The organism is Mesorhizobium sp. M0514, from assembly GCF_040321145.1.
GTDB lineage: Bacteria > Pseudomonadota > Alphaproteobacteria > Rhizobiales > Rhizobiaceae > Mesorhizobium.
In genome coordinates, this window is sequence record NZ_JAMYQZ010000046.1 from 1 (window position 1) to 49247 (window position 49247).

Sequence of the window (49247 nt, forward strand, 5' to 3'; positions counted from 1 at the left end):
CCTCGGCCGGCGCCGCCGCAGGTTCGGCCACGGCCGCCGCCGGCTCCGCCACAACAGCCGCGACCAGCGCCACCAATGCCGGCAATTCGGCAACGGCGGCTTCCGGCTCGGCATCGGGCGCGGCGACCAGCGCCACCAACGCAGGCAACTCGGCTACAGCTGCAGCCGGTTCGGCGAGCGCTGCCTCGGGCTCGGCAACCGCGGCTTCCACCTCAGCCACCAATGCCGCGACCTCCGCTTCCAATGCGGCGGCCAGCGCTGCGGCGGCATCAACCTCGGTGGCGGCGCTCGGCTACACCTTTTCCACGACCACAGCCGACGCCGATCCGGGCAATGGCACCTTGCGGCTGAACAATGCGAGCGCCGCGTTGGTGACCGCGGCCTATATCGATAATCTCGATGCCGGCGGCGCCACCGTGAGTGGCATCCTCGATGGCTTTGATGACAGCACGAACCCCATCAAGGGCCAGTTGACCCTGCGCTCGAAAGCCTCCACCGCTATCTACTATGTCTATAACGTCAGTGGCGCAGTTGTGGATGGTAGCGGCTACCGCAAACTGACGCTCGCCTATGTCAGCGGCGCCGGCACTTTGCCGACGGTGGCCAACGGCATCTGGCTGATGTTCGACCGTGCCGGCGACAGAGGCGCCGACGGGACGGGAGTAGGAGATTTTTTGGGGCCTGCGTCTTCGGCAACCGACAATATTGTCACTTTCGCGGGCACCACGGGCAAGGTGGGGAAGGATAGTGGGATCGCGGTGTCCAGCCTGGCGCCGAAGGCCAGCCCGACATTTACCGGGACGCCAACGGGGCCGACCGCAGCGCCTGGAACGAATACCACGCAATTGGCTACAACGGGGTTCGTCAAGGCTGGGTTTGATCTGAAACTTGATAGCCGACCCAACCTTGGTGTCGTCGCGCAGACGATCACCGATTGGAACAACGCCCTGGACAACGGCTGGTATATGGCCTCGGCGGCGGCTAATGCGCCAGACGGCGTAAATTGGTTCCTGGGGTTTGTGGAAGCGCACGGAAGCACTGGCTACCGGACGCAGACGGTGCATGATTTCGTCAACGACACTACGGCGGCAGACCAAAAGCTATGGCGGCGCAGGCAGGCTGGCGGTGCCTGGGGAGGATGGATCAAGCTGCAATGGTCGCAGGCCGAACAGGATGCACGCTATGTCCAGTCGTCCACGGCGTTGCTTCAGAAGTTTTATGAAAGCCCGCAACAGACCATCACATCCGGCGGGTCGCTGACGTTGGCTCATGGGCTGGGGGTGAAGCCGAAGCTCTATGCGGCCTTCATTCAATGTACTACGGCTAATTCGGGGTATTCGGTTGGTGACGAGATTCCCATTAACCCATCTCTCAATACAACTGATGCGACCGCTCAAGCTATTAGCATCGTGCCAGATGCCACCAATTTGAATGTACGGATTGGTAATGCTGCTGGCGCACTTAAAGTCCTCAACAAGGCTGGAACAGGTTTTAACGACATAACAAACGCTAGCTGGAAACTCGTTTTGAGAGCGTGGGCCTAGCTTGCGAAATGTGAGCAACGGTCTAAACGTTGGAACATGCATATTACTATTGCAGTGCAAGGCAAAATTCCCTGTCGAGGCTACGGCGGCACCCAGCGGCAAATCGATTGGCTCGCCAGCGCACTCGCATCTCTCGGACATAAAATCACACTGATTGCCGGAGTGGGCTCCACCCATCCGCGTTGCGAGGTCCGGCAGGCCGCGTCAGTAGTGGAATGTCTGGGGGCGATCCCTATCAATACTGACATCGTGCATTTCAACGGCTGGTATGATGTAGAAAGCCCGTATCGTGCGCTTTACACTCTGCACGGCTATGTTCCAAACGCCCCGAGAAAGGGGCAAAATTACAGCTTCGTCAGCGCCAGTCACGCGCATCATCATGATCGAGAAACGTTTGTTTACAACGGTTTCCCTGTGGATGCCTACCGGCTGGCAGATCGGAAAGGTGAGCGGCTGTTGTTTTTGGGCGGTATCGCGAGGGCCGGGAAGGGCCTCAACCGGGCCGTCGATCTGGCGAAGAAATTTAACTTCGAACTCGATATCGCGGGTGGCTCGAGGTGGAAGTTGCTCGGGCGCAGCCAAACCCGGAAAGAGTCTCTGTTCTTCAAGAGCTTATCGCCGCGCTACCGCTTCCACGGCACTGTCGATGGCGAGGAAAAGCTCCGATTGCTCGGCGAGGCGTACGCCTTCCTTAACCCGATCTCCTGGGCAGAGCCGTTCGGCATGGCGGCGGTCGAAGCAATGCTGTGCGGAACGCCTGTGCTGACCACTCCGTGCGGTGCGCTTGCCGAAACGGTCGATGCAGACAGCGGGCGTTTCTTCGAAACCGATGACGAGTTTGCTCACGGTCTCAATGAGATCAACAGCATTTCCGCGCGAACATGCCGTGAATCGGCAGCCGAAAGATTTCCGATCCAGAAAGCCGCAACGGCCTATCTGGAACTCTATAAACGCATCCTTGACGGCGAAGTGCTTCCGTGAGCCCGCTTTAGCCGCTCCATCCAAAATTCCTCTCCCGTGAGGAAGCGTTATAGCCGGCCAACCGACATGCCGTCGGCACAGTCAGGATCAACAGGACACTCGTCTCCTGTGCGTGATCTGTGACTGGCTAAAGTCTCCGAGCTAAATTCCACAATCTCCTGAGGTTACCCATGGACCGCAACTTCGCGCGGGCGCTTGCGCTCGTCCTCAAATCGGAAGGCGGCTGGTCCGACAATCCGGCCGATCCCGGCGGCGCAACCATGAAGGGCGTGACGCTGGCCAATTTCCGCCGCTACGTGAAGGCGGATGCGACGAAGGACGACCTTCGCCATATCACGGATGCTCAGGTGGCGACGGTCTATCGCCGCTTCTATTGGGATGCCACTGCGGGCGCCGAGCTTCCCGGCGGTGTCGACTATGCCGTCTTCGACTTCGCCGTGAACAGTGGGCCGGGCAGGGCGGCTAAATATCTGCAGGCGGCAGTTGGCACCGCACAGGACGGCAGGATCGGCCCGGCCACGCTCAAAGCTGTCGGCGCCAGGCCACCGGGCGCAGTCATCGACGATCTTTGCGATGCCCGCCTGGCATTCCTGCGGCGGCTGCCGACCTGGCGGGTTTTCGGCAAGGGTTGGAGCGATCGCATCCGGTCGGTCCGTTCCCAGGCGCTGTTGATGTCGGCGCTACAGCCCGCGGCACCTTTGCCGGGCACCCCGCCCCAGCCATCAGCGCTCTCGCCGAAGCCCGGCAGTGCGATGCCGCCGGTGTCTACCGGCGGGCGCGTCAGTCCCGTCGAACGCCTGCCGTTCTGGCGTGCGCTGCTTCAAATCCTGAAATCGATTTTCGCAAGGAGTTCGACATGATCGCCGTCTTCATCCGCATCGGCTTGCGGTACGGCGCCGGTGTTCTGGTCGCGCGTGGCCTGCTCGGCGCCGACGACGCGGCGGCATTTTCTTCCGACCCCGACATTCAAGCTGGTCTGGAGATCGCCGCCGGTCTCGCCATCGCCTCGGTCACCGAGACCTGGCACTGGCTGGCCCGCAAATCCGGCTGGGAGCACTGACATGGAAGGGTTTCAACAACTGCTCATCGCCTATCTCGAAGCCGCGAAACCCTATGCTATCGGCTTTGCCGCCGGGCTTGTCGCCGGGTGGCTGCTGTGAGCGCGCTCCTCGCCGTCCTGCTTGGCAACAAAGCGCTGCTGGGCTTCCTGGCATCGGTCATCGCCGCCCTTTGCTGGGGCGCTCACCAGCGGCTGGCCGGCGCCAGGGCCGAGCGCGGCAAACTGGCGGCCGCTGAGGCCGCGGCGCGCGCGGTCGCTGAGCAGGTGCAGAACGACGTCGGCGCATTGCCGGCGGACGCTGTTCGAAAGGAGCTGAAATCATGGGCAAGGGACTGATGGTTGCGCTGCTTGTGGCGCTTGCCGGGTGCACGACTGCTTCGGGCGGCTTCTGCGCGATTTCGAGCCCGCTGCGCCTGTCGGCCGAAGCCGTCGACGTCCTGTCGCACGCCGAGGCGAGAGCGCTCTTGGCGCACAACCGCAAGGGACAAAAGCTCTGCGGATGGAGGCCTTAGCCGATGCACGACCTCTTCGACATGCTCGGCATCAAGGGGCCGGTCGTCGCCGCCGGGCTAGCCGGCGGCGTGCTGAGAGCACTGTCGCGCCATCGCTACAAGCTGCGCGAGATGATTGCCTCGCCGATCTGCGGGGCGCTTGCGGCTGCGTATCTGACGCTGCCTGCCGTCGCCTGGTTCAGGGCAACCGGCATGCCTATCCCCGATCCGGCCGACGACACCACGACGCTCGCCGCCGCCTTTTTGATCGGCGTCTCGGCCATGTGGATTTCCGACATCGTCTTCGAGGTCATCGTGCGGCGGTTCGGCTCGGCCGGCAACGAGTGATGCACTTGAGATGCTGGAAGAAGCCAGCGACAATGCCTACCTAAGGAGCAATCCAATGGAGGTATGATATGGCGACGTCTACCGAACGTGCAGTCCTTGCCGGCGGCTGTTTCTGGGGCATGCAGGATTTGATCCGGCGCTATCCCGGCGTGATCTCTACCCGCGTCGGCTATAGCGGTGGCGATGTGCCCAACGCCACGTATCGCAACCACGGCAGCCATGCCGAAGCCATCGAGATCGTTTTCGATCCGGCCAGGATCAGCTTTCGCACATTGCTCGAATCCTTTTTCCAGATCCACGATCCGACCACCAGGAACCGCCAGGGCAACGATGTCGGAATGAGCTATCGCTCGGCGATCTTCTACACCAGCGACGAGCAGAAGCGCGTCGCCGAAGACACCATCGCCGATGTCGATGCCTCTGGACTGTGGCCGGGCAAGGTCGTCACGGAGCTTGCGCCGGTGGGCGATTTCTGGGAGGCGGAGCCAGAGCATCAGGACTATCTCGAGAAATACCCCAACGGCTATACCTGCCACTTTGTCAGGCCGGGCTGGAAGCTTCCGGTCCGCGAAAAGGCTGTTTCGTAGCGCAGCCTCTATCGTCTGCTTATCTGGCGGTCGAACTATTCTTCCGCGCGATCGGTATGCCGGCCGCCTTGTTGAGGTGGCCGTGCTCGGGCTGCCCATAGATGAACGCGCCGTGGACGGTTTTGCCATCGACCTCAGAGCCTGAGAACGCGACGGCCTCGATCTTCTTTGTTCCGGTCAGGCTCTGGTTTCGAAGATAGGCGAAGGTTCGCACCGCTTCTCCGACAATTCGATCGAGAAATGGTTTTGGCCGCCTCCCGGGCCGTCGCACGAGGCTTGGAAAGCGCTCTCGTCCCGAAACAAAATGGTGCTGTGCGCAAAGCGCCGGCATGATCTGATAGATTCGATTGAGCGAGCAGGTCATGAATCCTGGGTGAAAAAGAACGAAGTCGACCTCTCCTCTCAGATGCATGGTCCTGCGCAGCAATCTTTGCGCTGCCGATCTGGAGATGACATAGCCTGCGGCGCCCGCGTGCAGGCCATAAAGTCTGGCAAGCGAAAACCCATCATCGAGAGCGACTTCCTTGCGTCCGACCCTCACTTTGGCAAAATGCGTTTCCAGCTTGATCACATCGGCATCGCGCGGCACCCATCGATCAGAAGCAAGCAGCGAGCCGGCGCCCGCGCCGAAAACGACGTCGTCCTCGAAAACCGCGCCATATTGATCCGCGCCGTTCGCAACGATCTCCCAACACGAGCGGTGGCTCAGGAAACAGCAAACCTCAGCAGCGCTCAGCGGGCTTTTGGCGACAGAGCAGCAATCGGGGCAATCAATGGCGGAGACACGCTCAAATGGTACTCCGATCCTGCCGAACTCGGACGCGACATGCGCCAGCCGATCGCGAGAACGATCAAGATTGATCACCAGACACCTCATCAGCGCCCCCTTTGTCCGGTGATCAGTGAATATCACGTTCCCGTGATTGCACAAAATTTGCTTACGTGCGGGGCAGTGGGTAGCGGCGTACGGTGCCCCGGTTGATTTCGGAGGTTGGGTGGACATTGACGGCGTCCCCCGCGTGGCGCGAGCCTTTACCGTGCGCGCCTAGACGAGTCGCCCTAGAAGCCGAAGAATTGCCGACCGATCACGTATCCGAGCGCGACGACCACAAGGGGAAACAGGGCGGGCGTCAGCCGACCAAGAGCGGAGGTCTTTGGCTGTTGTCTGGAGATGGTCCTGGGTGCATTGCCGAGATTCTTGGTCATCCGGTATAGTAGCAAGCGCTGATTAACGATTCCGTAACCCGATCGAGGCCGCCGCGGCTTTTCGCGTTTCTGGCGCGACCTTGACAATGCCCAGCCCATGACGCAACTGGGCCGTCTTTGAGAGCATTGTGAGGCAAGGTCAATGCGGCTGATTCAACGTCATGTCGATTTGGTTTGCATCGGCGCTGGTTCGGTTGCCGGCACCGGTCGCCCACAGGACGAAGTCCTGCACGCTTCGGTCGGTCCCGAAATGCCTCGGGTCCATTTTCCCGCGACCCCTACACACCGCATCCTTGACGGCGAAGCGCTTCCTTGACGACCGGCGATCCAATCCTCTTCGTCGGCTTCCCCGCGGTCGGCGACTTCGTCCGTTGCCATTCCGCCATCCAGATCATTGCCGCGCGATTTCCTGATCGCCCCATAGATGTCGTCACCTCGCCCGTTGCAGCGCCGCTGGCGCGCCTGATGCCGCATGTCAGGAAGGGCTGGGCGCTTGCCAAGCGTCATCAGCGCCCCGGTTTTGGCGAGCGCAGCCGCCTGGTTGGCGAGTTGCGCAAGGAAAATTACCGTACGGCCTATCTGATGACCAGCAGCACCAAGGCGGCGCTGATGGCGTTCATGGCCGGAATAGAGGAGCGCATCGGCTATCCGCAGGAGTTGCAATTCGGCCTCCTCAATCGCTTCCCCGCCGGCTGGTTGGCCCATCTATGGGCCTTCGGACCCCGCAAGACGCGGCTGTTCGAGGAGGTCTGCTCGATTGCCTCGCTTGGCGAAAAGCCGGCTTCGGGCGCAGAGTGGCCGGCGCCCCGGCTTGTGGTCGATCCGGCCGAACTGGACGAATGGCGCCAGCACAAGAAGATCGATGCCGACCGACCGGCACTGGCGCTCTATACTGCCGACATTGAGAATTTCCGCTCATGGCCCGTCGAGCGCTTCATTTCGATCGCCAGAGACCATCATGATCGCGGCTGGGCAATCTGGATTGTAGGCGGACCGCGCGAGCACGCCGGTGCCGCAAAAATCCGCGCCGCCATTCCTGAGGCAATCGACTTCACCTCGACCCCGTCGATTGCTGACGCGATGTGCCAAATCGCTGCGTCGACCATGTTCCTCGGGGTTGATGGCGGGATTTCCCACGCCGCCGCTGCCCTGAACGTCCCATGCGCGCTCATCTACGGGCTGAATCGCCCCTATGTGCATGGGCCTGTAAACAACCATGTTCGCTTTATCGAACCGCCGCTTTCGACGCCCAGCTGGGTCAAGGACACGCGCGGCGTCAGCGAAACTCGGGTGAGGGAGGTTCTGGCTGACCTCTCAGCCGGTATTGCCAACTGACCGGTGGCCTCGCCGGCCCCAAGCGTCTGATCAAACGCTCCGTGGGGGCAACCATAGCCCCGTTTCGGGTTTACCCCTTGACACTACCCCTTGGCCCTGCGGTTTTCGGGCTCGTGATTGCCGACCCAATGTGCACGGATGCGGTCGCTGGCTTCAAGGTAGGCCATGTCGATGAGGTAGGTCAGAAGCTTCTGGCCGTCGGCTTCGGCTTTCTGCCGAAGCTCCCGCAGTATCCCTTGCGCGAACTGCAGGTTCTCCATTTTGCTCGGCTGGTCCATCGGTGCTCCCCCAACGTCTGCGTATGAACTTTGCGCTGGCTATGCTTGCATGAAGATTGCCGTGAAGTGGATATTGCACGTGCGGACCGCGATCCTGCGAAGGCGCTGGCTGCATGAAAACCGCCCCATCCGGCTTCAAGATTCGCTACACTATTTGACGGAAAGAAAATAAACAAAGCGTTCTTTTGTACAAGACAGGAAGATTCCTTCAGTTCACACCATGAGATACTTGGACAGCATAGTTGACGTAACGATATTGCGTGGCCTTAGGCTCTCGTTTCGAAACAAAACGTAGCATCGTTGCAACCACAAGACGAATTCCAGCTGACCGGGGCCGCTCCGTAGTCAATCGCCGGTTACAAACGGCACCGGGTCTCAGCCCAGGGCTTTGGCCAACCCATCGTTCCACGGCAGCGCAGGCCGGATGATCTACCGCCCGCCTTGGCTTGACGCCAAGGCGGGCTTTTTGCGTTTGGCTTCTACCGGGTGAAATGTTGTCGGACCCGGTCCTGTCGGCATCGGGCGGTTTCGAGAATGAATTTCCTGCCTGCCGGCTTTCTGCGCCGCTCGCGCTAGGCCGACTTGCGTTGCGGCAAGCTAGACGGCGTCTCGACACCGTCAGAAATCGGTTCGGCTGTCCGGTTTGTCGGCTCGTCATCGACCCGGTCGTGCTCGAATTGCCGGGCGGCAGGCAAGGGTTGCAACCAGTGCTCACGGCGATTGACCCAGAGTTCATAGCTGGGCTCCAGCCCTTCGGTGGGCACCTCATCGAGGCTGCCAATCGTCACTTCCACCTCATTCTCACGAACCAAAGGGACCCGGCCGCCGCAGGTGGGACAAAAACTTCTGTCGCCGTAGCTGTTGACGATACCCGTCGTTTCGAACGCCTCGAGCGGCCACACTGCAAACGCCGAAAAAGCCGACCCGCTAGCCTTGCGGCAGTCCTTGCAATGGCAAAGGCCAATCCGAAAGGGATCTCCCGTCACCGAAAACTGGATGCCGCCGCACAGGCAGCTGCCGCTCCGCCTTGTATCATTGGGCATGACCGCTCCTCCATCTGGTTGGGCATCACACCGCTACATCTTGCAGCGCCATGCGCACAATCAATTCACGCGCGGCGCAAGGGTTCCATGTCGCCTCGCGCAATGCATCGTCTGAACCCGGGAGCGCCATGGCAACGACCGCCGCAAGGCTGCTGGATATGTCAGTTCGGGAAATCGAACACCGGTTCCCGGCACCAATAGACACGGCACTGGCCATCACGTGTCGGAACGGAGGCAGCGACCGGCACCTCCGGCCAGTCGCACTCGTTGCCGTATTGGCGGACATAGCGATCGTAAGTATTCCGGCCGGTCGTCAACACCGCCGAGTGATGGCTCTGGATCAGGTGCTGCGTCTCCTCGCAGCTCATCGAACGCGTGTCGGGTCGGGCGTAGGCCGTGCTTGTTGCTGCAAACAACGCCGTTCCAATGATCCATGCGATTGTTTGGGATGTCATGGCGATCCTTATCCTAAAATACGGCCAGGTATTTCAACAGCGAAATGATGCCGATAATGATGACAACGATCTGCGCGATCTGCCTCGTGCGGCCATCGAGCGGCAGACGCTGGATGAGATAGAGCACCAGGATGATCACCAGGAAAGTGATCAGAATGCCGATAAGTACCGATGAAGCCATGTCCCTCACTCCGTCTGGCTACGTCTGAGAAGAGTACGCAGCGGCAAACGCTCTGGCCCTTGATTGGTTCCTGTCGATGCGAAGCCATCGGCGCAGCGTAAAGGCTGCGAAACAACGTTCCGCGGCCTTTGAAGCTGGATGCCGATCAGGGCCTGTTTGCCGCAATGTTGTCGTTTGCCATCGGCGACACAGTTCCAGGCAACTTGTTGCTGGCGTCAGGCGGGGCTAACGGGAGAACCGCCTCGGGTTGACGAGCTTCCGACAAAGACGGCCTGAGTTGCGCTTCGTTGTCGACATTTGCGCGAGCCCTGAGATCCGGCGCCGCCCGGCGGGTGATCGCCTTTTCTGAGGAGAACAATTGCCGTCCCAAGGGGACGACGGGAACCGAAACCTCGCACGTGCATCTCAGCTACCGCGGAACGGGCAAATCGAGCAGGTGGGGAATTTGGGGTAGGGGAATACGTCATCCAACATGCGGGGATTGGAATCCCAGGTGTCGGGCCCGCCAGTTTGTTGGAAGCGTTGCCCGTTGCAGCCTACACCATCGACACACAGGGCCGCATCACCTTCTACAACGAGGCCGCCGAACCTGAGTGGGACGACGCGCCGCGGTTTTGGCTCCGTCGTGCTCAAGCGGGTTGCACCACAAGCGCTTAGCGGCACCGGACAACTGGAATTTGGGGAACAAGGCGTCGTCTGGACGCTCCAGGCGCCGCTGCGCTCGGTCCAAATCTCTCTCGCGGATTTTGTCGATTGAAAGAGCGGGTCGCGCCTTAGGACAATCCCAGCAGGGGAGCGGTTTGGCCGCCTGTGGTGTCGGAATTGCCGATGCCAGACAGTTCGTGCTTATCGTCGGCAAGCGAAGTCAATCTCCCCGCCTCGACGGAGGTCAGTCCGTCCAATTCCATCACCGCGCCGTAGAGTTGGGCCGTCTGCATCACAAGCCGCTCGACATCTTCAAGGGCGACGTTCTCGTCCAGGTTACGCAATCGTATGTCCTCGGCAACCACCGCAATATTGACCATTCCGCGCGAGCGCAGCGCGCCCAGGACCCGTGAATTGAGATCCTCCCGTAGCCGAGCCGAATATCCGTAGCGCATGGAAACCTTCCTTTCAGGAGCCGGTTGTCCCGTCGTGGTCAAGATGCGCCAACGACCTTCCGATGGCAAGAAGAATATAAAATATTCTCAGGTAAATCAAGTAGTTAGCAGACTGCGCGGGTTGTGCTATCGGCGTGTCTTCCTCATCGTTGGTCTTGTATGTGAGTCACCCATCAGCCTCTCTTGACGCGCTGCACGGGGACCCCTAGCTATACTGCAATTGAGACACATACTAACTCACCATATTTTTGGTCTTGACGGTTGGAGGCGCGAATGGCCGAGCTGGAACGACCCGAGCGACTGCAGATCATGCTGACAGCCGAGGAATTGGCTGCCTTGGAAAACTGGCGCTTCGAAAAGCGCATGCCAAGCCGGTCCGCGGCGGTGCGGGAACTGCTGCGGCGCGGCCTGGATGCGGATGGATTCCTGACTGCGGGACAAGGAACTAAGTCTCAGGACTTTGGAATTCTGGGCAGCAGTGTGACTGGCGACGGCCAGTCGGGCGAGTAATCCGACGGCGGTTAGCCAACAATCGCTTTTTCTGGAAGTGCCGCTACCAATTTATTGCAGTGGCGGAAACGCAAAGCGGGTCGGCTCTCGGCAGGGTACTGGTCTCAGCAGGGTACTCTTGGCGTATGGTTGCAAAGCCCGCTCCGGTTCGCCGGAGCGGGCTTTTTGCGTTTTCCGAACAGGAAATGGTCGCGATCGCTTTCAGATACGCTCAAGGTTCTCTTCGCACTCCATGCACGTGACGCTGTGACCGGGGCACCTGAGCCGGTGTGTTCCTCCAGGGCAGCAATGGCCGTTCGAGCTCGCCCACCGGGCACAGACAAACACCTTGCGGGTTCCGTGGCATTGTGGACATTCTATCGGACGCGCCAGCAGAGCCTCGTTTTCCGAGACACGGCATTCCCTCTCAAGAACCTGGACCATCTGAAACCCCAAGGCCGAAATACGGCTAAGCTATCCATACCCGGAAAGCCTAAATTAGAATTTAATCACATAGATCACGAGCCTTCCGAGGGGGAAGTTTCGCGGATGGCGATCTCAGTCCGCCGCAGTCCGCCGCGCGTGTCTCATTCCCAATTTCGGCCGTCTCAAGATCAAGCTCCGGTTGCTCCCGGCATCGGTCGACCCGCGATTTTGCCCACCGATTTTCGCATTCGGATCGTTATAGGCTTTCGCTTTGCTGGAGCGGCGTTAAAGCTGCCCGGCAAATGCCTGAGCGGGAACAGTCCGTTCCTGCGTCGGTTCGTTTGGACAAGGATGTCTGCCAATGACATTGATGGGCGCAGCGGCACTTTTGATCCTTGTCCTGACTTATGCCGGCGTCGCAGTCGGGCGTATTCCAGGCCTCCGTCTCGACCGGGCAGGGATCGCCTTGCTGGGGGGGGCGGCGATGATCGCCATCGGCGCACTCAGTATGGAAGATGCCTATCGCGCCATCAATTTCGACACCATTACGCTGCTGCTCGGCATGATGATCGTGGTGGCGCATCTGAAGGTGTCCGGCGCCTTCCGGGCGCTTGGCGCCTACGCTATCGAGCATGCGCACGCGCCTTTCGTGCTGCTGGTGATGGTGACGCTGTTGACCGGCGTGTTGTCGGCGTTCCTGGTCAACGACGCCATCTGCCTGGTCATGGCGCCGATCGTCGTCCACGTCACCCGTGTCATCAATCGCAATCCCATTCCCTATCTGATCGCCACCGCCACCGCGTCCAACTGCGGCAGCGTCGCCACCATCACCGGCAACCCGCAGAACATGGTCATCGGCGCGCTGTCGGGAATTTCCTACCCAGCCTTTTCGGCCGCCCTGGCGCCGGTTGCCCTCTTCGGCCTCGTCGCGGTCGTCGTCATCGTGCGCATCGTCTACCGCGCCGAATTCGCCCGCCCCGCCGATCTCAACCCGGAAGTCTATCGCGGCCGCATGCTGCCGGGACAGGTGCTGAAGGCGGTGGTTGTCTGCATTGGCCTGGCCATCGCCTTCTTCGCCGGCGTTCCGGTTGCCAAGGCAGCGCTCATCGGCGGGGCCATCCTGCTGCTCACCCGCGCCATCAAGCCGGCCCGCATCTACCGCGAGATCGACGGCCCGCTGCTGTTCATGTTCGCCGGCCTGTTCATCGTTGTCGCCGGCGCCGAAAAGACGCTGCTGACGCCCGACATCATCGCCTCGGCCAAGAACCTCGGGCTGGACGACGTCTGGCGTCTATCGGGCTTCACCGCGGTGCTCTCCAACATCATGAGCAATGTTCCGGCCGTGCTGGCGCTGCGGCCATTCATACCCGGCCTTGAAAACCCCGGGCGTGCCTGGCTGGTGGTGGCGATGAGCTCGACGCTGGCGGGCAACTTCACCTTGCTCGGCTCAGTCGCCAACCTGATCGTCGCCGAACAGGCGCGGGCGGCCGGCACGCAGCTGTCCTTCTCAGCCTTCTTCAAGGTCGGCCTGCCACTGACGCTGCTGACCCTTGCCGTCGGGACGGCATGGCTGGCGGCTGGATTCTAGAGCAATTCCAGGAAAAAGTGTGAAGCGGTTTTTCGGTCCGGAATTGCGTCAAAACAAAGAGATAGCGTGTTTCGCCGTCTTCATTAAACGATGAACGCTCTAGCGGATAGTCGCCGATCCTGACCTTGCCCGAACCAGCGTTGCAGCGGCATGTCCGGCCGCCTCGACATAGTCGGGGTTGCGGTGGATCAGCATGATCGAGAACGCGCCGTCCATCAAAAGCACGATTTCGCGCGCCAGGGTCTGCGGCTCGTCGACGCCGTGGCCTGTGAGTTCGCCGGCCAGCCAGGTCTCGAAATTCTGCTTATGCCGCGCCCCCGCTTTAACGGCCGGGTGTCCGGGCATGGAAGCGAGTTCGGCTGCCGTGCGCAGAAAGCCGCAGCCTCTCCATTTCGGGTGCTTCGCCACGCGCGCCAGATTGGTGAAAATCGCCTCGACCTTGCGCTCGACATCGCCTTCGGCCGTCTCGAACCAGCCGGCCATCTGCTTGAGGTTCGGCTGGTCGCGACCGTCGAGATAGGCCGCGATCAAATCGTCCTTGCTCTTGAAATGATAGTAGAGCGTGCGCTTGGTCAGCCCGGCTTTTTCCGCCACTGCATCGACGCTGACGCGGCCGATCCCCTCGGCATAGAACAGCTTCGTTGCGGCATCGACAATGCGTTTGCGGGTGGGGTTCGGTGCTTCGCTCATAGGGCAAGTATACCGACTAGTGAATATACATACAACCGAAAGCCTGATCCTCTCCGGTCGACAAACACAGGGAAGGAAAAGACATGACCGAGCTTGTGCTCACCGAGGCCCGCGACGGGATCGCCATCCTCACACTTAATCGGCCGGAAAAGCTCAACGCCTTGAACTATGCGCTGATTGATCGCCTGCTTGCGCTCCTCGATGCCGCCGAGACCGACGATGCCATCCGCGCCATCATCCTCACTGGAGCAGGAGCGCGCGCCTTCTCCGCCGGCGCCGACATCCTTGAATTCTCAGGCAGCGTGGCCATCGGCGTCGACGTTGCCCTGCGCGACTTCGTCATGCGCGGACAGCGGCTGACTGCAAGGCTGGAGGCATTCCGCAAGCCCGTCATCGCCGCCGTCAACGGCATCGCCTTCGGCGGCGGCTGCGAGATCACCGAAGCCGTGCCGCTCGCTATCGCCAGCGACCGCGCCTTGTTCGCCAAGCCTGAGATCAACCTTGCAATGCCGCCTGCTTTCGGCGGCACGCAGCGGCTTCCGAGGCTGGCAGGGCGCAAGCGGGCGCTCGAGCTGCTGTTGACCGGCGATTGGTTCCCGCCGCCGCGCGCCCTCGAACTCGGCCTCGTCAATCAGGTGGTGCCGCATGAGGAGCTGATGCCCGCCGCAATTGATCTCGCCCGGCGCGTGACCAGGCATTCTCCTGCAGCAATTGCCTCGATCCTCACAGCAGTGGCGCGCGGCCTGAACCAGAGCATCGCGGATGGCTTGGCTGTCGAGGCCGAGCAGTTCGCCCGCATGGCTCCGACCGCTGATCTGCGCGAAGGGCTGGATGCCTGGATCGCACGGCGCCAGCCGGGCTGTGACGGCTCGTGGACACACATCACCCGGCCGGATGAAGCCAGGCGAGCCTCAACGCAGCAGGACGGGCTTGCGGACCTGGATCAAGGCGCCGTCACGGCCACATGACCTTTCATGTTGGGGTGGAAGCGGCAGAAATATTCGACCGCTTCCGCCTTCCGCAGGGTCAGGCTCGCTGTTGTCTTCGGCGGGATCATCACTTCCCAGCCACCCTTGACCGTAGCCGTATGTGCGAACACGTCCTTGTTCACCCACTTGATCGTGTCGCCGACCTTCGCGTCGACGGTGGCCGGCGAAAAGACAAGTTTGTCGATGGTGACCTGGATGGTTTCGGCCTGCACGGGTGAGGTCCCGAAGACCAGCGCCAGTGCAATCCACAGCTGCCGTTTCGACATGGCCTGGTCCTTACTTCAGCATACCTGCAACATGCTCGGCGTGCTGTTCATGGCCCTGGAAAATCTTCAGGCCGGTCTCCAGCAGGCTCTTCAACTCGGTATTACTGGCCGATGGGATCAAAAGGGTTTCAAGCGCGCCGTCGACCTGTTTGTGGTAGGCGATCTCGTTGTCGACATAGGCTTTGTCAAAGGCTGCGCCGTCGAGTTTGGCGAGCTTCGCCCGCTCCTCGGCCGCAGCCTTGGTCAGCGCCTGGCTGGTTGCGTTGTCTTCCGGCGTCACCTTCAGCTTCTTTACCAGTTCCAGTGCCTGCGCGTTGACCGCTTCGTGGTCGCGCACCATGTCGTTGGCGAAATCCACGACCTCCTTGGTCTTCGATTTCTTGATCGCCTGCTTGGCGGCTTCCACATCGATGACGCCTGCCGTGTAGGCGATGTGGGCGATCTGCGGGTCCGTCGGCTTGTCGGCGGCTTGTGCGAGCGGGGCAGCGCCAAGCAGCAGCAAGGCAGCGAGGGCGGCGGTGTGTCGGGTAAGCATGGCATCTCCTTCGCCCGGACGCGGGATCGCGCCGGGCCATGTTTTTCAGTTGACGGTCATTGGATGCGCAGCGGCGGCAAACGTTCCCGGGGAAATCGGCCAAATCAGCCGATGATCAGCTCTCCAGGCCGAGCCGCTGCATGACGGCGCTGGTCAGCCTGTCGCAGCGCCGGCCGGCAAACGGGAAGGCGTCGAGCAGCACCGGCCCGATCTGGTAGTCGAGTGCCTTGCGTACCAGGGCGCGGGCGCGGTGTAGCCTTGTCTTGACGGTTTCCGGCCGCACGCCAAGCAGCTCGGCGGTCTCCTCGATACTGAGCCCCTCGATAACCCGCGCCACGAACACCGTCCGATAAACATCGGGTAGGCTGTCGGTCGCCCGTTCCACCAACTCGAGGATCTGCCGCTGCGCCATCGTCCGCTCCGGATCGTCGCTGGGATTGAGGGGGAACTGGATGATTTCGGCTTGCGGGTTTTTCGCCACCGTCCGCCGCCTTTTGCGCAGACGGCCGAGCGCCTCGTTGATGACGATGCGCGACAGCCAGGTGGCCAATGAGGACTCCCCGCGAAAGGCATCGAGATGGGCAAAGGCTCTGACATAGGCCTCCTGGACGATGTCCTCGGCTTCGGCATCGTTGCGCACCACCCCGCGAGCGATGCGATAGAGCCGCTGATTATGGGTCTTCATGATGATGCGGAAGGCGTTGCCTTCGCGTGCCAGCGCGCGGCGCACGAGAAGCATCTCGCTTGAGGCAGCAGTGGGCATTGGTAGAGACATAGCAGGCATGGCCAGTTCCTCGATCCAATCCCCGTTCGAAACCTCATCAAGACATTGGATGACATCGCCGGCAAAAGGTTCCCGGCCATTTTCGCGCGGCTCCGACGGCGCCTAGAATACTGCTTCCGCCAGCGGCTTGTCAGCAGCCTGCGCTCGTGCCGTTGCCGCAAGCAGATCGGTCTGCGTGATCAGGCCAAGGATGCGGCTGTCCCCGTCCACGATGATGACTGCATGGGTGCGGCCGTCGGTGAGCACCGGTAGCAGGTCCATGGCGGGCGTACCGGCGGCGGCGGTAGACGCTGTCGACGTAACGCTTCCGACGGCTTCGTCGGCTCGCGCCAATTCCCTCAATCCAACGGTGCCGACCAGCCTGGCGTCCTTGTCTACAACCGGCAGCGTGCGGATATTGTGGTCGAGCAGCAGATGACGCGCCCGATCGGCGGACGCGTGTTCATCGACCGAAATCACGTCGCGCGACATGATGTCCTCGCACAACATGGTTCGGTGTGCGCGCATCGTCGCTTGCAGTTCGACCTGTCGCAGCAGTTGTTCGAGATCGTTGCGGTCGATGTCGAAGGTCTCGTCGAGCGCAGCCAGCGCGGCATCGATGTCCTCGGCCCGGAAGCCGATGCGCTCCTGAGCCGGCGGATCGCTGGTTCCGTGCGTGCTTTTCGGGGCAGGGGCCGGCACATGCGGGTAGCTGCGTCGCGACAGCCTGTGGAAAGCATAGCCGAGCGCGACCAGCATCATGGAGTTCAGCGCCACCGGCACGAACGGAAACAGGAAGCCGGCACCGATCACGGCCGGCCCGCCGAGCACGGCGGTCAGTGCGGCGGCTCCGCCCGGCGGATGCAGGCAGCGTGAGAACGACATGGCGGCGATCGCCATCGCCACGGCAATGCCCGTGGCGAGAACGGGCTGATGGACGAAATGGGCCACGATCACGCCGACCAGCGCCGATATTGTATTGCCGCCGATGATCGACCATGGCTGCGCCAGTGGGCTTGCAGGCACCGCGAACAGCAGCACCGCCGACGCCCCCATCGGCGCCACCAGCAGCGGCACATGCGGGCCATTGCCAAGCACCAGCGCGCCGATCGCGCCGGTCAGCGCAATGCCGATCATCGCCCCGATGCAGGCGATGAGGCGCTCGCGCAGCGTCGCGCCGGCGAGAATGGGGACAAAGAGACGAAAGGCCATGGCAAGCTCAGTCCGGCTGGAATTGTGCGCGCAGCGCCTGCAATGGCGTTGGACCGACGATTTTGAAAGTCAAACCGATCCGAAAAAGCGCGCGTTGGGGAAATAACATTGCGCTTGGTCGACCCATGAGCGGGTTGCGAGGTCGATCGTCCTACGAAAGTCGCTCGCCAATCCGTTCAACGGGTTAAGCCGGCTAGCGGAATCAGCTTGGCAAGTTTGCTGGTGTCATGCCGCAGCGGCCGCTTCCAGCCCGCGCAGGATATCGGCCTTGAGGTCCTCGACATCCTCGAGTCCGATCTGCAGCCGGATCAGCGGGCCGTCATAGGGGCCCTTGGCGACGGTACGGTCGCCGAGGAAGACCGGCACGGCAAGGCTCTCATAGCCGCCCCAGGAATAGCCGAGACCGAAGATTTTCAAGGCATCGAGGAAGGCATGCTGCTGTCTCTGGCCGCCGCCTTTGAGCACGATGGAAAAGATGCCGCTCGAGCCGGAAAAATCACGCTTCCACACCGCGTGGTCGGGGTGGCTGGGAAGCGCCGGGTGCAGCACGCGGGCCACGCCGGGCTGGCCTTCAAGCCAGGTGGCAATCGAAAGCGCGCTCTTTTGATGGTGATCCAGCCGAACGCCCATCGTGCGCAGGCCGCGCAGGACTTGGTAGACGTCGTCGGGGCCGGCGCAGCAGCCCATCGTGTAGAACGTCTCGCAAAGCTGCTTCCAGCAGTTGGCATTGGCAGACACTGTGCCCAGCAGCACGTCCGAATGCCCGGCCGGATATTTCGTCGCCGCATGGATCGAGATATCGACGCCGTGGTCGAGCGGACGGAAATAGAGCGGCGTTGCCCAGGTGTTGTCCATCATGACGATGGCGCCCGTTTCATGCGCCGCCTTGGCGATCGCCGGAACGTCCTGCACCTCGAAGGTGTTGGAGGCCGGTGATTCCGTAAACACGACTTTGGTGTTCGGCTTGATCAAGCTGGCGATGCCGGCGCCGGCATGCGGATCGTAATACTCGACCTCGACACCCAGCCGCTTCAGCATCGTGTCGGCGAAATTGCGGGTCGGATGGTAGACGGAATCGACAATCAGGATGTGATCGCCTGCCGAGAGAAACGCCAGCGACGGGACGGTCACCGCCGCCAAGCCCGACGGCACGATTATTGTGCCGGCGGAGCCTTCCAGCGCGTCGATCGCATGCGCCAACGCATCGGTGGTCGGCGTGCCGCGTGTGCCATAGGTGTATTTCTGGCTGCGCGCCGCCATCACCGACGCATTGGGATAGAGCACGGTCGAGGCATGCACGATCGGCGGATTGACGAAGCCGAAATAGTCGTGCGGATTGTTGCCCGAATGGGCAAGCCGCGTGTTGATACCCGTTTCGTTGCCGTCAGTCGCCATTGCTCTTCGCCTTGTGGTGAAAGCGCTAGCCATAGAGCGGCGGCATTGGCCGTGCAACAGCGGGCGCCCGCCACGCGGTGCCCTTTGCATAGGCCAATTCCCCTGTGAATAGTCTCTGGAACGCGTGGCAATCCAGAGCCGCGGATTTCATGAGTGGATGTGGATTAGCGTCGACGGACTTTGCCGTTTTTGTTTGCGGGGCTTGCTGCTTTCCTGAGGGTATTGTCCGCAATTCAGCATTTGCGGCAATTGGTTTTCAAAGCTGTCGTGAAACGGTCATTTCCCTTGACCTCACAGAGATAATCGCCTTCGATGCAGTTCGTGAATGGGAGGGGCCGGGCGTCGGTTACGACGCGAGGTTCCGGAATGAGCCGGATGGGAGCCGGGTTCACGCGGGAAAAGATCAGGATTTGCCTGAGGATCAGGGTTTACCTGAAAACAGAAAAGGGTCTGTGGGTTATGAAACATATTGCAATTGGCATTCTCGGTGCCGCTGCGCTTGGATGGATGGCTTCGGCCGCGTCGGCGACAACGCTCGATACCGTCAAGGCGAAGGGCTTCATCCAGTGCGGTGTCTCGACGGGCCTGGCCGGCTTCTCGGCGCCTGACGACAAAGGCGATTGGAAAGGCATCGACGCGGATTTCTGCCGCGCTGTCGCTGGTGCAGTCTTCGGCGATGCCTCCAAGGTCAAGTTCACGCCGCTCAGCGCCAAGGAGCGCTTCACCGCGTTGCAGTCGGGCGAGATCGATCTCCTGTCGCGCAACACCACATGGACCATCAATCGCGATACCGCGCTTGGCCTGAACTTCATCGGCGTCACCTATTATGACGGCCAGGGTTTCATGATCAACGCTAAGAAACTGCCTGGCGTCAATTCGGCGCTGCAGCTTTCAGGTGCGGCAGTCTGCGTGCAGAGCGGCACCACCACCGAGCTCAACCTCGCCGATTACTTCAAGGCGAACAAGATGGAGTACAACCCGGTCGTCTTCGAAAAGCTGGAAGAGGTCAACGCTGCCTATGACGCCGGCCGCTGCGACGTCTACACCACCGACCAATCCGGCCTCTATGGCATCCGCCTGACGCTGAGTGCGCCGGCCGACCATGTCGTGCTGCCCGAGATCATCTCCAAAGAGCCGCTCGGCCCCGCCGTACGCCAGGGGGACGACCAGTGGTACCACATCGTCAAGTGGACCTACTTCGCCCTGTTGCAGGCAGAGGAACTGGGCATCACCCAGGCCAATGTCGAAGAGATGAAGACCTCGGATAATCCGGAGATCAAGCGCGTGCTCGGTCAGGAAGCCGAAACCAAGATCGGAACCGACCTTGGCGTGAGCAATGACTGGGTCGTCAACATCGTCAAGGCAGTCGGCAATTACGGTGAGATGTTCGAGCGCAATGTCGGCACCGGCAGCCCGCTAAAGATCGCGCGCGGCATCAATGCGCTGTGGACCAAGGGCGGCCTGCAATACGCACCGCCGATCCGCTGATCGAAATGTGATCCGGAAGGCAGATCATCTGCCTTCCGGTTTCTCTTTCCAGGGGATGAGCAATGGCGTCGCAGGAAGTTCTTCGCGAGGAGCCGAGCCGCGGTTCCTTCATCAACGATCCGAAAGTCCGCGGGTTTTTCTTCCAGGCGGTGGTTGTCATCTTGCTGGTGGCGGGCGTCTGGTGGATCGTCCACAACGTCATCGTCAACCTGCAGCGCCTGCATATTACTTCCGGTTTTGGCTTTCTGAACAACCGAGCAGGCTTTGACATTCCAGTCAGGCCCATCGCTTATGATTCCGATTCGACCTATGGCCAGGCCATTGTCGTCGGGCTTATCAACACCATTATCGTCGCCGTTGCCGGCATTATCACCGCGACCATCATTGGCTTCATTGTCGGCGTCGGCCGGTTATCGCGCAATTGGCTGGTTCGCAAGATTTGCACGGTCTATGTCGAGGTGTTCCGCAACATCCCGCCGCTGCTGGTGATCTTCTTCTGGTATTCAGGCGTGCTCGCGGTGCTGCCGGCGCCTCGCGACAGTTTCAATTTGCCGTTCGGCTCTTTCCTCAACCAACGCGGTTTCTATTTTCCGCGCGCTATCTGGGGCGACGGCTCCTGGCTGATGTTTGTCGCCTTGCTTGTCGGCATCGCCATGGCTTTTTTTGTCGCGCGCACGGCACGCCAGCGGCAAATGGCAACCGGCCAGCAGTTTCCCGTATTCTGGACTTCGGCGGCGCTGATCGTCGGCCTTCCGCTCCTGGCCTATGCGCTGAGCGGCTTTCCCTTGAGCTTCGACTTTCCAAAACAATCGACCTTCAACCTGACCGGAGGCTTTCAGATCGGGCCGGAGTTCCTGTCTCTCTATTTGGCGCTGTCCTGTTACACGGCCTCCTTCATCGCCGAGATCGTGCGCGCCGGCATTCTCGGCGTCAGCAAGGGTCAGACCGAAGCGGCTGGCGCCCTGGGGCTGCGGCCGGGATCTATCCTGCGGCTTGTCGTCGTTCCCCAAGCCATGCGGATCGTCATCCCGCCGCTGACCAGCCAGTATCTCAACCTGACCAAGAACTCGTCGCTGGCCATTGCCATCGGTTACCCCGACCTGACGGCGATCGCCGGCACAGTGCTGAATCAGACCGGTCAAGCGGTCGAGGGTGTGCTGATCATGATGGTCGTCTATCTCATCATCAGCCTGGTGACGTCGGCGGTGATGAATGTGGTCAACGCCAGGATGGCGCTGGTGGAGAGGTAAGACCATGCAGGAACATGATACCTCCTGGGTGCGGACCGAAATGGCACTCGCTCAACAAGCCCCGGCCGGCGTGCGAGGGCCTTTGGCCTGGGTTCGCAAGAACCTGATCGGTTCGGTGGGCGACGTCATCCTGACTGTAGTGGCTATTGCGCTGGTGGTGATGATCGTGCCGCCTATCGTCAACTGGGCCTTCATCAACGCCCAGTGGACGGGGCCGGACCGGACTGTATGCGCCACGGTGGCGCAAGGCGGCATCCAGCCGGACGGTTGGTCAGGCGCCTGCTGGGCCTTCGTCAACGCGAAGTTCGGCCAGTTGATGCTTGGCCGCTATCCCCTGGAAGAGCGCTGGCGGCCGATCCTGGTCGCCGTCCTGTTCGTGGCGCTGCTGGTCCCGTTGCTGATGCCACGCGTGCCGCGCAAGGGGTTGAACGCCATTCTTCTATTCCTGGCACTGCCGATCATCGCGTTCGTGCTCCTGGTCGGCGGCATCTTCGGCCTGCCGCATGTGGAGACCCAGCTATGGGGCGGGCTGCTGGTGACGCTGAGCCTGTCCTTTGTCGGCATTGCCGTGTCGCTGCCGATGGGCATCGTGCTGGCGCTTGGCCGGCGCTCCAAGATGCCGATCGTCAAGACACTGTGCGTGGTCTTCATCGAGTTCGTTCGCGGCATCCCGCTGATCACCGTTTTGTTCTTTGCCAGCGTCATGCTGCCGCTGTTTCTGCCCGCCGGGGTTTCGTTCGACAAATATCTCAGGGCGCTGATCGGCGTCTCGCTGTTTGCCGCCGCCTATATGGCCGAAGTGGTGCGCGGCGGCCTGCAGGCGATCCCCAAGGGCCAGTATGAGGGTGCGGATTCGCTTGGCCTGGGCTACTGGCAGAAGATGGTGCTGATCGTGCTGCCGCAGGCACTGAAGCTGGTCATCCCCGGCATCGTCAATACCTTCATCGGTATGTTCAAGGACACAAGCCTCGTCATCATCATCTCGATGTTTGACCTGCTTGGCGTCGTCAAGCAGAACTTCTCGGACGCCAATTGGGCGACGCCACAGACCGCGAGATCCGGTCTCATCTTTGCAGCCTTCGTCTTCTGGCTGTTCTGCTTCGGCATGTCGCGCTATTCGATGTACACGGAACGCCGGCTCGACACCGGCCACAAACGTTGATGCATGTCGCCCAAAAGTGTTTAGCGGTTTTGGGACAACGACATGCATCATAGCTAAAAGACAGAACAAAAAGGGGAACCTGCCATGGTCATAGAAAACGCCGTCAGCGCCGAAGAGATCAAGGTCGATGCCAAGAAGATGCACATCTCGACCACCGATGTCGCAATCGACATCATCGGCATGCACAAATGGTATGGCGAGTTCCATGTGCTGAAGGACATCAACCTCAAGGTGATGCGCGGCGAGCGCATCGTCATCTGCGGTCCTTCGGGCTCGGGCAAATCGACCATGATCCGCTGCATCAACCGGCTGGAAGAGCACCAGAAGGGCAAGATCATCGTCGACGGCAAGGAACTCACCAACGATCTCAAGAAGATCGACGAGGTGCGCCGCGAGGTCGGCATGGTGTTCCAGCACTTCAACCTGTTCCCGCATCTGACCATCCTGGAGAATTGCACATTGGCACCGATCTGGGTGCGCAAGACGCCGAAGAAGCAGGCCGAGGAAATCGCCATGCACTTCCTCAAGCGCGTCAAGATCCCCGAACAGGCCAACAAATATCCGGGCCAGCTGTCGGGCGGCCAGCAGCAGCGCGTGGCGATCGCGCGTTCCCTGTGCATGAACCCGCGCATCATGCTGTTCGATGAGCCGACCTCGGCGCTCGATCCAGAAATGATCAAGGAAGTGCTGGAGACGATGGTGGGCCTGGCCGAGGAAGGCATGACCATGCTGTGCGTCACCCACGAAATGGGCTTTGCCCGCAAAGTCGCCAACCGGGTGATCTTCATGGATCAGGGCCAGATCGTCGAGCAGAACACGCCGGCCGAGTTCTTCGACCATCCGCGCCACGAGCGCACCAAGCTGTTTCTGTCGCAGATCCTGCACTGAGCATTTTCATGCGAAGCAAAAGAGCCCGGCCGTAATGCGGCCGGGCTCTTTTGCTATCTGGGGTCGGGATTGATCTTCTCCATTGAAACACAAAGCCGCCGCCGCATGAGAAAAGCCCTGCGTTTCGTGGCCATGCTGATTATCGTGGTCGCGCTCGCTGCCACGCTCGGCACGCTGGTGCCGCGTCCGCTGTGGCCGGCGTCAGCGGCGGGTGAGGGCACGCGCCATATTCTGGTGCTGGAGAATCCGATCCACACCGACATCGCCATTCCCGTCGATGACGAGGTGCGCCGGCGCTTCCATTTCCTGGTCGCTGCCGGCATCCCTGTCGACGCCCCGGAAGTGCGCTACATCGTCTTTGGCTGGGGCGGCCGGGCCTTCTATCTGGAGACGCCGAGCTGGTCGCAGCTGAAGACAGTGCCCGTCCTCAAGGCGCTGACACTGGACGCCTCGGTCATGCATGTCGATATCGCCGGGGCCATCGCCGAGCCGCACCCTGCTGTCACCGGTTTCGACATCGATGAGGAACGTTTTGCAGCGCTGCTCGACTATATCGACGCGAGTTTCCAGCAAGGGCCGCATGGTCCGGTCGTCATCGAGAACGCCGCCTATTCCAGCTTCGACCGCTTCTTCGAGGCGAACGGCCATTTCAACGCGCTTGTCGGCTGTAACACCTGGACAGCCGCCGGCCTGCGCACCGCCGGCCTGCGCACCGGCTGGTGGAACCCGCTGCCGGCCTCGCTGGGCTTGTCGATGCGGTTTTATAACTAGCAGTCCTTCATCGCACCGCGACAGTGTTGGATCTTTTGAAGCCAGCGGGACAGCACCCCCCTCTGGCCTGCCGGCCATCTCCCCCGCAAGGGGGGAGATCAGCCGTTTTGCCCGCGGCGCTCCTGCTGCAACGCCGGCGATTTTGGCGACGGCGACGGCGACATCCAATCTCCCCCCTTGCGGGGAGATGTCCGGCAGGACAGAGGGGGGTGGGAAGGATCGCTACGTCGACGATCTAGACTGCCGAGTGTCCGCTCGCCATCCATAGAGCCAGTCGAGGTCGGCGGCGAGCTTGTCGGGCGAGCGCATGGCCAGGAACAGATTGCGGGCGATCGCCACCGGGCCGGCAGCATGCCAGGCGAGGCGGTTTACGGCCCCACGACGCGCGGCCTTGGCGACACGCGGCCGCCGAAGATTTTCCCAGATTTGAAAACTTCTGGGCAGATCGCCAGGGAAATCGGCGATAGCGTCGGCAAGCGTGATGGCATCTTCGATCGCCATCGCGGCGCCCTGTGCGGCAAACGGCGTCATCGCATGCGCAGCGTCGCCGATCAGCGCGATGCCCTGCGGGCTCGTCCACCGCTTCTGTTCGACGGTGTGGATCGGAAAGGCCGTCCACGGGCCGGCCAGTGCCACAAGCTTCGTCAGGCCCGGCGCGGTGCCGCGCAGGGCAGCCGTGAGGATCGCGGGATCGGCATGGCCTGACCAACCTTCCGCCATGCGCTCGCCCTTGGTGAAGGCGGCGAGATTGAAGGCCCGGCCTTTGCTGACGGGATAGGCGACCATGTGGAAGCCTGGATGCAGGAACGTGGTGACGCAGTCGGCGGCGCCGATCGCGACAAAGGCTTCGCCGGCGGCGCTCTCGGCCGCGATCGTGACTCGCCAGGCGAGTTCGCCCGAAAAACGGCTTTTGACGAAGTCCTCGCCTGCGAGTTGCGCCCTGACTGCCGACCAGACGCCGTCGGCGCCGACCAGCAGTTTGCCGCGTGCCTCGATCTCGCGGCCGTCCACTTCGGCGGTCACGGCGACATATTGCGCGTCTTTGACGATGCCGGTCACGCGGGCGCCGGTGATGAGCTCAATCTCCGGCCGTTCGGCCATTTGCGCCAGCAGCGCTGCCTGCAGATCGGCGCGGTGAGCGACGAGATAAGGCGCCTGCCAGCGCGCTTCGGCGGCTTGCCCAAGCGGTACCCGCGCCAGTCCGCGCAGCGTCCCGGCGTCCTTGAGCACGACCGCTTCCGGCCGCAACGCTGCGGGCAGCAGCCGGTCGAGCACGCCGAGTTTTCCAAGAATGCGTGTTGCGTTGGGCGAAAGCTGGATGCCGGCGCCGGCCGCTTCTAGGTGCTGTGCCTGTTCGATAAGCTTTACCGGATAACCCCGTCCGGCGAAGGCAAGGGCAGCGGTCAGCCCGGCGATGCCGGCCCCGGCGATTATGACCTGCCGGGACCTGATGTCCTCCATCGGGCTTGTCGCGGAAGGATCAGGCGGCCTGGTCGATATAAAGGCAACCACCCGGCAGCGTTTCAGTCGCCCTCAGCTTCGCCGAATAGCGGTAGAGCGTCGAGCAATAGGGGCAGACCTTTTCATCGTCGTCGCCCATGTCGAGAAACACATGTGGGTGGTCGAAGGGCGGGTTGGCGCCGGTGCACATAAATTCCTTGACGCCGATGTCGATTGCCGGATGGCCCGCATCGTTCTGGAAGTGGGGAATGGAACCGCCTGCCATCGTCGTCTCCTTGATCTCGTCGAAAAGCATCTGGAACATAACAGGCCTGTTTGCAAGATCGATGAAATGAAACTGTCGCAAAAGCCTGTCAGAGGATACGGTGAGCCGGTTAAGTGCATGTCCCTGAAATCGGAATGGTTTTCGCCGAAGGGTCATGCGTCACAAAAGCGTGTTAGAGGCATGGCACGTCCAGCGGCGCTCCAAGGGACGGTTGGCGGGGAAGAGCAGGAACCATGAACGAACTGAAGCCGGTGCAGAGCGAATTCATCAATGTCGAGGTGGCGAGCCCCGAGGGCGGCAACCCCGATAGGTTCGTCAACCGTGAGTTCTCCTGGCTGCAGTTCAACCGGCGTGTGCTCGAGGAATCGCAGAACGAGCACCATCCGCTGCTCGAACGCGTCCGTTTCCTGTCGATTTCGGCCGCCAATCTCGATGAATTCTTCATGGTCCGCGTCGCCGGCCTTGCGGGCCAGGTGCGCGAAGGCATTGCGCTCAAGAGCCCCGACGGCCGGACTCCGGAGCAGCAGCTGGAACAATTGCTGCGCGAGGTCGAGCGGCTGCAGGAGGACCAGCAGAATAGCCTTTCGGCGCTGATGTTGCTGCTCAACAAGGAAGGCATTGAGAGCATCACCCGCGATGCACTGACCAAGGATGAAAAAGTCTGGCTGGAAGACCATTTCCAGGACCAGGTTTTCCCGGTGCTGACTCCACTGTCGATCGACCCGGCGCATCCGTTTCCGTTCATTCCCAATCTCGGCTTCTCGATGGCGCTGCAATTGCGCCATCGCAAGAATGGCGAGGAGATGAGCGCGCTTCTGCGCCTGCCGGTGGCGCTGAAGCGCTTCATCCGTCTGCCCGACCGCAAGCAGCACGTTCGCTTCATTCCGTTGGAGGAGGCTGTCGGCCTCTATATCGGCAAGCTGTTCCCCGGCTATGAGGTCAAGGGTTCCGGCACCTTCCGCATCATCCGGGACAGCGATATCGAGGTCGAGGAAGAGTCGGAAGATCTCGTGCGCCTGTTCGAGACGGCGCTGAAGCGGCGCCGCCGCGGTTCGGTCATCCGCATCGAATTCGACAAGTCGATGCCCGGCGAATTGCGCGAGTTCGTCGCCGGCGAGCTTGGCGTCTCTTCGAGCCGCATCAGCGTTCTGACCGGCCCGCTGGCGCTCAGCCAGATTTCCGAGATCGTCGCCGTGCCACGCGACGACCTGAAGTTCACCCCCTACAATCCACGCTTTCCCGAGCGCATCCGCGAGCATGGCGGCGACTGTTTCGCGGCCATCCGCGAGAAGGACATCGTCGTCCACCACCCCTATGAATCCTTCGACGTGGTGGTCCAATTCCTGCGCCAGGCGATGGCCGACCCCGAGGTGGTGGCGATCAAGCAGACGCTCTACCGCACCTCCAACGACAGCCCGATCGTGCGCGCCTTGGTCGACGCGGCCGAGGCCGGCAAGTCGGTAACCGCCCTGGTCGAGCTCAAGGCGCGCTTCGACGAGGAAGCCAACATCCGCTGGGCGCGCGACCTCGAACGCGCCGGCGTTCAGGTCGTGTTCGGCTTCCTCGAACTCAAAACCCATGCGAAAATGTCGCTAGTAGTGCGGCGCGAGGACGGCAAGCTGCGCAACTATGTGCATCTCGGCACCGGCAACTACCATCCGGTGACCGCGCGCATCTACACCGACCTGTCCTTCTTCACCACCGATCCGACGATCGCGCGCGATGTCGCCCAGCTGTTCAACTTCATCACCGGCTATGCCGAGCCGACCGATGAGATGCGGATCGCCATCTCGCCGTTTACGCTGCGCAGCCGTATCCTCAAGCACATTGCCGACGAGGTCGCCTACGCGCTGGCTGGCCGTCCGGCGCGCATCTGGATGAAGATGAACGCGCTCGTCGATCCCAACATCATCGACGCGCTCTATGACGCCAGCCGTGCCGGCGTCGAGATCGATCTCGTCGTGCGCGGCATCTGCTGCCTGCGGCCGCAGGTGCCCGGCCTGTCGGAAAACATCAGGGTCAAGTCGATCGTCGGCCGCTTCCTCGAACACAGCCGCATCTACTGCTTCGGCAACGGCCATGGCCTGCCGTCGGACGAGGCGATCGTCTACATCGCCTCGGCCGACTTGATGCCACGCAATCTCGACCGCCGCGTCGAGACCATGGTGCCGATCACCAATCCGACGGTGCATGAACAGATCCTTGGCCAGATCATGCTGGGCAACATCATGGACAACCAGCAAAGTTTCGACGTATTGGCTGACGGAACCTCCCGGCGCGTCGTGCTGGATGAGGGTGAGGAACCGTTCAACGCGCAGGAATATTTCATGACCAATCCGAGCCTGTCGGGACGGGGTGACGCGCTGAAGTCGCATGCGCCCAAGCGCATCGCGCAGTTCAAGCGTCGCAAGAAGAACAGCGGCTCATGATTTCAACGTCCCAAGGCCGGCTGCAGGATCGCCGGCCGCTGTCCATCATCGACATCGGCTCGAACTCGATCCGCCTTGTCGTCTATGAAGGGTTGGCGCGCTCGCCGACCTTGCTGTTCAACGAAAAGATGCTGGCCGGCCTCGGCCGCGGCATCGTTTCGACCGGCAAGCTCGACCCCGAGGCGGTGACGCGCTCGATGGAGGAGTTCCGCCGTTTCCGCGCGCTCTCCGATCAGGCGGGTGCGGAGCACATGTTTGTGCTGGCAACGGCCGCGGCCCGCGAAGCGATCAACGGCCCCGATTTCATCCACCGCGCCCAGGATGTGCTCAAGACCGAGATCCGCGTGCTCACTGGCCGGCAGGAGGCGCATTATTCGGCGCTTGGCGTCATTTCGGGCTTCCACCCCGCCAATGGCATTGCCGGCGATCTTGGCGGCGGCAGCCTGGAGCTTATCGACATCAATGGCGAGGCGATCGGCGACGGCATCACGCTGCCGCTGGGTGGCCTGCGGCTGCAGGACATGGCCAGGAATTCGCTCGCCCAGGCGACAAAGATCACCCGCGACGAACTGGCGCGCGCCAAATTGTTGAAGGGCGGGCAGGGACGGCCCTTCTACGCCGTTGGCGGCACCTGGCGAAACCTTGCCCGGCTGCACATGGAAATGACCAACTACCCGCTTGGCGTCATGCACCACTATGAGATCGGTGTCGAAAGCGCCGCCAATTTCCTGAAGCAGGTGGCGAAAGGCGAGATCGAGAAGGTCAAGGGCATCGAAGGTGTGTCGAAGAACCGCCGTTCGCTGCTGCCCTATGGCGCGGTCGTGCTGCAGGAGATCATGGCGGCGATGCAGCCGTCGAAGATCATCGTCTCGGCATTGGGCGTGCGCGAAGGGTTTCTCTATTCGCTGCTCGACCCTGCCGAGCAGAAGGCCGATCCGCTGGTCTCCGCTTCGGAGGAACTGGCGCGGCTGCGGTCGCGCTCGGTCACCCATGCGCATGAGCTTGTCGAATGGACGGACAAGACCTTTGCCGCCTTCGGCATCGACGAGACGGAGGATGAGGCGCGCTATCGCCACGCTGCCTGTCTGCTGGCCGATATAGGCTGGCGCGCACACCCGGAATATCGCGGCAAGCAGTCGCTCAACATCATTGCCCACGCCTCCTTCATTGGCGTCGATCACCCCGGCCGTGCCTTCCTGGCGCTGGTCGGCCTGTTCCGCCACGAAGGCGTGTTCAACGATGCGGCGCCGGAAATCCGCGGCCTGGCGACGCCGCGCTATCTCGAGCGCGCCCGCATCCTGGCGGCGGTGCTGCGCGTCGTCTATCTGCTGACTGCGGCCATGCCCGGCGTCATGCCGCGGCTGAAATGGGAAAACCGCGGCAATGGCACGTTGGCGCTGGTGCTGCCGGCCTCACTTTCCGATCTTTACGGCGAACGCCCGGCCGGACGGCTGGCGCAACTGGCGCGGATCACCAACCGCCGGCTGGTGCTGGCGGTCGAGGGTGGGCAGAGCGTGTCGGTGAAGTAGGCGCGGCCTGACAGCAAAACCATGTCGTCGTCGGCCTCGCGTTCGAGGACCGGCTTCCTCAATCCGTCGCTGCTTCGCACCAATAGGCTCGAGCCCTTCCTCTACCCCGTCGATCGGGGGAGAGGTGGCTCGGCGGAGCCGAGACGGAGTGGGGGTCGACCTGCCTCGGCGAGGGATCAACCTGGGACGATATTTGACGATATCAGACCGCGGCGCGGCGCCCGTCGATCGACAAGGCCCCGGCGCCGGCCATGGCTAGCGCCAGGAATCCACCGGCGATAGCAATATCCTTCATCAGCATCTGCTGGTGCAGGAAGGTGAGCATCGGGTCATCGCCGCCCTGGCCGTAGTGGCCGATGGAGCCTGCAACGATGCAGAAAGCGGCAAGAAGTATCGCAACGACCGGCGTCTGAAAGCCGACCAGTATCAAGAGACCGGCAATCAACTCGAACAGCCCGGTGCCCCAGGCAGCAAGCGTCGGCAATGGCATGCCGAGGCCGGCGAAATAGCCGGTCGTCCCGGCAATGTCGGCGAGCGCGTGGTAGCCGGAGGGAACGAGCAGGGCGGCGAGCAGCAGCCGGGAAATCAGAAGCAATGCATCGCGGGGCATGGTCATCTCCGTTGTCTGTCCGCCGGCTGTTTCGAGACCGATCCTAGCAGGGATGGGACGGGCGCGCGCTTGGGCAGACAACGAAAAAGCGGCGTGGAAAATTCCACGCCGCTTTTTTCAGGCTTGGGAGGGAAAGCTCAGCCGCGCTTGGCGTCGATCGAGTAGGCGCCAGGGCCCGAGGAAGCCAGCAGCAGGAAACCGCCGGTGATGGCGACGTTCTTCAGGAAATGGATCATCTGGTTCTGGTCGGCCCAGCCGGTATGGGCGACAAAGGCCGAGGCGATGGTGAAGACCGCGAGCACCCAGGCGGCGATGCGGGTCTGAAAGCCAACGAGCACGGCAAGGCCGCCGAGCAATTCGATCAGGCCGACGACAATGGCCGTTATGGTCGGCACCGGCAGGCCCATGGCGCCGAAATAGCCGGCGGTGCCGGAAATGGCGGTGAGCTTGCCGAAGCCGGAAAGCAGGAAGATGGCGGCGAGCAGGATGCGGCCGAGCAGGATGGTGGTGGAGCTGTTGGACGCGATGCCGGCGCCGGCAGCGGAAGTGTTGATGGACATGGTGGCTCTCCGAAAAGGGTTGATGTCCCGGTCAGATAGACCAAGCCGACTGTTCACCAAAGCCGCCAGTCCGGCGACACATTGTTCACAGGATGTACATTTCGGGATCGTTCGACCGACGCAAAATTCTTGTCGCGGCCAGCAGCGGCGGGAGCAAATTGTCCCGCCACACAATTCGAATTTCTAGTTGACGCAATTCCAAAGAGGAAGGGCTGCGCGCTTCGAGGAAGGCACTTCCCCTGGAATCGCTTAACCCGGATGCGTCATGTCCTCCGGCCGCACCAGCCGGTCGTAGTCTGCCTCGCTGACCAGCCCGGTGGCCAGTGCTTCCTCGCGCAAGGTGGTGCCCTTCTTGTGCGCGGTCTTGGCGATCTTGGCGGCATTGTCGTACCCGATCGTCGGCGCCAGCGCTGTCACCAGCATCAGCGAGCGGTCGAGCGCGGCCTTGATGTTGTCTTCGCGCGCCTCGATGCCGACGACGCAATTGTCGGTGAAGGAGATCGAAGCGTCAGCCAACAGCTGCACCGACTGCAGGAAGTTGTAGGCCATCAGCGGGTTATAGACGTTGAGCTCGAAATGTCCCTGGCTGCCGGCGAAGGTCAGCGAGGCGTTGTTGCCGAACACCTGCACGCAGACCTGCGTCAGAGCCTCGCATTGGGTCGGGTTGACCTTGCCCGGCATGATCGAGGAACCCGGCTCGTTTTCCGGCAGCGACAGTTCGCCGAGGCCCGAGCGCGGGCCGGAGCCGAGGAAGCGGATATCGTTGGCGATCTTGAAGAGGGCGGCGGCCGCCGCGTTGATGGCGCCATGCGAGAACACCATGGAATCATGCGCGGCGAGCGCCTCGAACTTGTTCGGCGCGGTGACGAAGGTGATGCCGGTGATTTCGGCGATGCGCGCCGCCACCTTTTCCGCAAAGCCGACCGGCGCGTTGAGGCCGGTGCCGACGGCGGTGCCGCCCTGCGCCAGTTCCTGCAGGCCGGGCAGCGTCATCTCGATGCGCTTGATCGAAGAGGCCACCTGCGCGGCGTAGCCGGAAAATTCCTGGCCCAGCGTGAGGGGTGTCGCGTCCTGCGTATGGGTGCGGCCGATCTTGATGATGTGGGCGAAGGCCTTCGTCTTGACCTCGAGCGCAGCGTGGAGATGCTTCAGCGCCGGCAGCAGATCGTGCACGATGCGCTCGGCGCACGCGATGTGCATGGCTGTCGGGTAGGTGTCGTTCGACGACTGGCTCATATTGACGTGGTCGTTAGGGTGCACCGGCTTCTTCGAGCCCATGACGCCGCCCAGAAGTTCGATCGCCCGGTTGGAGATCACCTCGTTGGCGTTCATGTTGGACTGCGTGCCCGAGCCGGTCTGCCAGACGACCAGCGGGAAATGATCGTTCAGCTTGCCGTCGATCACCTCTTGCGCCGCCTCGATGATCGCCTTGCCGACTGCCGGATCGAGCCGCTTCAACTCCATATTGGCTTCCGCCGCCGCTCGCTTGACGATGCCGAGCGCACGCACGATCGAGGCCGGCTGTTTTTCCCAGCCTATCCTGAAATTGCCGAGGGAACGCTGCGCCTGCGCGCCCCAGTAACGGTCGGCGGCAACCTCGATGGGGCCGAACGTGTCGGTTTCGGTTCTGGTCCTGGCAGCGGTCACTTGTCTCTCCGACGATCGAATTCGGCAACGGCGTATCGCGTTGCACAATGGCCTTCAAGCAGAGATTGCGGCCGGCAGGCAGTAAATCGGTTGAAGCAGTAGCGCCGCCCTTCGGGATCCTGCACCCTCCACTTTCGTGTGAAGGAAATTGCTCCTCAGTGCGGCTTGATCCCATAAAGTGGACGGAAACTTGCGGATTTAGCTCGATAAGATCATGTCGAGCTGGCGGATTGCTCTACGCAAACTTCCCCCAGGATCAGCAATGCGCAATTCACGTCTACCTACGAGCGACGCTGCCACACAAACTACCATCCGTGCTGGCGTCTCACTGGCAACAGCAGCGATGAGGTAGCTTATGCACTTGTCCTTCTGTTCAGTTTCCCGACCAAAATCCGGCATCGCATCCGGATCGAGCTTCGGATCGCGAAGCCGAGAATTTCAAGTCCACCCTGGGAGCGCCTCCACATAGCCTCGGAGATTTCCAAGATGCATGGCGGCAAGGTCAAAGCCGTCTCGACGTCGCAAGAGACGCTCTTTGTCCTCCGTATTTTGCTGAAAGCGCGCCTGATCGCGGACCGTCAGCTCGGAACCTTTTTCCTCCAACGGCGCAGCTTTGTCCTGAGATAGGATCTATAGCCGAACGGAAGTGTTCGCCGTCCGGAAGGCGTGCTTGTCCGCGCCTCCAGACGCTGGCGCACGACGCTCATCAGTCTGCAGAACGCGGGTGTTTCCAATGATTGCACCCGTTTGACGAGATTGTCGGGCAATGGCTTTGAGCGCCAGTCGAAATAAGCCTCGTAGTCTTGCGGCGTTGCGATCAGGTGCTGGAGATAGGCTGCAAGATCGCTGGCGCTGGCGAAGGCACTGGCGTCAATAAAGGAGTGCTCCGGAACGAACTCGTCCACATTGGGAGCGCCAAGGTAGATCGGCACCGTGCCCGCCATGAACGCGTCATAGATTTTCTCGGTGACATAGTCGGCCTCGATCGAGTTCTCCATGGCCAGGCAGAATTTGTGCCGCGCAATGGTTTCGATCTTGGTCTTCGAGCCCAGATCGGGGCCAGAGACCGATCGGTTGTTGCGATATCGGCCATAAGAATCGATCTTGATGTGGCGCGCCAGTTCGTTCGCCAAATCGACTCGGCCGCTATAATTCAGGCCTGCCGACTGGAAGAGTGCGACCGGCGCTTCTTCCGTTTTCGGCACGATTGGTCTGGCCAGCGCATCTTTCCACCACACCGCACGCGGAAGGTAGGGTACCCAGACATCAGACCGGGATTCATGCGTCATGATGATATCGAAGTGCCGCATGATTTTGGGGTCGGCAAGTCGCTTGTAGTTTTGGCCGCATTCCATCGACCAGGCGACCCAATATTGACCAGGGTATTTGTAGGCATCGCCAACTTCGCGAAAGTTCGGAATATGGAAGACGACTGCCGCGGCCTCGGAAATCCGTCGTTTGTCCAGTGTCCACCGCCCGGGAATTTCGCACTGTATCGACGCGATATCGACGGGTTTGCTGAAGAACGTTGTGTAGAAGAGGATCAGTGGATCGATAGACGGCATGGCACCACGAATGTCTGAAGCATTGCTCAATCTGCAGACAGACGCGGTATCGGAAGTTTGGTCAAGTGCTCCGCTTGTTCGAGGCAGAGGGCCGTCCAAACGGTCACCCCGCCGTATACCCGCCATCAATCGCGAAAATGCCGCCGCTGGTCCACGCCGCCTCATCGCTGGCGAGATAGACGGCGATGCCGGCAAGATCGCTGGTCTGGCCGATGCGGCCGAGCGGGTAGCTGCGCTCGACATAGGCTTTCAGCTCGGCCTGCGCTGCCGCCGGCAGGTTTTCGATCGACTTGCGCCGCATGGCGGTCTCGACCGTGCCGGGCGCAATCGCATTGACCCTGATGCCGCGCGGACCAAGCTCGAAGGCCAGCGACTTGGTCAGCGAATTCAGCGCGCCCTTGGACAAGGAATACAGGCTCGATGGCCGCTTCGGGATCATCTTGTTGGCGAAGTAGGACGAGATGTTGATGACCGAAGCGCCGGCGCCGAAATGCGGCAGCAGGCGCTGGGTAAGGAAGAACGCCGCCGTCACATTGAGCGCGAAGGATTGCTGGAATTGGTGCTCGGTGACGGTCTCGAAAGGCACCAGATAAGCGACGCCGGCATTGTTGACGAGGATGTCGAGTGGGCCGGTTGCTTTCGCGCGATCGACCACGGCATCGATGCCGGAAGAGGTCGAGAGATCGGCCGACTGGGTGCCGACGTTGCCCTCCGCCGCAAGTGTCTCGCGGGCGGTCTCGAGCTTGCTGGTGTCGCGACCGACGATCAGCACGTCGGCGCCCTCGCGCAAGAAAGCTTCCGATATCGCCAGGCCGATGCCGTCCGAGCCCCCGGTCACCAGTGCTCGTTTGCCAGAAAGTCTCATTGAAGGCCAAGTCGCATCGAATGCTCTCGCTGTTGCCCGCGTCACGAAGGCAATGCCGATCGGCGAGGGCGGTCAAGCCGCCGGCCTATCGCTCAGTATGAACTTCGGTTGGCCGCGTGCCGATCCCAGCAGCGACTGCGACGTCGGCGTCAGGCGCAAGGTTTCGGTCCGCCAGGTCACATCGGCCGCTTGCCATTGGGGCGAAGCGGCAACTGCGGCTTCGTAACTGGCATGCGCCTCGGGACTGTTGAAACCCGTCACCGCGATAAAGACGTTTTCGCTCAAGCGCACCGGCAGGCGGGGAAAGCTGTTTTCGGCGTGCTCGGTGATGAAGGCGCCAAGCAACCGTCCGCCGGCGCCGATAAGGACCGGAACGGCATCCGTTTCGAAATTGCCGGCGAAATCGGCTTCGGCGCCAGACCGCAGATGATGAATCTGGATGACAACAACACCGGTCAAGCCATCGTCTGCGCTCGGCTTTCCATCCGCCGGCATGGCGCCTCGCTGCGCGCCTGACAGATCGAAGCCGGCGCCTGGCCATGCCGCCTTCAAGAGCAGCACATCGTCAGAATCGATCATCGTCGCATTGGCGGCGTCGCGGTGCGCCGTCCACACCGGCCCGTCATAGAAGGCGGTGAGCGCCTGCTTCCGGGCTTCCATGCCATCGAAGCCGCGCAGCCAGACGAACATGTCGGGGCGGTCGAGGTCGCGGAACTGTCCGATGATGGTCATGCCGGCGTGTTCCTGGCCTTCGATGAACCGACTGTCGAAGATGTCGATCAGCGTCTCGCGCCGGCCCGGCTTCAGCGTGTACTGCCGCAACTCGACGACAGGCGAAGCGAGCAGGCTTGCCGTCGCAGGCGCATTCAGGGGTACGGTCATTGTGTCGTCTCCAAAAAACAGGATGATCATCCGGTTTATAAAACAGACCGGTTGTCCTGTTTTGTCAATCTGCTATCGTTGGCAAATGTCAGCAGAGATTGCTCGGGCTCCGAAAGGGCCGCCGCGAAAACGCACCAACGATCCCGAAGGGCTGCGCAACAAGGTGCTCGATGTCGCGGAAGCGTCGTTCCAGGCGCGTGGCTATCATGCATCCGCTCTTGGCGAGTTGATGACGACCGCAGGCGTCAGCGGCGGCGCGCTGCATCATCATTTCCCGACCAAGAAGGCGCTCGCTCTGGCGGTGATCGAGGAGCGCGTGGCAGCGGCCCTCGATGAAACCTGGATCAACCCTGTACGGGCGGCAGGCTCGGCGCGCGAAGGCGTGCGCGCGGTGTTCGAGGCGGTGGCGACCGAGCTTGAGCAGCAAGGCTTCGTGCGCGGCTGCCCGCTTAACAATCTGGCGCATGAACTGTCGCTCGCTGACCCGGATTTCCGCGCCGCTCTGGACGATATCTTTGCCGGATGGCGTCAGGCGGTTGCCGACAAGGTGCGAGCCGACCAGCAGTCGGGGAGGGAGCAGGGCACCGACCCCGAGCGCTTTGCGGCACTCGCCATCGCCGCCTATTCCGGCGCCATGTCGATGGCCAAGGCGGCACAGGATGCCAGCGTGCTGCGCGATTGCCTGGCCGAACTTCAGGGTAGCTCAACGCCGCCATTCCCGAGCAGAGCGAAGCGGCGTCGCAGGATCCTGCTGCGGCCGGGAAAACCTTGAGGCCGGAACTGCGCTGTTCTAGTTGGAAAGCGGCTTGATCGTCTCGTAACCGTTCACCGATTCCGCGCTGGTCCCTTCGTCGTAGCGCCGGGCGAGAGACGCTTGCAGATCGGGAGCATAAAGCGCGGTGAATGTGTCCAGCGTCTCGCCGGCGCCGTTCTTGAAGGTCTCCGTGACGGCCAGCACGTTGTATTTGCAGCCGCCGACACTGAACGTCTCCTTGCCCTTGACGACCAGGCTCAGCGTCTTGGTGCTCTTCGGCCGCTTGTTCGGCGACAGCTCGACGAATTCGATCGTGCTCTTGGCTCCCGTCTTCAGCGGAAACAGTTTTCGCAGATCGGAAAACGGAATCGTCGCCACCCGTCCGGTATCGCTGTCGCGAAACACTTCGACCAGGCCGGCAAACAGGAACTGTGTCTGCGGCGATTGCGATTCGTAGTTGTTGGCGACGGACACCATGCCGCCGGCCACCGGCCGAAACTCGCTGCGGACGCCAGGCATTTCCAGAACGAAGCCGGCCTTGGCCGATTTTGCGTCGACACAATCGGCGGCATGCACCGCAGCCGCCGGTAGCAACCCAGCCAGCACCACGCCTATCGAAACGGCTCTCATGAAATCCTCCCCCTCTGCTTGTATTTGCTACGCGCCAGCATGACCCAAGAAATGCCAGAGCCACAGTGCCGTGTCGACCTGCCATTCCTGGCAACTGGACGGTGGGGCGCCGGCTGTGCTGAATTTCAGGTCATGAATCGCAAGCTCGTCCTCTCCCGTCGCAATTTCCTCGCACAGGCAGCCGGCCTTACCATGGCTGGCATGCTGCCGCGCGCCGCGCTTGGCCAGACCGGCAAGCGCATCCAGCCCATCGACGCCACCTTTCTGTTCATCGCCGACGTCCATGCCTGCCGCATGTCGAGCGGCCTCAGCCCCAACTGCCTGGAGGAAGGCAAGACCGACGCCGCCTTGCTGCGCAATGTCGCCGCTCTCAACGGCCTCGCCGACCGGCAATGGCCGGCCGAGATCGACGGCGTCGCCACTGGCCTGCATTCGGCCGGCAGCCGCATCGGCGCGCCGCTCGGCCTCGTCGTCGGCGGCGACATCACCGACGATGGCGGCGGCCAGATCACCGAGCCCAGCGAAGGCACGCAGCTTTTGCAGTTCAGCCAGCGCTATCAACAGGGCGTCGGCCCCGATCGCGTGCACATGCCGGTCTATGTCGGGCTCGGCAATCACGATCTCGACCAGAACGGCTCGCCGCCCCATGTCGACTGGTACCGGCGTGAATTGCGCGACTATGTCGAGATCAACCACCGCCCCGGCGTGTTCTTCAAGCCGCCGGTGCCGGCCACCGAATACGATGTCGACACCGACTGCTATTCCTGGGACTGGGGCGGCCTGCATCTCGTCCAGACTCACCGCTTTGCCGGCGACACCGGCCATGGCGCGGTGAGCAGCCTGCCGTGGCTGAAGCAGGATCTGGCGATCTACGCGGCGGATGGCCGTCCCGTCATCCTGTTCCAGCACTATGGCTGGGACACTTTCTCGGTCGAGCGCTGGGATCCGGCCAAGCGCACCTATGACGATGACGGCGCAGGCGCGCCGCATTGGTGGAGCGAGGCCGACCGCCAGGCGCTGCTGGGGGCGCTGAAGGGCTACAATGTCATCGCCATCTTCCATGGCCATCAGCACGAAGTGCCGATGATCTACAAAAGCGATGGCCTCGACCTGTTCAAGCCGAAGGCCGCCTATATGGGCGGCTTCGCGCTGGTGAGGGTAACCGGGGACAGCATGGACGTAGTGCTGGGCGAGGCGGCCGGCGACCAGGGCGGGGTCAAGTTCACCAGCGCCTTCAGCAAGAGCCTCAGCCTCTGACAAGAAAAAGGCGGTCTTGAGCCGCCTTCCTCATTGCCTGCAAGATCGAATCAGAGCGCCTTTTTGATCTTGTCCTTCACGTCGCCATAGACCTTCTGCACCTTGCCGGCGGTCTTGTCGGCCGTGCCTTCGGCCTGGGTCTGCCTGTTGCCGGTCGCCTTGCCGCCGGCTTCCTTGACCGAGCCCTTGACCTGCTTGGCCACGCCGGCAACCTGATCCTTGTTCACCATCTTTGCATCTCCTGGGATTCCGGGGATTCATTCGCAGGAGGCAAACGGGCCGGCTTGGCTTAGGTTCCCTGGGCGGCGATCATCGTCGCATCTGGTCGCTTATATGGTCGCCGAAACGCTTTGCCGCGTCGTATCGTGTGACTAGTGTGACGAAATTTTGGGGAGACCGCCTTGGCTGAATTTACGCTCATCATCGCCAACAAGTGCTTTTCGTCCTGGTCGCTGAGGCCATGGGTGGCGATGAAGCATCTGGAGATCCCGTTCGAGGAAGGTTTCGTGCGCCTGCGCACGCCCGAGACCTTTGCCGCTCTGGCGAAAGTCTCGCCCACCGGCCTTGTGCCAGTGTTGAATCACAATGGCAGGATCGTCTGGGAAACCCTTGCCATCCTTGAATATCTTGCCGACCTGTTTCCGGAGAAAAAACTTTGGCCGCAGGATATCGGCGCCCGCGCCTTGGCTCGCTCGGTGGCGACCGAGATGCATTCCGGCTTTCGCGAGGTGCGCTATGGCTGGCCGATGAATTTGCGCCGGCCGAAGGCCCACAAGCCGCTCGACGCCGAAGGCGAAATGCAGCGCGCGCGCATCGAAACGATCTGGCGCCAGTGCCGGGAACAATACGGCAAGGGCGGCCCCTTCCTGTTCGGTCATTTCACCGCGGCCGATGCCATGTATGCACCTGTCGTCACCCGCTTCGACACCTATGGCGGCGAACTCGCGCCCGACACGCGCGCCTATGTCGACGCCGTGTTGGCAACGCCGGCGATGCGGCACTGGTATGCGGAAGCGGCGAAGGAGACTTGGCCGGAACCCGGCCCGGACGAATAGGACCACTAATGACATCACCGTGAGTGACCGATGGCCAGCAATGATGGACCGCGTGAGACTACCGCGCCAACAATCTTCCACTGCCGGCTGATCCCGCCTCGGCCGGACTTCGCCTTCACCCTGACGGAGGAGGAGAGGGAGTTGATGGGCCGGCATGCCGACTATCTGCGCGGCAAGCTTGCCGAGGGCACCATGATCCTCGCCGGGCCGGTCGCCGACCCGGCCGGCCCTTGGGGTCTGCTGATCCTGCGTGTCGGCAGCGAAGCCGAGGCAAGAGCGGTCACCGACGGCGATCCGGTGTCGAGCTCCGGCCGCGGTTTCCGCTACGAGATCCTGCCGCTGATCAGCGCGATCCTGTAGGCGAGCGTAAGTTTAAGGAAAAGTGTGCAAACGTTTTCCCTTGGGAATTGTGTCAGACAACGGCACATACAAGAACGCCTCTCGCACCGTTTAATGTGCGGGAGGCGTCCTTTTGCCAGCATTACCGAGATTGCTCTCTGAATTGCTGACACCACGGAAATGCGCCGGCTTGAGATTGGTTCCGGGGCGTGGAATATTTTTTGGGAACGCCTTGCGCTCCGCCACCTCGTCAGTTGAGGCTTATGCCTCAGGCATCCTCAGGTTGAATTTGGGCTGCGGCCAAACCAGAAATTGACTCGGCGCTAAGAGAAGTCTATAAGAAATATGTCGATATTTGTTTGACCGACTTTTGTTATCCGCGCATGCATGCGCGCCTTTGACGAACTTCCCCATCAAAAATCGAGACAAAACGCTGTTGTGCAGTCGCACGATGGTGAACGAATATTTGCCAGGGAAAGGGTTCTTCATGGCCACCGGCACAGTGAAATGGTTCAACGCCACCAAAGGTTTTGGTTTTATTCAGCCTGACGACGGCTCCGCCGACGTTTTTGTCCACATCTCGGCCGTAGAGCGCGCCGGCATGCGTGACATCGTCGAGGGTCAGAAGCTCGGCTACGAGATGACCCGCGACAACAAGTCGGGCAAGATGTCCGCCGACCAGTTGAAGGCGGCCTGATAAGGAATTCGGCCTTCCGGTGACCACGGATGTACTGGCACCGATGAAAGGCTGAAAGGAGCGCCTTGCGCATCCAACTGGATGCGCGGCGCTTTCATGGAAGGTCAGGCGGTGCCTGGCCTTTTTCATTTTGTGCGTCATGTCGCTAAAAGTGCGCCGCACGCCGGCCGGAACGTGCTAAGGGACGCTCCAGCAATCTGAACCGCCCATACTGCCCCGCTGCCGTATTGCTTTGGTCGTAATCGAAGGCCGCTCTCGCTCTATCGGCACCAGGCTCCCGACAGGAGAAAGTTTTGACCACTCAATCCAAGACCGCCGACCAGGCCGGCTCGCTGTTCAGCAAGACGCAAACCCAGTCGATGTCACTCAACCGCATCCTGTCCGAGCGTGATGCCGTCAGCGAGGCGCGCGAAGCCAAGACCGCGCGCTTGCGCGAACTGCGCAAGGAAAAGGAAGCCGACGACATGGCAGCGGCCGCAGCCCTTGCGGCGCTGCCGAAGCGGGCAGGCAAACGCTGATGGCCACCAAGCGCGTACCGCCGACGCCGATCGATGCCGATGCGACCATAGCGTCCATGGTCCCGGGCCTGGACAAGCCGATCGAATATGTCCGCCGTGTGCTGGAAAAGCTCGAGCGCTGCAAGCGCGCGCATGGCGATGCCCAGGTGCGCGTCGGCGTGCGCGGCCGTGCCGAAGCCCCGAACTATCTGGTCGAATATGTCCGCGAGGACAAAAAGACCCAGGAGCGCGTGACCTACCAGGATGCCGCCTATAGCGGCAGCACGCATCGCGAACTGGCGGCGCACCACATTGCCGAGGCGAGGAACTGGTCGCCCGAGGAAATGAACATCACAGCGGTCTCGGCGCTGATCGGCCGCTTGCGCAATCCGCGCGCACCATCATCCCGCTTTTCCGACGAGGACTGACATGGCCATAAAGTTTTCCACCAAGGACCAGCCGGCAGCGCCGGCTGCTGCCACTGCAAAGCAGGCCAAGCCCGCTGCCACGCCGAAGGCCGCCGAACCGTCGGCGACCGATCTGTTCGAGGCGCCAGCCGCCACGCCCAAGGGCAAGGCAGGCAAGAAGAAATAGCGCCTTGCCGCACCAAGCCGATCGCAATCTCGCAGCGCCTGGGCTGGTCGCGTTGGCCGCCAGGGATATCCGGTCGTCAAAACAGGACGACCAGCCGGTTTTCGATTGCCAGAGCTGCGGCGCCTGCTGCTCCTACTCGGCCGAATGGCCGCGCTTCTCGACCGAGGACGATGCGCAACTTGACCGGATTCCGGAAAAGTTCGTGTCCGCCGACCTGTCCGGCATGCGCTGCGAGGGCGTGCGCTGTTCGGCGCTTACGGGCGAGATCGGCAAGCACACGGCCTGCGGCATCTACGAGATCCGCCCGGACGTCTGCCACGCCTGCATGCCTGGCGGCGACGATTGCCTGATGGCGCGCAAGGCGCACGGGATGCCAACGATCTAGCCGACGCCCACCTTGCCTCATCCCACATCCCCCGATAGCTTCGACCACGGGCAGGGCGTCGGAGGAATCATGAGCATCGAATTTCTGTTGACGTCGCTGATCGTTGTAGCTTCGCCCGGCACCGGCGTTCTCTACACGCTGAGCGCCGGGCTTTCGCGAGGCGCGCGCGCCTCGATCACTGCTGCATTCGGCTGCACGCTTGGCATCATCCCGCATATGGCCGCCGCCATCACCGGCCTGGCGGCGCTGCTGCACACAAGTGCTGTCGCCTTCGAGACGCTGAAATATCTCGGCGTCGCCTATCTCCTCTACATGGCCTGGAACACGCTGAAGGAGAAGGGCGGCCTGAGCGTCGATGAAAACGCGGCACCCCGCTCGGCAGCCAAGGTCATCACCTCCGGTATCCTGATCAACATCCTGAACCCGAAGCTGTCGATCTTCTTCTTTGCCTTCCTGCCGCAATTCGTCAGCACCACCGAACCGAACGCATTTGCCAAGATGCTGGAGCTCTCGAGCGTCTTCATGCTGCTGACCTTCGTCGTCTTCGTCGCTTACGGCATCTTTGCCGCCTCGATCCGCAGCCATGTCGTGTCGCGGCCGATGGTGCTGACCTGGATGCGCCGCACCTTCGCCGGCGCCTTTGTCATGCTCGGCGCCAAGCTGGCGCTGGCTGATCGATAGAACAGGAGCTGCCAGGCCTCGGCCTACTCTTCGTCGGTTCCGGATCCGGTCCGGATGCCTAGACGCCAGGCCGAGGGAGGAAGGCCGATCATCTTCTTGAAGGCGCGGCTGAACGCTGCCTCGGATTCGTAGCCGATTTCAGCGGCGATGCTGGCCATGTTGCTGGAGCCGGCGCTGAGCAGCTCCGAGGCGATCTGCATGCGCCATTTGGCGAGATAATGCATTGGCGGCATGCCGACCAGCCTGGTGAAGCGTTCGGCGAGCACGCTGCGCGACAGCGCGGAGTCCTTCGCCAGCGCCTCCACCGTCCAGTTATGCGCCGGCCGGTCGTGGATCAGCGCCAGTGCCCTCGCCAGGTGCGGATCGCGCAGGCCAGCCAGCCATCCCGTGGTTTGTGGCGGCAGCGATTCCAAGTAACGGCGCAACACGTCGACAAACATCAGTTCGCTCAGTTTGGTGAGCACCGTTTCACTGCCTGCGCGCTTTTGCGCCACCTCCGTGACAGCCAGGTTGATGAACTGGCTGAGCCAGCCGCCATCGCCTTTGGCATCTCCGGCCTTGATCACCGGCGGCAAAGCCTCGAGCAGTGGATTGAAAGGCTGTGCATCACAGGCGAGATAGCCGCAAACCAGCCTGGCCGAGGTCGCGCCGTCGCCGGCGCAGTTGATGTAAAACGGCATCCGGCCGGCTGTTGCGATGTCGAGAACGTCGGCTGTCGGCGGATCGGCGCGCAGCGCCGGATTGCTGGACATAATATGCGGGTCGCTCCTGGTGAAGACGACGACTTCGCCTGCCTCCAGCGCGATCGCTTCCTGGCCGACGATGCGCGCGAAGCAGCGACCGGCCGTTACCACATGGTAGGAGATCAGATGGTCCGCACCGGGCAGGATCTTCGGCAGGATGGACGATGGCGCCGGCGAGCAGACGGCCCACGGCTCGTGGCCCTCAATGTCAAAAAACGTCGCGCCGGTAAGGCGTACCGTCCTCAACAGGTTAGACAGAGCATCCCCGGCCATTCCGTTTCGTCCCGCACCCGGCTAGCCGGTGAGCCATCACTTTCGAGTTCCGGACGCGCTGTCAAGCGAGGCGGACGCCGTATCATTCAGTTCGCGGCCAGAACTCCTAAACCTGCACCGGTGCTCAAGCGCTGCCGAGAGTGGGCGCTGAGTGCTGTCGAAACCAACCAGGGACAAAAGTCATGACGGTACATAAGGGCGGGTGTTTTTGCGGCGCCGTGGAAATCGAAGTGCACGGAGCCGCCGAGGCAATGGGCTATTGCCATTGCGGTTCTTGTCGATCGTGGTCGGCGTCTCCCGTGAACGCCTTCACGCTGTGGAAGCCTCAGAACGTCAAGGTCACCAAGGGCGCGGAGTTCCTGTCCGGATTCGAGAAGACCGAAATGAGCGATCGCCAGTTCTGCACGAAATGCGGTGGTCATCTGATGACCGATCATCCGCCGCTCGGCCTGGTCGATGTCTATGCGGCAACGATACCGGGCGTGAAATTCACGCCTGGGGTTCACGTCAACTACGCTGAGACCGTGCTGCCGATGAAGGATGGGCTGCCCAAGCTCAGGGACTTTCCGGCTGAGCTCGGCGGCTCCGGCATCGCGGTGCCGGAATAAGGCCCGGCCACTGCTCGCCATTTTTGACAACGACAATTCAAGACAGGAGATTGTTCATGGAAATCGCAACATTTCGCGCCACGCAGGAGCCGATCAAGGATCTCTATCGCAGGGATGCGAAGGCCGCGTTCCTCACCTTGAAGGCCAAAGGCGTCGCCGACGCGTCCACCGTGACCTGCAAGGTCGAGACCGGACGCGGGCTGGCGCTTGCCGGCATTCATCCGATGGCCGGGGGCAGCGGCCAGGAACTGTGCTCCGGCGACATGCTGCTGGAGGCGCTGATCGCATGCGCCGGTGTCTCGATGCGCGCGGCGGCGGCCGTGCTCGAAATTCCGATCAGGTCCGCCGAAGTTTCCGCGGAAGGTGACGTCGATCTTCGCGGCACGCTCGGCGTGACTGCGGGTGTTCCAGTCGGCTTCAAGGAAATCCGCTTGCGGTTCGACATCGACACCGACGCTCCCCAAAGCCAGCTCGACCAACTGCTCGAACTCACGGATCGCTATTGCGTGATCTTCCAGACCATCCAGAACAGTCCCAGCACCACGGTGAAGCTGCACCGCGTCATCCAGTGACCAGAAAACCGGCCCGGAAACTCGACTTGAGCGAGATTCCGGGCTGGGAACGGGAGTGCCGTATCGGGCAACGCTTCTATCCTTTGACGTAACCCATCGCCTCGACGATCAGCTCGTCCGCGACACGCATCAGGTTGACGCCGCGGATGGAGTTGCCGTCGGCCATGAAGTAGCGCCAGCGGATCGTCGCCCGTTCACCGGCGACGAAGGTTTCGTCGAGGTCGAAGCGCGTGCCGGGCTGGGTGGCGATCGCCGACCATAGGTCAATGCATGCCTCTTTGCCGGCATGGCGGGCGCCGTCCGGCGCCGGCACGGTGTTTTCGATAACGCAATCCCGCGCCACCAACTCGGCAAGCGCGGACGGATCGTGCAACTGGAACACATCGTTGAAGCGACGCATGATCTCGGCCGTCTGGCTAGAGTGGTCGCCCGGATGAATGCTCGTGATGCTGTCCTGGCTCATCTCATACCTCCTGGTTTTCATTGTTCCGTGGCAGTGGTGGCGGCCAGCTCGGCCTTGAGGGTGATGGTTGTAACGCCGGCCAAAGCGCGAGAGACAAGGCAGGTCGTCTTCGCCGTCTCCGCCATACGCTGGAATTCGGCAGGCTGAAGGCCGGGAATCTCTGCTTCCGTTTCGAGCTCGATGCGGGTGATCGTCGGCCCGGCGGCGGTCGCGCCGAGATGCACCTTGGCGACGGTGCGGATGGTGCGGGCGACGTGGCCTTCCTGGCCGAGGATGAAGGTCAGCGCCATCGAGAAGCAGCCGGCATGTGCTGCCCCGATCAGCTCTTCGGGATTGGTGCCCGGACCGTCCTCGAACCGCGACGGAAAGGAATAGGCGCCTTCGAAGACGCCGCTGCCAAGCCGCAGACGGCCGCCGCCTTCCTTCAGCGTGCCTTGCCATTCTGCGGAAGCTTCACGGATGGTCATGGTCGTTCTCCTGATTCGGGGTTGAAAAGCGGGCAATTGGGTCAGGCGCAGTCGATGACAACCTTCCCGAACACGTCGCCCTGCTGGAAGTGGCGGTACGCTTCGGGGGCTTCGGCAAAGGGGAAGACCCTGTCGATAACGGGCTTGAGGCGATGCTGCGACACGGCGCGCAGCATGGCCTCAAGATTGCTGCGGCTGCCGACGAACAGGCGGCTGATGGTGGCGAGGCTGCGCTGATAAAGCGCTGCCGGCATCTCGATCGATCTGCCACTGGCGTCCTGCAGCGTCAGCAGCACGATGTGTCCATAAAGCGTGCTGGCAATCAGCGACTGCGCGAAGGTGGCCGGGCCGCCGGTTTCGACGACGAGGTCGACTCCGCCTGTCTGCTCGCGCGCCCAGCCGCCCCATTCCGGTATGTCGGTGCTGGAGACAACGAGGTCGGCGCCCAGCGCCCGCAGCCTGTCGGCCTTCTCCGCGCGCGATGTGATGGCGACAACCCGGCAGCCGAGCAACTTGGCGAACTGCAGAGCAAACAGCGAAACGCCACCCGAACCGATGGTGAGAACCCATTGACCGGGCTTCGGAATCCGGGTCCGGGTCACCGCGTTCCAGGCCGTCACGCCGGCGCAGGTCAGCGTCGCCGCTTCGTGCCAGCTCAGATGATCGGGCAGTCGCGCCGCCCATTGTTCGTCGAGCACGGCAAACTCAGTCAGCATGCCGTCCAGCGTACAGCCGAGCTGGTCGATCAGACCGGCATTGATGCGGCCATCGATCCAGCGGGCGAAGTAGCTGCCGGTGACGCGGTCGCCGACGGCAAAACGGGTAACGGCATCGCCGATTGCGACGACGTCACCGGCGCCGTCGCTCAGCGGCACGATGCCTTGCCGCGGCGGCAACGGATAGGTGCCGCCAAGGATCATCGTGTCGCGCCGATTGAGCGAGGCGGCGCGGACTCGCACCACGATCTCATGCGGTTTCGGTTCCGTCCGCGCCTCCTCGCGCATCGCCAGGGATTCGGTTCCACCAAACCCTCCAAGACGGTAGCTGCGCATGTCACTCTCCTTAATATATAGACTGATCTACATATTATATAGACCGATTGTCATATTCTTGGCAAGGCCTATAATGCGTCACTGCTGACAGAGGTTGACATGGCCAACGACACCCGCACCCGCATACTCGAGACCACAGGCCTGTTGCTCAGGCAGCGCGGCTATCACGGCACCTCGCTCAACGACATTCTGGGCGCCAGCGGGGCGCCGCGCGGCTCGCTCTATTTTCATTTCCCGGGCGGCAAGGACCAACTGGTCATCGAGGTGACGCGCAACAGCGTTGCCGACGTCACGAAAAAGCTGGGCGAAGCACTGGCAGCCGAGAGCGATCCTGCAGTGGCCGTCCATCACATCTACCAGTCGGTCGGGCGCATGCTGGAGGACAATGATTTTTCGCTGGGTTGCCCCATCGCGCCGGTGGTGCTGGATTCACCCACCGATGTGCCGGAACTGGCGGAACTCTGCCGATCGGCTTTCGAGCAATGGATCGGCTTGCTGCGACAGGCCTTCGTCAGGGCAGGGGTGCCCGAACGCCGCGCGCACGCTTTGGCGCTGCTGATCGAATCGTCGCTGGAAGGGCTTATGGTGATTGCGCGGGCCACCCGCGACCGTGCACCGGTGCTGGTGGTGGCCGACGAGGTGGCGGCGCTTGTCGAGCAGGCGGTGCTTGCAGGCAAGGTTGCGCGGCAGGCGGACAGCGCCGCCTAACCATCCGCTTTCCAAAATAAAAAGGGCGCCTCTCGGCGCCCTTTCCGTATGCATAAGCCAGATAGCTTGGATTAGAAATCCATGCCGCCCATGCCGCCCATGCCGCCGCCGCCCATGCCGCCAGGCATGCCGCCGCCAGCCGACTCCTTCTTGGGAGCCTCCGCGATCATGGCTTCGGTGGTGACGAGCAGGCCGGCGACCGAAGCCGCGTCCTGGAGAGCGGTGCGAACGACCTTGACCGGGTCGACGATGCCCATGGCGATCATGTCGCCATACTCGCCGGTCTGGGCGTTGTAGCCGTAGGTCGCGCCCTTGTTGTCGAGGATCTTGCCGGCGACGATCGAAGCTTCAGCACCTGCGTTCGAAGCGATCTGACGGGCCGGAGCCTGCAGTGCACGACGAACGATGTTGATGCCGGCAGCCTGGTCGGCATTGACGCCGGTGACCTTGATGTTGGCCGAAGCGCGCAGGAGAGCGACGCCGCCGCCTGCAACGATGCCTTCTTCCACGGCCGCACGGGTCGCGTTGAGGGCGTCATCGACGCGGTCCTTCTTTTCCTTGACTTCGACTTCCGTCGCGCCGCCGACACGGATCACCGCAACGCCGCCGGCGAGCTTCGCCAGACGTTCCTGCAGCTTCTCCTTGTCGTAGTCCGACGTGGTCTCTTCGATCTGCTGCTTGATCTGGGCAACGCGGCCCTGGATCTCGGCCTTCTTGCCAGCGCCGTCGACGATGGTGGTGTTCTCCTTGGAGATCGACACCTTCTTGGCGCGGCCGAGCATGTTGAGGCCGACGTTCTCGAGCTTGATGCCGAGGTCTTCCGAGATGACCTGGCCACCGGTCAGGATGGCGATGTCTTCCAGCATGGCCTTGCGGCGATCACCGAAGCCCGGCGCCTTGACGGCGGCGATCTTCAGGCCGCCACGCAGCTTGTTGACGACCAGCGTGGCCAGAGCCTCGCCTTCGACGTCTTCCGAGATGATGAGCAGCGGCTTGGAGGTCTGCACGACGGCTTCGAGAACCGGCAGCATGGCCTGGAGGTTGGACAGCTTCTTCTCGTGCAGTAGGATGTAGACGTCCTCGAGCTCGGCAACCATCTTGTCGGCGTTGGTGACGAAGTAGGGCGAGAGATAGCCGC

General features: G+C 61.9%; 60 protein-coding genes. 32 read left to right on the forward strand and 28 right to left on the reverse strand.

Annotated features, from left to right (window positions below):
• On the reverse strand, positions 1-220 hold a 220-nt coding region (locus NKI61_RS19140; protein WP_198021317.1), incomplete at its 3' end, for a hypothetical protein.
• Between the two features lie 58 nt (positions 221-278).
• Here NKI61_RS19140 and NKI61_RS19145 point away from each other — a divergent pair.
• The 8 genes from NKI61_RS19145 to msrA all read left to right on the forward strand — a co-directional run bounded on the left by NKI61_RS19145 (position 279) and on the right by msrA (position 5011).
• Positions 279-1544: a pyocin knob domain-containing protein gene (locus NKI61_RS19145; protein WP_023749134.1), complete on the forward strand. Its 1266-nt coding sequence runs from the start codon at positions 279-281 to the stop codon at positions 1542-1544.
• 36 nt (positions 1545-1580) lie between these two features.
• Positions 1581-2525, forward strand: coding sequence for a glycosyltransferase (locus tag NKI61_RS19150; RefSeq protein WP_031253300.1), 945 nt, complete (start codon positions 1581-1583; stop codon positions 2523-2525).
• Between the two features lie 170 nt (positions 2526-2695).
• Complete coding sequence (locus NKI61_RS19155; protein WP_023739180.1) at positions 2696-3385, forward strand: glycoside hydrolase family 108 protein; 690 nt, start codon at positions 2696-2698, stop codon at positions 3383-3385.
• The gene (locus tag NKI61_RS19160) at positions 3382-3585 is read left to right on the forward strand and encodes a Pam3-gp28 family putative phage holin (RefSeq protein ID WP_023689878.1); all 204 of its coding nucleotides are present in this window, start codon (positions 3382-3384) and stop codon (positions 3583-3585) included. Before NKI61_RS19155 ends, NKI61_RS19160 begins: the two co-directional genes overlap by 4 nt.
• A 96-nt stretch (positions 3586-3681) precedes the next feature.
• The gene (locus tag NKI61_RS19165) at positions 3682-3921 is read left to right on the forward strand and encodes a hypothetical protein (RefSeq protein ID WP_023684348.1); all 240 of its coding nucleotides are present in this window, start codon (positions 3682-3684) and stop codon (positions 3919-3921) included.
• Positions 3906-4097 (forward strand): hypothetical protein, encoded by a 192-nt coding sequence (locus tag NKI61_RS19170; RefSeq protein WP_023820024.1) that lies wholly within the window; start codon positions 3906-3908, stop codon positions 4095-4097. The genes NKI61_RS19165 and NKI61_RS19170 overlap by 16 nt, the downstream gene beginning before the upstream one ends.
• Before the next feature lie 3 nt (positions 4098-4100).
• A complete protein-coding gene (locus NKI61_RS19175) occupies positions 4101-4424 on the forward strand; it encodes a hypothetical protein (RefSeq protein ID WP_023689880.1) in 324 nt (107 codons plus the stop codon).
• 68 nt (positions 4425-4492) lie between these two features.
• Positions 4493-5011, forward strand: coding sequence for a peptide-methionine (S)-S-oxide reductase MsrA (gene msrA / locus NKI61_RS19180; protein ID WP_023671461.1), 519 nt, complete (start codon positions 4493-4495; stop codon positions 5009-5011).
• A gap of 19 nt (positions 5012-5030) precedes the next feature.
• Here the strand turns inward: msrA and NKI61_RS19185 are convergent, their stop codons facing one another.
• Positions 5031-5876 carry a glycosyltransferase family 25 protein gene (locus NKI61_RS19185; protein WP_352840289.1) on the reverse strand — a complete coding sequence of 282 codons (846 nt, stop codon included), beginning with the start codon at positions 5874-5876 and terminating at the stop codon, positions 5031-5033.
• A 653-nt stretch (positions 5877-6529) separates the two neighbouring features.
• Here NKI61_RS19185 and waaF point away from each other — a divergent pair.
• A complete protein-coding gene (gene waaF / locus NKI61_RS19190; RefSeq protein ID WP_352760406.1) occupies positions 6530-7552 on the forward strand; it encodes a lipopolysaccharide heptosyltransferase II in 1023 nt (340 codons plus the stop codon).
• An 83-nt stretch (positions 7553-7635) separates the two neighbouring features.
• Here waaF and NKI61_RS19195 read toward each other — a convergent pair whose 3' ends face one another.
• The 5 genes from NKI61_RS19195 to NKI61_RS19215 form a co-directional block, all read right to left on the reverse strand.
• Positions 7636-7830 (reverse strand): hypothetical protein, encoded by a 195-nt coding sequence (locus tag NKI61_RS19195; protein WP_023835341.1) that lies wholly within the window; start codon positions 7828-7830, stop codon positions 7636-7638.
• Between the two features lie 572 nt (positions 7831-8402).
• Positions 8403-8873 carry a GFA family protein gene (locus NKI61_RS19200; RefSeq protein ID WP_023715175.1) on the reverse strand — a complete coding sequence of 157 codons (471 nt, stop codon included), beginning with the start codon at positions 8871-8873 and terminating at the stop codon, positions 8403-8405.
• Positions 8874-9034: 161 nt separating this feature from the next.
• Positions 9035-9328, reverse strand: a complete 294-nt coding sequence (locus NKI61_RS19205) for a hypothetical protein (RefSeq protein WP_023814798.1) — start codon at positions 9326-9328, stop codon at positions 9035-9037.
• A 13-nt stretch (positions 9329-9341) separates the two neighbouring features.
• A complete protein-coding gene (locus NKI61_RS19210; RefSeq protein WP_023671469.1) occupies positions 9342-9509 on the reverse strand; it encodes a Thivi_2564 family membrane protein in 168 nt (55 codons plus the stop codon).
• A 773-nt stretch (positions 9510-10282) separates the two neighbouring features.
• Positions 10283-10609, reverse strand: a complete 327-nt coding sequence (locus NKI61_RS19215) for a hypothetical protein (RefSeq protein WP_023727873.1) — start codon at positions 10607-10609, stop codon at positions 10283-10285.
• Positions 10610-10882: 273 nt separating this feature from the next.
• Here NKI61_RS19215 and NKI61_RS19220 point away from each other — a divergent pair, with 273 nt between their 5' ends.
• A complete protein-coding gene (locus NKI61_RS19220) occupies positions 10883-11119 on the forward strand; it encodes a hypothetical protein (RefSeq protein ID WP_023671471.1) in 237 nt (78 codons plus the stop codon).
• Between the two features lie 766 nt (positions 11120-11885).
• Positions 11886-13112, forward strand: coding sequence for an anion transporter (locus tag NKI61_RS19225; protein WP_031194071.1), 1227 nt, complete (start codon positions 11886-11888; stop codon positions 13110-13112).
• A gap of 99 nt (positions 13113-13211) precedes the next feature.
• Here NKI61_RS19225 and NKI61_RS19230 read toward each other — a convergent pair whose 3' ends face one another.
• Positions 13212-13802, reverse strand: a complete 591-nt coding sequence (locus NKI61_RS19230) for a TetR/AcrR family transcriptional regulator (RefSeq protein WP_023727874.1) — start codon at positions 13800-13802, stop codon at positions 13212-13214.
• 83 nt (positions 13803-13885) lie between these two features.
• Here NKI61_RS19230 and NKI61_RS19235 point away from each other — a divergent pair, with 83 nt between their 5' ends.
• Positions 13886-14770, forward strand: a complete 885-nt coding sequence (locus NKI61_RS19235) for a crotonase/enoyl-CoA hydratase family protein (RefSeq protein ID WP_352840290.1) — start codon at positions 13886-13888, stop codon at positions 14768-14770.
• Here the strand turns inward: NKI61_RS19235 and NKI61_RS19240 are convergent.
• The 5 genes from NKI61_RS19240 to NKI61_RS19260 form a co-directional block, all read right to left on the reverse strand.
• Complete coding sequence (locus NKI61_RS19240; RefSeq protein ID WP_023689894.1) at positions 14746-15057, reverse strand: cupredoxin domain-containing protein; 312 nt, start codon at positions 15055-15057, stop codon at positions 14746-14748. The genes NKI61_RS19235 and NKI61_RS19240 overlap by 25 nt on opposite strands.
• Positions 15058-15067: 10 nt before the next feature.
• Positions 15068-15592, reverse strand: coding sequence for a DUF4142 domain-containing protein (locus tag NKI61_RS19245; RefSeq protein ID WP_023743963.1), 525 nt, complete (start codon positions 15590-15592; stop codon positions 15068-15070).
• 115 nt (positions 15593-15707) lie between these two features.
• Positions 15708-16376, reverse strand: coding sequence for an RNA polymerase sigma factor (locus NKI61_RS19250; RefSeq protein WP_352840291.1), 669 nt, complete (start codon positions 16374-16376; stop codon positions 15708-15710).
• Between the two features lie 102 nt (positions 16377-16478).
• Complete coding sequence (locus tag NKI61_RS19255) at positions 16479-17567, reverse strand: HPP family protein (RefSeq protein WP_352840292.1); 1089 nt, start codon at positions 17565-17567, stop codon at positions 16479-16481.
• Between the two features lie 225 nt (positions 17568-17792).
• Positions 17793-18962 carry a cystathionine beta-lyase gene (locus tag NKI61_RS19260; RefSeq protein ID WP_352840293.1) on the reverse strand — a complete coding sequence of 390 codons (1170 nt, stop codon included), beginning with the start codon at positions 18960-18962 and terminating at the stop codon, positions 17793-17795.
• Positions 18963-19421: 459 nt separating this feature from the next.
• On the opposite strand from NKI61_RS19260, the gene NKI61_RS19265 reads away from it, so the two are divergent.
• The 5 genes from NKI61_RS19265 (at position 19422) to NKI61_RS19285 (ending at position 24521) form a co-directional block, all read left to right on the forward strand.
• Positions 19422-20450: an amino acid ABC transporter substrate-binding protein gene (locus NKI61_RS19265; RefSeq protein ID WP_023671480.1), complete on the forward strand. Its 1029-nt coding sequence runs from the start codon at positions 19422-19424 to the stop codon at positions 20448-20450.
• 62 nt (positions 20451-20512) lie between these two features.
• Positions 20513-21700, forward strand: a complete 1188-nt coding sequence (locus NKI61_RS19270) for an amino acid ABC transporter permease (RefSeq protein ID WP_023671481.1) — start codon at positions 20513-20515, stop codon at positions 21698-21700.
• A 4-nt stretch (positions 21701-21704) separates the two neighbouring features.
• On the forward strand, positions 21705-22862 hold the full coding sequence (locus NKI61_RS19275; protein WP_023705694.1) for an amino acid ABC transporter permease: 1158 nt from the start codon (positions 21705-21707) through the stop codon (positions 22860-22862).
• Positions 22863-22946: 84 nt separating this feature from the next.
• Positions 22947-23750, forward strand: a complete 804-nt coding sequence (locus NKI61_RS19280) for an amino acid ABC transporter ATP-binding protein (RefSeq protein WP_023671483.1) — start codon at positions 22947-22949, stop codon at positions 23748-23750.
• A gap of 105 nt (positions 23751-23855) precedes the next feature.
• The gene (locus tag NKI61_RS19285) at positions 23856-24521 is read left to right on the forward strand and encodes a TIGR02117 family protein (protein WP_352497266.1); all 666 of its coding nucleotides are present in this window, start codon (positions 23856-23858) and stop codon (positions 24519-24521) included.
• A 222-nt stretch (positions 24522-24743) separates the two neighbouring features.
• On the opposite strand, the gene NKI61_RS19290 is transcribed toward NKI61_RS19285, so the two are convergent.
• Both NKI61_RS19290 and NKI61_RS19295 read right to left on the reverse strand, forming a co-directional pair.
• Positions 24744-25982: an FAD-dependent monooxygenase gene (locus NKI61_RS19290; RefSeq protein ID WP_023820018.1), complete on the reverse strand. Its 1239-nt coding sequence runs from the start codon at positions 25980-25982 to the stop codon at positions 24744-24746.
• Positions 25983-26001: 19 nt separating this feature from the next.
• The gene (locus NKI61_RS19295; protein WP_031194066.1) at positions 26002-26247 is read right to left on the reverse strand and encodes a zinc-finger domain-containing protein; all 246 of its coding nucleotides are present in this window, start codon (positions 26245-26247) and stop codon (positions 26002-26004) included.
• Positions 26248-26480: 233 nt separating this feature from the next.
• On the opposite strand from NKI61_RS19295, the gene NKI61_RS19300 reads away from it, so the two are divergent.
• Entirely contained in the window at positions 26481-28676 is a 2196-nt protein-coding gene (locus NKI61_RS19300) for an RNA degradosome polyphosphate kinase (RefSeq protein WP_023705698.1), read from the forward strand.
• Positions 28673-30205 carry an exopolyphosphatase gene (ppx, locus tag NKI61_RS19305; RefSeq protein ID WP_352840294.1) on the forward strand — a complete coding sequence of 511 codons (1533 nt, stop codon included), beginning with the start codon at positions 28673-28675 and terminating at the stop codon, positions 30203-30205. The genes NKI61_RS19300 and ppx overlap by 4 nt, the downstream gene beginning before the upstream one ends.
• A gap of 202 nt (positions 30206-30407) precedes the next feature.
• On the opposite strand, the gene NKI61_RS19310 is transcribed toward ppx, so the two are convergent.
• From NKI61_RS19310 to NKI61_RS19335, 6 genes are all read right to left on the reverse strand, one after another.
• A complete protein-coding gene (locus NKI61_RS19310; RefSeq protein WP_352840295.1) occupies positions 30408-30815 on the reverse strand; it encodes a DoxX family protein in 408 nt (135 codons plus the stop codon).
• Positions 30816-30952: 137 nt separating this feature from the next.
• Positions 30953-31375 (reverse strand): DoxX family protein, encoded by a 423-nt coding sequence (locus tag NKI61_RS19315; protein WP_023671490.1) that lies wholly within the window; start codon positions 31373-31375, stop codon positions 30953-30955.
• A 249-nt stretch (positions 31376-31624) separates the two neighbouring features.
• A complete protein-coding gene (fumC, locus tag NKI61_RS19320; protein WP_023743009.1) occupies positions 31625-33022 on the reverse strand; it encodes a class II fumarate hydratase in 1398 nt (465 codons plus the stop codon).
• Positions 33023-33600: 578 nt separating this feature from the next.
• The gene (locus tag NKI61_RS19325; protein WP_352445855.1) at positions 33601-34587 is read right to left on the reverse strand and encodes a glycosyltransferase family 10 domain-containing protein; all 987 of its coding nucleotides are present in this window, start codon (positions 34585-34587) and stop codon (positions 33601-33603) included.
• A 103-nt stretch (positions 34588-34690) separates the two neighbouring features.
• Positions 34691-35452, reverse strand: a complete 762-nt coding sequence (locus tag NKI61_RS19330; protein WP_023747763.1) for an SDR family NAD(P)-dependent oxidoreductase — start codon at positions 35450-35452, stop codon at positions 34691-34693.
• Between the two features lie 72 nt (positions 35453-35524).
• A complete protein-coding gene (locus tag NKI61_RS19335; RefSeq protein ID WP_352840297.1) occupies positions 35525-36334 on the reverse strand; it encodes an NIPSNAP family protein in 810 nt (269 codons plus the stop codon).
• A gap of 85 nt (positions 36335-36419) precedes the next feature.
• Here NKI61_RS19335 and NKI61_RS19340 point away from each other — a divergent pair, with 85 nt between their 5' ends.
• A complete protein-coding gene (locus NKI61_RS19340; RefSeq protein ID WP_023747761.1) occupies positions 36420-37106 on the forward strand; it encodes a TetR/AcrR family transcriptional regulator in 687 nt (228 codons plus the stop codon).
• A gap of 18 nt (positions 37107-37124) precedes the next feature.
• Here the strand turns inward: NKI61_RS19340 and NKI61_RS19345 are convergent, their stop codons facing one another.
• Positions 37125-37718, reverse strand: coding sequence for a hypothetical protein (locus tag NKI61_RS19345; RefSeq protein WP_352840298.1), 594 nt, complete (start codon positions 37716-37718; stop codon positions 37125-37127).
• 132 nt (positions 37719-37850) lie between these two features.
• Between NKI61_RS19345 and NKI61_RS19350 the strand changes: the two genes are divergently transcribed.
• On the forward strand, positions 37851-38975 hold the full coding sequence (locus NKI61_RS19350; RefSeq protein ID WP_352840299.1) for a metallophosphoesterase: 1125 nt from the start codon (positions 37851-37853) through the stop codon (positions 38973-38975).
• Positions 38976-39025: 50 nt separating this feature from the next.
• On the opposite strand, the gene NKI61_RS19355 is transcribed toward NKI61_RS19350, so the two are convergent.
• A complete protein-coding gene (locus NKI61_RS19355; protein ID WP_023671498.1) occupies positions 39026-39205 on the reverse strand; it encodes a CsbD family protein in 180 nt (59 codons plus the stop codon).
• 171 nt (positions 39206-39376) lie between these two features.
• Here NKI61_RS19355 and NKI61_RS19360 point away from each other — a divergent pair, with 171 nt between their 5' ends.
• The 8 genes from NKI61_RS19360 (at position 39377) to NKI61_RS19395 (ending at position 43223) form a co-directional block, all read left to right on the forward strand.
• Positions 39377-40030: a glutathione S-transferase family protein gene (locus tag NKI61_RS19360; protein WP_023821198.1), complete on the forward strand. Its 654-nt coding sequence runs from the start codon at positions 39377-39379 to the stop codon at positions 40028-40030.
• A gap of 30 nt (positions 40031-40060) precedes the next feature.
• A complete protein-coding gene (locus NKI61_RS19365; protein WP_023723612.1) occupies positions 40061-40390 on the forward strand; it encodes a YciI family protein in 330 nt (109 codons plus the stop codon).
• 466 nt (positions 40391-40856) lie between these two features.
• A complete protein-coding gene (locus NKI61_RS19370) occupies positions 40857-41066 on the forward strand; it encodes a cold-shock protein (protein WP_023671502.1) in 210 nt (69 codons plus the stop codon).
• A 293-nt stretch (positions 41067-41359) separates the two neighbouring features.
• On the forward strand, positions 41360-41584 hold the full coding sequence (locus NKI61_RS19375; RefSeq protein WP_023671503.1) for a hypothetical protein: 225 nt from the start codon (positions 41360-41362) through the stop codon (positions 41582-41584).
• The gene (locus NKI61_RS19380) at positions 41584-41991 is read left to right on the forward strand and encodes a hypothetical protein (protein ID WP_023821196.1); all 408 of its coding nucleotides are present in this window, start codon (positions 41584-41586) and stop codon (positions 41989-41991) included. The genes NKI61_RS19375 and NKI61_RS19380 overlap by 1 nt, the downstream gene beginning before the upstream one ends.
• A gap of 1 nt (position 41992) precedes the next feature.
• Positions 41993-42157, forward strand: a complete 165-nt coding sequence (locus NKI61_RS19385; RefSeq protein ID WP_023821195.1) for a hypothetical protein — start codon at positions 41993-41995, stop codon at positions 42155-42157.
• 4 nt (positions 42158-42161) lie between these two features.
• On the forward strand, positions 42162-42542 hold the full coding sequence (locus tag NKI61_RS19390; protein ID WP_023715196.1) for a YkgJ family cysteine cluster protein: 381 nt from the start codon (positions 42162-42164) through the stop codon (positions 42540-42542).
• A 69-nt stretch (positions 42543-42611) separates the two neighbouring features.
• The gene (locus NKI61_RS19395; RefSeq protein WP_023689918.1) at positions 42612-43223 is read left to right on the forward strand and encodes a LysE family translocator; all 612 of its coding nucleotides are present in this window, start codon (positions 42612-42614) and stop codon (positions 43221-43223) included.
• A 23-nt stretch (positions 43224-43246) separates the two neighbouring features.
• Here the strand turns inward: NKI61_RS19395 and NKI61_RS19400 are convergent, their stop codons facing one another.
• Positions 43247-44239, reverse strand: a complete 993-nt coding sequence (locus tag NKI61_RS19400; RefSeq protein ID WP_352840300.1) for an AraC family transcriptional regulator — start codon at positions 44237-44239, stop codon at positions 43247-43249.
• A 182-nt stretch (positions 44240-44421) separates the two neighbouring features.
• On the opposite strand from NKI61_RS19400, the gene NKI61_RS19405 reads away from it, so the two are divergent.
• Positions 44422-44847, forward strand: a complete 426-nt coding sequence (locus NKI61_RS19405; protein WP_352807226.1) for a GFA family protein — start codon at positions 44422-44424, stop codon at positions 44845-44847.
• Positions 44848-44903: 56 nt separating this feature from the next.
• Positions 44904-45419, forward strand: coding sequence for an OsmC family protein (locus NKI61_RS19410; RefSeq protein ID WP_023671510.1), 516 nt, complete (start codon positions 44904-44906; stop codon positions 45417-45419).
• A 76-nt stretch (positions 45420-45495) separates the two neighbouring features.
• Here NKI61_RS19410 and NKI61_RS19415 read toward each other — a convergent pair whose 3' ends face one another.
• From NKI61_RS19415 to NKI61_RS19425, 3 genes are read right to left on the reverse strand one after another with little or no spacing between them, the layout of a single operon-like run.
• Positions 45496-45882, reverse strand: coding sequence for a nuclear transport factor 2 family protein (locus NKI61_RS19415; protein ID WP_352840301.1), 387 nt, complete (start codon positions 45880-45882; stop codon positions 45496-45498).
• 17 nt (positions 45883-45899) lie between these two features.
• Positions 45900-46349 carry an OsmC family peroxiredoxin gene (locus tag NKI61_RS19420; protein ID WP_023697708.1) on the reverse strand — a complete coding sequence of 150 codons (450 nt, stop codon included), beginning with the start codon at positions 46347-46349 and terminating at the stop codon, positions 45900-45902.
• Positions 46350-46390: 41 nt separating this feature from the next.
• On the reverse strand, positions 46391-47401 hold the full coding sequence (locus NKI61_RS19425) for a zinc-dependent alcohol dehydrogenase family protein (RefSeq protein ID WP_023715199.1): 1011 nt from the start codon (positions 47399-47401) through the stop codon (positions 46391-46393).
• Between the two features lie 99 nt (positions 47402-47500).
• Between NKI61_RS19425 and NKI61_RS19430 the strand changes: the two genes are divergently transcribed.
• A complete protein-coding gene (locus tag NKI61_RS19430) occupies positions 47501-48109 on the forward strand; it encodes a TetR/AcrR family transcriptional regulator (RefSeq protein WP_023671514.1) in 609 nt (202 codons plus the stop codon).
• 71 nt (positions 48110-48180) lie between these two features.
• Here NKI61_RS19430 and groEL read toward each other — a convergent pair.
• A partial coding sequence (gene groEL / locus NKI61_RS19435) for a chaperonin GroEL (protein ID WP_352840302.1) occupies positions 48181-49247 on the reverse strand: 1067 nt, incomplete at its 5' end.

What these genes read in the sequence shown, in the direction of transcription:
- NKI61_RS19230 (WP_023727874.1), bottom strand. Translation starts at nt 13,802, where the DNA reads ATGAGCGAAGCACCGAACCCCACCCGCAAACGCATTGTCGATGCCGCA.
- NKI61_RS19340 (WP_023747761.1), top strand. Translation starts at nt 36,420, where the DNA reads ATGTCAGCAGAGATTGCTCGGGCTCCGAAAGGGCCGCCGCGAAAACGC.
- NKI61_RS19325 (WP_352445855.1), bottom strand. Translation starts at nt 34,587, where the DNA reads ATGCCGTCTATCGATCCACTGATCCTCTTCTACACAACGTTCTTCAGC.
- NKI61_RS19385 (WP_023821195.1), top strand. Translation starts at nt 41,993, where the DNA reads ATGGCCATAAAGTTTTCCACCAAGGACCAGCCGGCAGCGCCGGCTGCT.
- NKI61_RS19255 (WP_352840292.1), bottom strand. Translation starts at nt 17,567, where the DNA reads ATGGCCTTTCGTCTCTTTGTCCCCATTCTCGCCGGCGCGACGCTGCGC.
- NKI61_RS19295 (WP_031194066.1), bottom strand. Translation starts at nt 26,247, where the DNA reads ATGGCAGGCGGTTCCATTCCCCACTTCCAGAACGATGCGGGCCATCCG.
- NKI61_RS19235 (WP_352840290.1), top strand. Translation starts at nt 13,886, where the DNA reads ATGACCGAGCTTGTGCTCACCGAGGCCCGCGACGGGATCGCCATCCTC.
- NKI61_RS19170 (WP_023820024.1), top strand. Translation starts at nt 3,906, where the DNA reads ATGGGCAAGGGACTGATGGTTGCGCTGCTTGTGGCGCTTGCCGGGTGC.
- NKI61_RS19265 (WP_023671480.1), top strand. Translation starts at nt 19,422, where the DNA reads ATGAAACATATTGCAATTGGCATTCTCGGTGCCGCTGCGCTTGGATGG.
- NKI61_RS19220 (WP_023671471.1), top strand. Translation starts at nt 10,883, where the DNA reads ATGGCCGAGCTGGAACGACCCGAGCGACTGCAGATCATGCTGACAGCC.
- NKI61_RS19270 (WP_023671481.1), top strand. Translation starts at nt 20,513, where the DNA reads ATGGCGTCGCAGGAAGTTCTTCGCGAGGAGCCGAGCCGCGGTTCCTTC.
- NKI61_RS19345 (WP_352840298.1), bottom strand. Translation starts at nt 37,718, where the DNA reads ATGAGAGCCGTTTCGATAGGCGTGGTGCTGGCTGGGTTGCTACCGGCG.
- NKI61_RS19370 (WP_023671502.1), top strand. Translation starts at nt 40,857, where the DNA reads ATGGCCACCGGCACAGTGAAATGGTTCAACGCCACCAAAGGTTTTGGT.
- NKI61_RS19285 (WP_352497266.1), top strand. Translation starts at nt 23,856, where the DNA reads ATGAGAAAAGCCCTGCGTTTCGTGGCCATGCTGATTATCGTGGTCGCG.
- NKI61_RS19425 (WP_023715199.1), bottom strand. Translation starts at nt 47,401, where the DNA reads ATGCGCAGCTACCGTCTTGGAGGGTTTGGTGGAACCGAATCCCTGGCG.
- NKI61_RS19355 (WP_023671498.1), bottom strand. Translation starts at nt 39,205, where the DNA reads ATGGTGAACAAGGATCAGGTTGCCGGCGTGGCCAAGCAGGTCAAGGGC.
- NKI61_RS19200 (WP_023715175.1), bottom strand. Translation starts at nt 8,873, where the DNA reads ATGCCCAATGATACAAGGCGGAGCGGCAGCTGCCTGTGCGGCGGCATC.
- NKI61_RS19415 (WP_352840301.1), bottom strand. Translation starts at nt 45,882, where the DNA reads ATGAGCCAGGACAGCATCACGAGCATTCATCCGGGCGACCACTCTAGC.
- NKI61_RS19175 (WP_023689880.1), top strand. Translation starts at nt 4,101, where the DNA reads ATGCACGACCTCTTCGACATGCTCGGCATCAAGGGGCCGGTCGTCGCC.
- NKI61_RS19205 (WP_023814798.1), bottom strand. Translation starts at nt 9,328, where the DNA reads ATGACATCCCAAACAATCGCATGGATCATTGGAACGGCGTTGTTTGCA.
- msrA (WP_023671461.1), top strand. Translation starts at nt 4,493, where the DNA reads ATGGCGACGTCTACCGAACGTGCAGTCCTTGCCGGCGGCTGTTTCTGG.
- NKI61_RS19150 (WP_031253300.1), top strand. Translation starts at nt 1,581, where the DNA reads ATGCATATTACTATTGCAGTGCAAGGCAAAATTCCCTGTCGAGGCTAC.
- NKI61_RS19280 (WP_023671483.1), top strand. Translation starts at nt 22,947, where the DNA reads ATGGTCATAGAAAACGCCGTCAGCGCCGAAGAGATCAAGGTCGATGCC.
- NKI61_RS19225 (WP_031194071.1), top strand. Translation starts at nt 11,886, where the DNA reads ATGACATTGATGGGCGCAGCGGCACTTTTGATCCTTGTCCTGACTTAT.
- NKI61_RS19210 (WP_023671469.1), bottom strand. Translation starts at nt 9,509, where the DNA reads ATGGCTTCATCGGTACTTATCGGCATTCTGATCACTTTCCTGGTGATC.
- NKI61_RS19420 (WP_023697708.1), bottom strand. Translation starts at nt 46,349, where the DNA reads ATGACCATCCGTGAAGCTTCCGCAGAATGGCAAGGCACGCTGAAGGAA.
- NKI61_RS19195 (WP_023835341.1), bottom strand. Translation starts at nt 7,830, where the DNA reads ATGGACCAGCCGAGCAAAATGGAGAACCTGCAGTTCGCGCAAGGGATA.
- NKI61_RS19330 (WP_023747763.1), bottom strand. Translation starts at nt 35,452, where the DNA reads ATGAGACTTTCTGGCAAACGAGCACTGGTGACCGGGGGCTCGGACGGC.
- NKI61_RS19410 (WP_023671510.1), top strand. Translation starts at nt 44,904, where the DNA reads ATGGAAATCGCAACATTTCGCGCCACGCAGGAGCCGATCAAGGATCTC.
- NKI61_RS19260 (WP_352840293.1), bottom strand. Translation starts at nt 18,962, where the DNA reads ATGGCGACTGACGGCAACGAAACGGGTATCAACACGCGGCTTGCCCAT.
- NKI61_RS19400 (WP_352840300.1), bottom strand. Translation starts at nt 44,239, where the DNA reads ATGGCCGGGGATGCTCTGTCTAACCTGTTGAGGACGGTACGCCTTACC.
- NKI61_RS19300 (WP_023705698.1), top strand. Translation starts at nt 26,481, where the DNA reads ATGAACGAACTGAAGCCGGTGCAGAGCGAATTCATCAATGTCGAGGTG.
- NKI61_RS19315 (WP_023671490.1), bottom strand. Translation starts at nt 31,375, where the DNA reads ATGTCCATCAACACTTCCGCTGCCGGCGCCGGCATCGCGTCCAACAGC.
- NKI61_RS19310 (WP_352840295.1), bottom strand. Translation starts at nt 30,815, where the DNA reads ATGCCCCGCGATGCATTGCTTCTGATTTCCCGGCTGCTGCTCGCCGCC.
- NKI61_RS19240 (WP_023689894.1), bottom strand. Translation starts at nt 15,057, where the DNA reads ATGTCGAAACGGCAGCTGTGGATTGCACTGGCGCTGGTCTTCGGGACC.
- NKI61_RS19245 (WP_023743963.1), bottom strand. Translation starts at nt 15,592, where the DNA reads ATGCTTACCCGACACACCGCCGCCCTCGCTGCCTTGCTGCTGCTTGGC.
- NKI61_RS19275 (WP_023705694.1), top strand. Translation starts at nt 21,705, where the DNA reads ATGCAGGAACATGATACCTCCTGGGTGCGGACCGAAATGGCACTCGCT.
- NKI61_RS19335 (WP_352840297.1), bottom strand. Translation starts at nt 36,334, where the DNA reads ATGACCGTACCCCTGAATGCGCCTGCGACGGCAAGCCTGCTCGCTTCG.
- NKI61_RS19155 (WP_023739180.1), top strand. Translation starts at nt 2,696, where the DNA reads ATGGACCGCAACTTCGCGCGGGCGCTTGCGCTCGTCCTCAAATCGGAA.
- NKI61_RS19380 (WP_023821196.1), top strand. Translation starts at nt 41,584, where the DNA reads ATGGCCACCAAGCGCGTACCGCCGACGCCGATCGATGCCGATGCGACC.
- NKI61_RS19350 (WP_352840299.1), top strand. Translation starts at nt 37,851, where the DNA reads ATGAATCGCAAGCTCGTCCTCTCCCGTCGCAATTTCCTCGCACAGGCA.
- NKI61_RS19250 (WP_352840291.1), bottom strand. Translation starts at nt 16,376, where the DNA reads ATGCCTGCTATGTCTCTACCAATGCCCACTGCTGCCTCAAGCGAGATG.
- NKI61_RS19215 (WP_023727873.1), bottom strand. Translation starts at nt 10,609, where the DNA reads ATGCGCTACGGATATTCGGCTCGGCTACGGGAGGATCTCAATTCACGG.
- NKI61_RS19395 (WP_023689918.1), top strand. Translation starts at nt 42,612, where the DNA reads ATGAGCATCGAATTTCTGTTGACGTCGCTGATCGTTGTAGCTTCGCCC.
- NKI61_RS19430 (WP_023671514.1), top strand. Translation starts at nt 47,501, where the DNA reads ATGGCCAACGACACCCGCACCCGCATACTCGAGACCACAGGCCTGTTG.
- ppx (WP_352840294.1), top strand. Translation starts at nt 28,673, where the DNA reads ATGATTTCAACGTCCCAAGGCCGGCTGCAGGATCGCCGGCCGCTGTCC.
- NKI61_RS19365 (WP_023723612.1), top strand. Translation starts at nt 40,061, where the DNA reads ATGGCCAGCAATGATGGACCGCGTGAGACTACCGCGCCAACAATCTTC.
- NKI61_RS19160 (WP_023689878.1), top strand. Translation starts at nt 3,382, where the DNA reads ATGATCGCCGTCTTCATCCGCATCGGCTTGCGGTACGGCGCCGGTGTT.
- NKI61_RS19405 (WP_352807226.1), top strand. Translation starts at nt 44,422, where the DNA reads ATGACGGTACATAAGGGCGGGTGTTTTTGCGGCGCCGTGGAAATCGAA.
- NKI61_RS19290 (WP_023820018.1), bottom strand. Translation starts at nt 25,982, where the DNA reads ATGGAGGACATCAGGTCCCGGCAGGTCATAATCGCCGGGGCCGGCATC.